Here is a 56881-nt window from a genome sequence, read left to right on the forward strand (position 1 = left end):
AGGTTGCCGACGACGAGCGGGTAGTCGGTGACGAGGCGGTCGCGTTGGCGGGGGGTCAGGCCGGCGAAGAAGTCCGCGACCTCCCCGGGCGGGGTGTTCTCGGGGTCGGGCAACGGCCGGCCGGCGAGGCTGGCGCGCTCCCAGGCCCGCAGCTGCACCTCGTAGGGGTAGGGCGCGGCGCCGTCCCCCCTGGCGATCCAGCCGGCCGTGGCGAGGACGGCGAAGACCACGGCGAGCGCGAGCGGGACGCGTCGGAGCAGCCCAGGGGAGGCGTGGATATTCGGACGAACGTTCAAGAGATCCCCCGCGTCAGGTGGTGCCCTCGCATGATAGGGGGAGGCCGGGTGTCGGCCGTGCGAGCGAGGTCACCCGGCGGCGGAGCGGGGGCGCGGCGGCATGCCGTCCGGCGGTGGGCGTCGGGTGCCCCCACCCTCGGCGGGCTCCTCCCCGTCGGACGCGCCACCCGCGGCACGGGCGTCACCCGTGTCGCCGGCGTCGTCCGCGCCCCGCGCCCGCGGGCCCCGTGCCCCGGCCAGCCGCGCCACCTCGGCGCGGAGCGTCCGCACCTCCGCGGCGAGCTCCTCGATGGCCGCGGTCTGGCGCTCGTTCTCGGCGTTGTCGCGCTCGAAGCGGGAGACGAACCAGGCGGCGATGTTGGCGGTGACGACGCCGAGCAGCGCGATGCCCGAGAGCATCAGCCCGACCGCGAGCAGCCGCCCCAGGCCGGTGGTGGGAGCGAGGTCGCCGTAGCCGACGGTGGTCATCGTCGTGAACGCCCACCACATGGCGTCGCCCATGGTGTGGATGGTCGACCCCGGCGCGTCGCGCTCCACCTCCAGCACGGCGAGCGAGCCGAACATCAGCAGCGCGACGCAGGCGCCGACGACGTAGGTCGTCAGCCGCACCTGGGAGGCCAGGCGCGCCCGGTGCCCGACCAGGAGCAGGGCGGAGAGCACCCGCAGCAGCCGGAGCGGCTGGAGGAGGGGCAGCGCGACGGCGACGAGGGCCACCGGATTGCCGCGCAGGAAGGCCCAGCGGCGGCGGGAGAGCCGCAGCCGGATCGCGTAGTCGGCCGCGAAGGCGGCCCACACCAGCCACTCGACGGCCAGGCAGGCGCGGCGCAGGCCGTCGCCCGCGTCGGCGTGCACGATCGGGGTGGCGTAGGCGACGGCGAACGCCACGGCCAGCCAGAGCAGCGTGGTCTGGGTGCGTCGCTCCCACGCCTCCCGCGCGGCCTCACCGACCGCCCCCTCGACCTTCCTCAGCTCCTGCCCGTCCTGCCCGTCCTGCCCGTCCTGTCCGCTCCGCGACATGCGCAGCATCCTAAGGCTGCCCCGCGCTCCCCGGTGGTCTCGCGACGCCCCGCGGCATCTGTCCCGGTCGCCAGCCTGCACGGCTGACTCCCTTCCCGCCTTGCGGAAAGGTGAGCGACGCGCAACGAGGGCGTGCTCCTGCGGGCGCACGGCTCACGCCGGCCGGGGGTGCGGGACGGATGCCCCGCACCCCCGGCACGGCGTCGCTCGTCGGCCCCGTGCGAGCCGGCCCCGTCCGGGGCTACGCGTCGCCGCCGGCCGGGCCCGGGTCCGCCGCGGCCACGTCCAGCAGCTGGTACCGGTCCAGCGCCTGCTTCAGCACCGAGCGGTCGATCCTGCCGTCCTTGGCGAGCTCCGTGAGCACGCCCAGCACGATCGACGGCGCGTCGATGTGGAAGAACCGCCGCGCGGCGCCCCGCGTGTCGGCGAAGCCGAAGCCGTCGCCGCCCAGCGACTGGTACCTGGCCGGCACCCAGCGCGCGATCTGGTCGGGAACGGACCGCATCCAGTCCGACACCGCCAGGACGGGCCCCTCGACGCCCTCCAGCGCCCGCGTGACGTACGGCACGCGCTGCTCCTCCTCCGGGTGCAGGAGGTTGTGCTCCTCGACCGAGACGGCCTCCCTGCGCAGCTCGTTCCAGGAGGTGGCCGACCAGACGTCGGCGCGCACGTCCCACTCCTCGGCGAGCATCCGCTGGGCCTGAAGCGCCCACGGCACGGCCACGCCGGAGGCGAGGATCTGCGCCGGGACGGAGCCGGCCTCCCCCTGGCTGAGCCGGTACAGGCCCTTCAGGAGGCCCTCGACGTCGAGGTTCTCCGGCTCGGCGGGCTGCTGGATCGGCTCGTTGTAGACCGTGAGGTAGTAGAAGACGTCCTCGGAGTCCTCGCCGTACATCCGACGCAGGCCGTCCCTGACGATGTGCGCGATCTCGTACCCGTACGCCGGGTCGTAGGCCACGCAGGCCGGGTTCGTCGAGGCCAGCAGCTGCGAGTGGCCGTCGGCGTGCTGGGTGCCCTCACCGGTCAACGTCGTGCGTCCGGCGGTCGCGCCCAGCACGAACCCGCGCGCCAGCTGGTCGCCCATCTGCCAGAACTGGTCGCCGGTGCGCTGGAAACCGAACATCGAGTAGAAGACGTAGACCGGGATCAGCGGCTCGCCATGCGTGGCGTACGCCGAGCCCGCCGCGATCAGCGAGGCCGTGCAGCCGGCCTCCGTGATGCCGTCGTGGAGCATCTGGCCCGTGGGCGACTCCTTGTACGACAGCAGCAGCTCGCGGTCGACCGACTCGTAGGTCTGGCCCAGCGGGTTGTAGATCTTCGCCGAGGGGAAGAGCGAGTCCATGCCGAAGGTCCGGTACTCGTCGGGCGCGATCGGCACGAAGCGCTTGCCGATCTCCTTGTCCCGCATGAGGTCCTTCAGCAGGCGCACGAACGCCATGGTCGTGGCGACCTGCTGGGTGCCCGACCCCTTCCTCACGGCCGCGTACGCCCTGTCGTCCGGCAGCGTCAGCGGTTTGGCGCGCACCACGCGCCGGGGTACGTACCCGCCGAGCCCGCGCCGCTGGTCGTGCATGTACTGGATCTCCGGCGAGTCCTTGCCGGGGTGGTAGTACGGCGGCAGGCCGGACTCCAGCTCGCTGTCCGGGATCGGCAGGTGCAGCCGGTCCCTGAAGCCCTTCAGGTCCTCGACCGTGAGCTTCTTCATCTGGTGCGTGGCGTTGCGGCCCTCGAAGTTCGGGCCGAGCGTCCAGCCCTTGATCGTCTGGGCGAGGATGACGGTCGGCTGGCCGGTGTGCTCCAGCGCCGCCTTGTACGCCGCGTAGATCTTGCGGTGGTCGTGGCCGCCGCGGCCCAGGTGCAGGATCTGGTCGTCGGACATGTCCGCGACCATGGCGCGCAGCCGCTGGTCGCCGCCGAAGAAGTGCTCGCGGATGTACGCGCCGGTCTCGGTGGCGTAGGTCTGGAACTGACCGTCGGGGGTGGTGTTGAGCTTGTTGACCAGCACTCCGTCCCGGTCCTGGGCGAGCAGCGGGTCCCAGGAGCGGTCCCACACCAGCTTGATCACGTTCCAGCCGGCGCCGCGGAAGACCGACTCCAGCTCCTGGATGACCTTCCCGTTGCCCCGCACGGGGCCGTCGAGCCGCTGGAGGTTGCAGTTGACGACGAAGGTGAGGTTGTCAAGTCCCTCGCGGGCGGCCAGGCTCAGCTGGCCCAGCGACTCCGGCTCGTCCATCTCGCCGTCGCCGAGGAACGCCCACACGTGCGAGCGCGAGGTGTCGGCGATGCCCCGGGCGTGCATGTACCGGTTCATCCGGGCCTGGAAGATCGCGCTGATCGGCCCGAGGCCCATCGAGACGGTGGGGAACTCCCAGAAGTCCGGCATCATCCGCGGGTGCGGATAGCTGGACAGGCCGTGGGGGGCCTTCGACTTCTCCTGCCGGAAGGCGTCGAGGTGCTCCTCGGAGAGCCGGTCCAGCAGGAAGGCGCGGGCGTAGATGCCAGGGGAGGCGTGCCCCTGGAAGAAGACCTGGTCGCCGCCGTCGCCGCCGTCCTTGCCCCGGAAGAAGTGGTTGAAGCCCACGTCGTAGAGGGAGGCGGAGGAGGCGAAGGTGGCGATGTGGCCGCCGACGCCGATCCCGGGGCGCTGGGCCCGCGAGACCATGACGGCGGCGTTCCACCGGGTCGCGTTGAGGACCTTCCGCTCGATCTCCTCGTCACCGGGGAAGAACGGCTCGTCCCTGGTCGCGATGGTGTTGACGTAGTCGGTGCTGCGCATCTCGGGCACGGCGACACGCTTCTCGCGGGCGCGCTCGATCAGTCGGAGCATGAGATAGCGGGCGCGTTCCCGGCCGCGCTGGTCCACGGCCGCGTCGAGCGAGTCGAGCCACTCCTGGGTCTCCTCTGGATCGAAATCCGGGACCTGACTAGGAAGGCCGCCAATGATGATCGGGTTGCGATCGGATCCGGAAGCCACGCTGTTCCTTCACTGTGAGTGTTGTCTGCTCTGCTGGTGTCGCGCCGTCTCCATCGTGTACCCGGGAGCGGTGAAACGTCATCTCTACTGAACGGTAATGCGAGCATCGCGCGACCTGTTAGTCACTCAGTGCCATCAACAGGTGACACGGGATGACGACATTCCGGGCTGTGGACCAGTAGCGTGGATCACGACGTCAACGTTCGGGCGGGCTCGCCGGCGGGTACTTGCGCGATCCGTTCCGCCCGTGTGGACTACGCCCAAGCCGCGCGCACGCGCGGCCCACCGTCAAGCATCCGAGACAGGACAGGAGCGATCCGTGAGCGCGACCGCGGACCACGCGGAGGAGCGGACCAACCCCGCCGCCAGGCTGGGTTTCCAGCCCGGACAGGTGGTCCAGGAGTTCGGCTACGGCGACGACGCCGAACAGGAACTCCGCGAGGGAATCGAGGCCATCACGGGCCAGGAGCTCGTCGACGAGACGTACGACGACGTGCCCGACGCCGTGGTGCTGTGGTTCCGCGAGGATGACGGCGACCTCACCGACGCGCTGGTGGATGCCACCACGATGATCGATCCCGGGGCGCCGGTGTGGCTGCTGACCCCGAAGACCGGCCGGGACGGGTACGTCGAGCCCAGCGAGATCGGCGAGGCGGCCCAGACGGCCGGGTTGGCCCAGACCAGCAGCGTCAGCGCGGGCAGGGACTGGTCCGGCAGCCGCCTGGTGACGCCGAAGACGGCGGGGAAGAAGTAGTCGGCGGCGGTCGCGGCGCGCGGGCGGCGCAGCCCGCCCCGCCGCCCCACCGCCGTCCCTCTCCGCTGCCGCCCCGCTCCGGGGCGGGCGCCGGGCACCGGGGGCGGACAGCGTAGTCTTGGTGGGACGTTTGCCAACTCTTTAAGAAACGGACCCGCCCATGGCGATCGAGCCCGGCACCAAGGCGCCCGACTTCGCGCTCAGGGACGAGCACGGCCAGACCGTCTCGCTGGCCGACTTCCGCGGCCGCAAGAACGTCGTGCTGCTCTTCTACCCCTTCGCCTTCACGGGCGTGTGCACGGGCGAGCTGTGCGCGTTGCGTGACCGCCTGCCCACCTTCGTCAACGAGGGCACCCAGCTGCTGGCCGTGTCCAACGACACACCCTTCGCGCTGCGCGTCTTCGCCGAGCAGGAGAAGTTCGGCTACCCCCTCCTCTCCGACTTCTGGCCGCACGGAACTGTCTCGCGCGCCTACGGCGTCTTCGACGAGGAGAAGGGCTGCGCGGTGCGGGGCACGTTCGTCATCGACCGCGAGGGCGTCGTCCGCTGGACCGTCGTCAACGCGCTGCCCGACGCCCGCGATCTGAACGATTACGTCACGGCGCTCCAGGCGCTGTAGTCCGTGGCCGTTCGTGAGGGAAGCTACGTGTGAGACCGCGGGGGAAGCGGGGGAGAACGGGACGTCCCGTGTTCGTTCCACCTGGAGACCCCATCGGCCGTGATCGCATCGGTTTCTGACCGGGGCGCGTGAGCCCCGCAGAGAGGAGTGGAGGCCCCAGTGGCAGGAGGAGTCAGCCTCACCAAGGGTGGCAACGTCTCGCTGACGAAGGAAGCCCCGAACCTGACCGCGGTGACCGTGGGACTGGGCTGGCAGGCCCGCAGTACCACGGGTGCTGACTTCGACCTGGACGCCAGCGCCCTCATGGTCGGCGCGAACGGCAAGGTCCTCAGCGACCAGCACTTCGTCTTCTTCAACAACCTCAAGAGCCCCGACGGCACCGTCGAGCACCTGGGCGACGAGCTGGTCGGCGGCACCGCGGGTGCCGAGGGCGACGAGGAGGAGCTCAGGGTCGACCTCGCGGCAATGGCGCCGGAGGTTCAGAAGGTCGTCTTCCCCGTCTCGATCTACGACGCCGACGTCCGCCACCAGAACTTCGGCCAGGTCACCGACGCGTACATCCGCATCGTCAACCAGGCCGACGGCCGGGAGCTCGCCCGGTACGACCTGACCGAGGACGCCTCCACGGAGACCGCGATGGTCTTCGGCGAGCTCTACCGGTACGGCGGCGAGTGGAAGTTCCGCGCCATCGGCCAGGGGTACGCCTCGGGCCTGCGCGGCATCGCCCTCGACTACGGGGTCAACGTCTGACCGAAAAGTTGAATCAACCGATATGTCCGACCGCATAACCACCGCGGCCACCCGCCCGCGCCGGCGGTGTCGCGGGAGCTAGGGAAAGCTGGAAACTCTCGTGGTACTGAGAACATTTGGCTGGTCGTTCGCCGTCACCTTGGCCGGCCTCGTCACCGCCTTCATCCTGTGGGGCTGGGAGGGCTTCGCCGTGGTGGCGATCCTCTCCATCCTGGAGATCTCCCTCTCCTTCGACAACGCGGTGGTCAACGCCGGCGTGCTGAAGAAGATGAACGCCTTCTGGCAGAAGATCTTCCTCACCATCGGCATCCTGATCGCGGTCTTCGGCATGCGGCTGGTCTTCCCCGTGGTCATCGTCGCCATCAGCGCCAGAGTCGGGCCCATCGAGGCGGTCGAGCTCGCCCTCGACGACCCCGACCAGTACGAGCAGCTCGTGACCGACGCCCACCCGTCGATCGCCGCCTTCGGTGGCATGTTCCTGCTGATGATCTTCCTGAACTTCTTCTTCGAGGAGCGGGAGACCACCTGGCTGGGGCCGCTGGAGCGCCCGGCCGCGAAGGTGGGCAAGATCGACGCCGCCGCCGTGGGCCTGGCCCTGGCCGCCCTGCTGCTGACCGCCAGCTTCATCGCCACCGAGGCGTACCAGCACGGCGGCCACCACGTCGACAAGGCCGACACCGTGTTGCTCTCCGGCGTGGCCGGTGTCCTGACCTACCTCATCGTCGGCGGACTCTCGGGATTCTTCGAGAACAAGCTGGAGGAGGGCGAGGAGGCCGAGGCGGAGGCCGAGGAGGCGGCCCGCCGTGCGGGCAAGCAGCCCTCGGCGGTCGGCGTCGCGGGCAAGGCGGCGTTCTTCCTCTTCCTCTACCTGGAGGTCCTCGACGCGTCGTTCTCCTTCGACGGCGTCATCGGCGCCTTCGCCGTCACCAACCACATCTTCTGGATGGCGCTGGGCCTCGGCATCGGCGCGATGTACGTCCGGTCGCTCACGGTCTACCTGGTGCGGCAGGGCACCCTCGACGAGTACCGGTACCTGGAGCACGGCGCGCACTACGCCATCGGCATCCTCGCGATCATCCTGCTGATCAGCATCCGCTGGCACGTCAACGAGGTCATCACGGGCCTCAGCGGCGTCGCGCTGATCGGTCTGTCGTTCTGGGCCTCGGTGCGGGCCAACCGCGCCGACCGGGCGGCGGAGGAGTCGCCGGACAAACCGGCGGTGCCCTCCGGGGTGTGAGCCGGGCGACGATCCGGGAATGTTCTCGTCATGGGGCGGCCAGCTGCTGGCCGCCCCATGACGATGTGGCGTGGTTCCTGTCGGGGCACGAGGAGGGAGAGAACGATGGTGTCCCTGTGGAGTTACTGGCGGGGCACGGGCGCCTCCGGCCAGCGGTTCGACACGGTCGGCGGGCCCATGAGCTACGCCACCGAGCTCACCCGTCGCAACCCCACCGCCCCCCTCACCAGCGAGGGTGCCGAGACCGGCACGCTCAGGATCGACCTCGCCTGGCGGATGCACAGCTCCGACCTGTACACCGCCCGCCGCCCCAGCCTGTGGCGTCGGCCCATGGACCTCTTCCGGCCCGCCGAGGTCCAGACCCACACCCAGGGCCTGGCCACCGTCGACTTCGACCTCGCCTGCCTGTACGAGCTGAAGGACGGCACCCGAGGCGTCGTCCAGCCGCTCGGCGACCTGCTCGGCGACTTCAACGACCCGCCCTACATCAAGCTCAGCGGCGACGACCGCTTCGGCACCGCCTCGGGCGAGAGCATCTACGTCAACCTCGACCACAAGGACGACATCGCGCGGCTGCTGGTCTTCGTCTACATCTACGACGGGGTCCCGGCCTTCGACCGCGCCGACGTGGTCGTGACGATCGTCGCGAGCGACGGCAAGAACGTCGAGATCGGACTCACCGACCCGGCGCCGCAGGCCCGTTCCTGCGCCGTCGCCCTCGTCGAGCACCACAAGGGCCAGCTCGTCGCGCGTCGCGAGGTGCGGTACGTCTACGGCTTCCAGTCCGAGATCGACCGGCTCTACGGCTGGGGCATGTCCTGGGGGCGCGGCCAGAAGACCGGCCGTAGCTGAGGGCTGTCCCGCATCCCTGGCGGGCTCGCGACGCCCGCCCCGGCACACGCGCCGTCCCGGCGCGCCGCCCGCGCCGGGAGGCCGGGCCGACCCGGCGGACCGGGCTCAGCCGCGGCGGCCCGCGCGGGGCAGGAACTGCGGCCCCTGCGGCGGCAGGACGAAACCGGGGTCGGGCTGCGGATAGCCGTAGGCGCCGTGGCGCCGCGGATCCGGGCCCGTCGGGATCAGGGGGAGCGAGGGGTGCGACGGCGCGGGCACGGGCGCGGGCGCCGCCGTGGGCGGCGTCTCCGCCGGCCCCGGCGAGTCCGCCACGCCGAACTCCGCCGCCAGCTCCGCCAGCCCGCCGCCGAAGCCGCGTCCCGCCACCCGGAACTCCCAGCCGTCGCCCTCCACCCGCACCAGCTCGCCGCAGAGCAACGCCGTCACCTCCGCCGCCGGTGTGAGCTCCACCACGGTCAGCTCCGCCCCGTCCGCCGCGTTCCGCAGTTCGAGCCGCGGCCGGCTCGTCTCCGCGTGGAAGCCGCCCTCCGCCGAGGCCGCCAGCACCAGCCGCGCCACCCCCAGCTCCAGCAGGGACAGCTCCGCCTCGACCGTGTCCATCACCCCGGCCGCGTCCCGCCGCTTCGGGAGCCGGCGCACCAGCCCAGAGGGGTGACGGGGCTGGTTGTAGAAGACGAGGTCGCTCTCCGAGCGGATCCGGTCCGAGGAGCCGAGCAGCAGCGCCGACAGGTCGATGTCCGGCACCGCGCCCGCCCCGCGGGGCGTCCAGCGCAGCACCGCGCGCACCACCGTCACCGACGACGACAGCCGCACCGCCTCCCCTTCCTCCAGCGCACGCGTCATGTAACGAATCCTGCCTTCCGCCACACAGCCGAAACAACGCGGCCCTTACGATTGCCGCGGAAACCGTTGAAGCGGGGCCAAGCGGGGAGATCGGGGAGAACCATGCGGCACTACGGGCATCTGCCCGCCACACGGCGACGCGCGCTCTTCCACCGGGAACCGGCCGCCTTCGACCTGTCCTCGCCGGTCTCCACCCTCGGGACCGCGCTCGGCGCGACCCTCTACGCGCCGGCCACCCGGCCCGAACTCGTCGCCGACATCCGCAAGCTGGTCGCCCGCGGCGTGGTCTCCATGGTGCTGTGCCTGGAGGACGCCATCAGCGACGCCGAGGTGCCCGGCGCGGAGGAGAACCTCCTGCGCCAGCTGCGCGCCCTCCACGAGGAGCACGCCACCGGCACCGGGCCACCGCTCGGGCCGCCGCTGCTGTTCATACGGGTGCGCGAGGCCGCGCAGATCACCACCCTGACCGAGCGGCTCGGGCCCGCCATCGCGCTGCTCGCCGGCTACGTGCTGCCGAAGTTCACCCCCTCCACCGGCCCGGCCTTCCTCGAGGCCCTCACGGCCGCCGAGGTCGTGTGCGGGCGCCGCCTGCTGGCGATGCCCGTGCTGGAGTCGCCTGAGCTGCTGCACCTGGAGAGCCGCACCGAGGCGCTCACCGCCACCGCCCGCCTCCTCGACAAGCACCGCGACCGCGTCCCGGCGATCCGGCTCGGCGTGACCGACTTCTGCTCCGCCTACGGCCTGCGCCGCAGCCCCGAGATGACCGCCTACGACGTGCAGCTCGTCGCCTCCGTCATCGCCGACGTCGTCAACGTCTTCGGCCGCGCCGACCGCACCGGCTACACCATCGCCGGCCCGGTGTGGGAGTACTTCCCGACCCCCGAGCGGATGTTCAAGCCGCAGCTGCGCAGCAGCCCGTTCAGCGGGCGCGGCGCCGAGGCGTTGCGCAACCGCCTGATCCAGCACGACATGGACGGGCTGCTCCAGGAGATCGAGCTCGACCGCGCCAACGGACTGCTCGGCAAGACCTGCATCCACCCCTCGCACGTCGCGCCGGTGCACGCCCTCTCCGTCGTCAGCCACGAGGAGTACTCCGACGCCGCCGACATCCTCAGCACGGGGCCCGGGGGCGGCGGGGTGTTGCGGTCGGCGTACACCAACAAGATGAACGAGGTGAAGCCCCACCGTGCGTGGGCCGAGCGGACCATGCTGCGCGCCGAGGTCTTCGGCGTGGCCAGGGAGGGTGTGGACTTCGTGGACCTGCTGACCGCCGGCCTCGAGGGGCAGGCCGCGTGAGCGCCGCGGTCTGGCCGGGGGAGTGGGTCACCCGCCACCTCGGCGTCGAACTCCACAACGACGACGGGCCCGCCGGCCAGGACGGCCAGGACGGCCACGGCGACGCCCCGGCCGACCCCGCCGCCGCCCCGGGCCCCGTGGACGTCCGCCGGCTGTTGGGCCTGGCCATCCGGCGCAACCCGCGCCGCGCCCACCTGCTGGTCTCCACCGTGCTCGGCAAGCACGTCCCCCAGAGCCCGTCCCGCGTCCACGGCACCGGCGTGGCCCTCGGCCGCCGGGTGCGCGCGGCGCTCGGCGCGGACGCCGCCGCCCGTGCCGTCGTCCTCGGCTACGCCGAGACCGCGACCGGCCTCGGCCACAGCGTCGCCGACGGCGTCGGCTCCGTCCCGTACCTGCACTCCACCCGGCGCCCCGTCCCCGGGGTGACGCCGCTCGGCGGGTTCGAGGAGGAGCACAGCCACCACACCTCCCACCTCCTGCTGCCCGCCGACCCCGCGCTGCTGGCCGGCCCCGGGCCGTTGGTGCTCGTGGACGACGAGCTCTCCACGGGCCGCACCGTCCGCAACACCATCGCCGCGCTCCACCGGCGCTGGCCGCGCGACCGGTACGTGGTCGCCGCGCTCGTCGACACGCGGGGCGACGCGGACCGCAGGGCGCTCGCGAAGTTCGCGGCGGAGCTGGGCGCCGGGGTGGAGGTCATCTCCCTCGCCCGGGGGCGTCTGCGGCTGCCGCCCGACGTGCTGACCCGTGCCGCCGACCTCGTCGCCCGGGTGACCGCGGCCGAGGGAGAGGGCGAGGGCACGGGGGAGGGCGAACGTGGGCCGTTGCAGAAACGGTTCGGCAGCGGTCCCGTCCCCCGGGCCACCCGGGTCGAGCTCGACTGGCCCGAGGGAGTGCCCGACGGCGCCCGCCACGGCTTCACCCCCGCCGACCGCGACCGCCTCGACCAGGCGCTCCCCGCCCTGACCGCCCGGCTGGCCGCCGCCCTCCCCGCCGACGCCCGGCACGTGCTCGTCCTCGGCACCGAGGAGCTGATGTACGCGCCGCTCCGGCTCGCCGCCGGTCTGGAGGCCCGCCACGGCCGCGAGCACCGCGCCGAGGTCCTCTTCTCCACCACCACCCGTTCCCCCGTGCTCGCCGTGGACGAGCCCGGCTACGCCATCCGCACCCGCCTCACCTTCCCCGCCCACGACGCCCCGGCCGACGGGGCGGGCGCCCGCCACGCGTACAACGTGGCGGGCCGGCCCTGGGACGCCGTGCTCGTCGTCACCGACTCCACCGGCGACACCCCCGAGCTCCACGCCCCCGACGGCCTGCTCGCCACCCTGACCGCCCACACCCCCCACCTCCTCCTGGCCGTGATCCCCTCCCACATGCCCTCCTCCGCGCCCTCCCCCGCGCCCTCCTCCCGTCCCGCGCCGGCCGGGCGGCTGCCCGAGCCGCTGCGCGGCCCCGCCTTCTCCTCCTACGCCCCCGACGAGGTCGGCTGGCTGCTGAAGGACCTCTCCGACGTCACCCTCGAACGCCCCACCGAGGAACGCGAGGAGGCCATCCAGCACGGCGGCGCCCACTACGCCGAGATGCTGCCCGTCGAGTACCAGCCGAGCGCCGAGTACCAGCGGCTCTTCCACAGCGCGCTCGACGCCTCGGCCCGTCGCATCGCCCGCGCCGTCGGCACCGTCACCGAGGCGCTGCTCGCCGAGCGGTCCCGCCCCGGCCACACCCCGGTCCTGGTCTCCCTCGCCCGCGCCGGCACCCCCATCGGCATCCTGCTGCGCCGCTGGGCCGCCCGCGCCCACGGCCTCGACCTGCCGCACTACGCCGTCTCGATCGTGCGCGGACGCGGCATCGACGCCACCGCGCTGCGCTGGCTCGCCGCCCACCACGACCCGGCCGACGTCGTCTTCCTCGACGGCTGGACCGGCAAGGGCGCCATCGCCCGAGAGCTCGCCCAGGCCGTGGCCGCCCACGACGGCCCCGGGCGCTTCGACCCGGCGCTCGCCGTCCTGGCCGACCCCGGCCGCTGCGTGACGACCTACGGCACCCGCGAGGACTTCCTCATCCCCTCCGCCTGCCTCAACTCCACCGTCTCCGGACTGGTCTCCCGCACGGTGCTGCGCGCCGACCTCATCGGCCCGAACGACTTCCACGGCGCCAAGCACTACCGCGAGCTCGCCGACGTCGACCTCTCCGCCCACTTCCTCGACGCCGTCAGCGCCCACTTCACCGCCCCGGGCCTGGCCGCCGAGGTCGCCTCCGACACCGAGGCCCTGCTCACGGCCGACGACCGCGAGGCCAGCTGGTCCGGCTGGCGGGCCGTGGAGCGCATCAGCGAGGAGTACGGCATCGGCGACGTGAACCTCGTCAAGCCCGGCGTCGGCGAGACCACCCGCGTGCTGCTGCGCCGCGTCCCCTGGCGCGTCCTGACCCGCCCCGGCGCCGGCGCGGAGCTGGACCACATCCGGCTCCTGGCCGAGCAGCGCGGGGTCCCCGTCGAGGAGGCCGACCTCTCCGGCGACGGGGACGGCCTCCCGTACAGTTGCGTCGGACTGATCCACCCCCGTTACACCAAGGGCGCCACCGGCGCCGACGGAAAGGCGGCGACGGAAGTGACGGCTCAGTGACGACCCCCACGCCCACCCCCACGCCCCGGCGGGGAAGGAGGGTGCTGGTCGCCACCGACCTCGACCGCACCCTCATCTACTCGCCCGCCGCCCTCGCCCTCGAGGTGCCCGACGACCAGGCCCCCCGCCTGCTGTGCGTCGAGGTCTACCAGGCCAGGCCCCAGTCCTTCGTCACCGAGACCGCCGCGGGCCTGCTCGCCGAGCTGGCCGCCTCGCCCGCCGCCCACCTCGTGCCCACCACCACCCGCACCCGGGCCCAGTACCACCGCGTCCGCCTCCCGGGCCCGCCTCCCCGGTACGCCGTGTGCGCCAACGGCGGACACCTGCTCGTGGACGGCGAGAGCGACGCGGACTGGCACGCCGCCGTCCGCCGCCGCCTCGCCGCCGACTGCGCGCCCCTGAAGGACGTCCAACGCCACCTGCGCGGCGCCGCCGACCCCGCCTGGCTGCTGAAGGAACGCGAGGCCGAGGGCCTGTTCGCCTACCTCGTCGTCGACCGCGAGCGGATGCCCGAGACCTTCCCGAAGGAGCTCGCGGACTGGGCCGAGCCGCGCGGCTGGACCGTCTCCCTCCAGGGCCGCAAGCTCTACGCGGTGCCGCGCCCGCTCACCAAGTCCGCCGCCGTCGCGGAGGTCGCCCGGCGCGCCGGCGCCGACGGCGTGCTCGCCGCCGGCGACGCGCTGCTCGACACCGACCTCCTGCTCGCCGCCGACCACGGCTGGCGGCCGGGCCACGGCGAGCTGGCCGACACCGGCTGGAGCGCGCCGCACGTCACGGCGCTCACCGCCCGCGGCGTCGCCTGCGGCGAAGAGATCCTGCGAGCCCTCCTGAGCCGGGTGCGGACGATGACGGCGGGGTCGGCGTCGGCGGCGGTGCGGACGGGGGCGCGGTCGGGGGCTGGGACGGCGGAAGAGACGACTCCGGGGATGACGGTCGCGGGGACGTCGACGCCGGGGACGTCGGAGCCGTCAGCCGGCGAGGCCGGTGCTCCCGCTCCTCCCGGGCCGTCCGCTCGTTGAGCTCCTGCCGCCGCGTCTCGACCGCCTCCTGCTGCGCCTCACCGTCCACGGTGCCGGGGTGGCGCGCCTGCCAGTACGGGTTGGTGTGCGGCAGGCGCCCGCTGACCCGGCCGTACATGCCGAAGACCAACAGCAGCAGCCCGACGGCGAAGCTGAAGATCACGTTCTGCAGGCGGAAGTTCAGGATGTTCGCGTCCCGTTCCAGCAGCGCGAGGTTCACGAAGCCGCTGAGGACGAACGCCAGCCCCAGCACCATGTTCAGCGACGAGGCGACGTTCCCCCCGACCACCATGCCGGCCAGCAGCAGCAGGCCGACGACGATCGACAGCCAGCCGAGCGCGCCGTCGGTGTTCAGCCCCAGCACGGTGTTCTGCCGCGTGGAGAAGAGCCCGATGTTGTCCGTCACGCTGAGGACGCCGAAGACGCAGAGGAACAGGCCCGCGAGGCCCGCGCCGACGCGGTAGACGAGGCTCAGCCTGCGGTCGAGGGGCAGGTGCTCGTTGAGCCGGGCCCGCGCCAGCAGCGCCCGCGGCCCGCTGCGCGGCACCCGCGGTTCGCTCTCCCCGTACCCGTGCCACGGCATGCGTTGGGAGAGGGACATCTCCTACCTCCCTGGGACGACGAACGGAAGACGTACCCCCCGGTACCCGGAGAAGAGGTCTTCACGCCTCCAGCGTCCCGCCGCGGCCCGCGGGCATCAACCGCAGCAGCCGCCCCCGCAGCAGCCACCGCCGCCACCGCCGGCGGGCGCGGGCGCCGGCCCCGAGGCGGCTCCCGCCCGGCCCCCCACGGCCACCGTCGACAGCAGCTTCACGGTGTCGTCGTGGCCGGCCGGGCAGCGCGCCGGCGCGTCGGACTCGGCCATCGGCCGGCTCATCTCGAACTGGCTCCCGCACGCGCGGCAGCGAAACTCATAACGCGGCATGCCCCAAGATTAGAGTGCGCCGGCCCTTGCCGACAGCGCTCAGCGCGGCCCGCCCCGCATCTCCTCCACCACGGCGGCCACCATCCCCCGCACCGCCTCCGTCTCGGTGAGGAAGAGCCAGTAGTCGGGGTGGCGTCCACCGTGTTCGAGGTCGCTCACCGCCCGCTCCAGCCGCGCCACCGCCGCGTCCAACGGCCGCGCGTGCCGCGGGTCGGGAACGTTGCGCCCCGCCATCGCCAGCCGCTGCGCGTCCCGTATGACGAACCGCGTCCGCTCGATCTCCCGGCTCGGGTCGAAGGACACCTCGTTCAGCCGCCGCAGCCGCTCGTCGGCCGCCGACACGGCCTCGTCGGTGCGGCCGAGCACCTCCCGCACCCGCGACAGCTCGGCCTCCGCGTCCGCGAAGCGCTGCTCCGCCAGGGCCGTGCGGGCCTCCCGCAGCCGCGCCTCGGCGTCCCGGACCGCCACCGCGGCCTGCTCGGGCACGCCCTGGAGGTCCTGCCAGCAGGCCGCGCTGAAACGCCGCCGCAGCTCGCTGAGGACCGGATCGACCTTCCCCGCCCGCGTCGTGATCGCCTCGGCCCGCGTCCGCAGACTCGCCAGCCGCCGGGAGATCTCCTCCGCCCGCTTCGGCAGCCGCTCGGCCTCCGCCGTGATCGCCTCCGCGCGCCGCCGCACGTCCTCGGCGCGCCGGATCGTCGGCTTGATGCCGTGCTGCCCCGCGCCCTCGTTCAGCAGCCGCAGCTCGGGGCCGAGCGCCGCCAGCGCCGCCGCGAGATCCTCCGCCCGCAGCCCCGCCGACCGCGCCGCGTCGAGCGCCGCCGTCGCCGAGCGCAGCGCCTGCCGCGCCCGCTCCACGGCCGGCGTCACCTGCGCCAGCTGCGACTCGGCGCGCTCCAGCAGCGGCCCGAGCCCCTGGCCGAACCGCTCCAGCTCCGCCCGCGTCCGCTCCAGCGTCTCCCGCACCCGCGCCAGCTCCTGCCGCGCCCGGCCCGCGACGCCCGCGTTCAGGTCGACGGCGTCCAGGTCGTGGGCGTCGACCGCGGTGATGTACTCGTGGCTCGCCTGGTCCACCCGCTCGCTCAGCGCCTGGAAGGCGACGGCCGCGCCCCTGGCCTGCGCCGAGTCGTCGGCGGCGGTGATCGTCTCGATCGTGATCCGCAGCTCCCGCTGCGCCGTGTCCAGCTCGTAGAAGGCCGCGGCCGCCGCGTCCTTCGCCTCCTGCGCCGCGGCCCGCAGGTCCTCCCCCCGGCCCCGCCCCCACCGCCGTGTGCCCCCCGGCGTGAACGCCCCCGGCGCCAGCGCCACGACGACGGCCAGCAGGGACAACGGCAGCACCACGAGCCCGGCACGGTCCTTCACGGTGCTCACCCCTGTCACCAGTCCCCTCTCGCCCGTCGCGCCCCGTTGCCCCCGGGGCGGTCCGTCACCGTGTTCGCCATTGTCCCATCAGCCCTCTGCGCAGGGCACGAGCCCTGTAGGCTGTGGGCTCGATCCCGGCTCGATCCCAGGGTGCATAGCTCAGCGGTAGAGCGCCGCCCTTACAAGGCGAAGGTCGGTGGTTCGATCCCACCTGTACCCACCGTCCGGGCAGGGGAGATGTGAAGCGGCCCCCCGTCCCGACGGACCGGGGGGCCGCTGTCGTGCACGCCGGAAGCGTCCGGGGAACGGGCACGGAGCCGTCGTGTCGGCGTTGAGCCCCGACGGTGGGGCCGACCGGGCAGGGCCTAGCGGGCGGGCGGCGGGGCGGTCGACTGGCGGACGACCAGGCGGGTCGCGAGCTGGACGTGGTGGGAGTCGGGGGTCTCGCCACGCGCGAGTTGCAGGACGGTACGGGTGGCGACCCGGCCCATGTCCAGCAGCGGTTGGTTGACGGTGGTCAGGGGCGGGTCGGTCCACGGCGCACCGTAGGTGTCGTCGAAGCCGATCACGCTGAGGTCGGTGGGCACGGCCAACCCCTGGGCGCGGGCGCCCTGGAAGACGCCCATGGCGATGAGGTCGCTCCCCGCGAAGACGGCGGTCGGCGGGTCGTCGCGGTCGAGCAGGATCTCGACCATGCGCCGCCCGGCGTCGGCGGTGAAGTCGTCGTGCAGCGTCAGCGCCGGATCGACCGCGACGCCCGCGGTCTCCAACGCCTCGCGGTAGCCGTGCCGTCGCTCGCGGGCCGGGACGGAGCGGTCGGGCCCGCCGGCGTAGGCGATGCGGCGGTGGCCGAGCGCCAGCAGGTGCTCGGTGGCCTGGACACCGCCGGCCCAGTTCGTCGCGCCGACGCTGACGACGTTCTCGTCGAGCGGGTTGCGCGGATCGACGACGACGAGGCCGAGCCCCAGGCGGTCGCAGGCGGCGATCTCCTCCGGGGCGAGTTCGGAGGTCACGACGATCAGCCCGGCCCGCCCGCGGGCGCTGAGCTCCTCGATCCACGCGACGCCGGGCGGGGCCGGGGCCGCGTCCTGGGCCCCGGCGCCCTGCCGCAGCACGCTGGTGACCACCTCGACGCCGAGGTCCCGGGCGCCCGCCAGGACGCCGTCCAGGATGTGGATCGAGTAGGGGTTGAAGAGCTTGTTGAAGACGGCCTGCACCGCCCCGACCCGCGGCGCGGCGTCGCGCGGCCCGGTGGTCGGGGTGTAGCCGACGCCGCGCAGCACCCGCCGCACGTGGGCGCGCGTCTCGGCCGAGACGCCGGGCCGCCCGTTGAGGACCTTGGACACGGTGGCCTTCGACACGCCGGCCGCGCGCGCGACCGCCTCCAGGGTCGCGCGCCCGCTGATCGTTCCCGCCATGGCAGGTCACTGTACAGGCGTGGTCCAGCGAAACTGTTTCGCGCTCTCGGGCTTGATTCCCTTATTGACAGGGGCATCGAGCGCCCCTAGGTTCCCAGCCGTTTAGTAACGACAGAGAAACTTTTTCGTTGGAGCGCTGTCGGCCTCTCCCGTCGGGCGAGAAGGGACTCATGCGATGAAGCTGAGGAAGACCGGAAGAACGCTCGTGGCGCTGGCCGCCGCCCTCTCGGCGGCGGTGCTGAGCGCCTGCGGCTCCGAGCCCGGAGGGGAGCGCGAGGGCGGCGCCACCGCCTGGGCGTTGACCGGCGGCTCGGAGGCGCCGTTCCGCGCCTCGTTCGAGGCCTGGAACGAGGCCCACCCCGACCGGCCGTTCACCGTCGAGTGGTACGCCAACGACGCCTACAAGGAGAAGATCCGCACCGCCGTCGGCTCCGGCAACGCGCCCACCCTCGTCTTCTCCTGGGCCGGCGGCACGCTCACCGACTACGTGGACGGCGGCCACGTCGCCGACATCACCGCCGAGACCCGCGACGTCATGGACCGCGTGCTGCCGTCCGTCGCCGCGAGCGGCGTGATCGACGGCCGGACGTACGCCGTCCCGAACAACCAGAGCCAGCCCGTCATCCTCTACTACAACCAGCAGCTGCTGGACGACGCCGGGGTGGAGCCGCCCACCACCTGGCAGGAGCTGCTCGACGCCGTCGAGGCGCTCAGGGAGACCGGCGTCACCCCCATCGGGCTGGCCGGGCAGAGCGTGTGGCCGGAGCTGATGTACATCCAGTACCTGACCGACCGCATCGGCGGGCCCGAGGTGTTCCAGCGCGTACTGGACGGCGAGCCCGGCGCCTGGTCGGACCCCGCGATCCTGGAGGCCACCACGCGCATCAGGGAACTGGTCGACGCCGGGGCGTTCGGCGACGGCTTCGCGTCCGTCGTCGCCGACGGCGGCGCCGACGTCGCCCTCGTCCACACCGGCAGGGCGGCGATGCTCCTCCAGGGCAGCTGGGTCTACCCGACCTTCGCCCAGGACGCGCCCGACTTCGTCGCGAGCGGCGACCTCGGCTACACCACCTTCCCGCTGGTCGAGGGCGGGGAGGGCGACCCGTCGAACATCGTCGGCAACCCCTCCAACTACTGGTCGGTCTCCGCCAGCGCGCCCGCGGAGTCCCAGGAGACCGCCACCCAGTACCTGGACGGGCAGCTCTTCAACGACGAGCACATCGACGCGCTGCTCGAGAACGGCACCGTGCCGCCCGTCGCGGGCCTGGAGGACCGCATCGCCCAGCAGGACGACGCCGACTACCTGGACTTCGTCTACGGCATGGTGCGCGACGCGGACCACTTCCAGCTCTCCTGGGACCAGGCCCTGCCGCCCGCGCAGGCGCAGGAGCTGCTGACCAACCTCAGCAAGCTGTTCCTCGGCGAGATCACCCCCGAGGACTTCTCCTCGGCCATGGACGCGACGCTGTGACGGAAGGGCTCACCAGGAGCGCGAGCAGCGCGAGCAGCGCGAGCAGCGCGAGGCGAGCGAAGGGCGCGAGGCGCGCGAAGGGCGCCGCCGGTCCCACGCCGTGGATGGCGGCGCCCGCCCTGCTCCTCTTCGGCCTCTTCGCCGTGCTGCCGCTGCTGGGCGTCGTCGTGCTGTCGTTCATGAACTGGGACGGCCTGGGCGACCCCACCTGGACCGGTCTGGACAACTGGCGCGAGGCCATCGACGACCCCGTCACCCGCGAGGCGGTCTGGCTCACCGTCCAGCTCACCGCGCTCTCCTTCGTCTTCCAGGCCCCGCTCGCCCTCCTGCTCGGCGTCTTCACCGCCGGCCGGCAGCGCTACCGGGCGCTGCTGTCCGTGCTGTACTTCCTGCCGCTGCTGTTCAGCTCCGCCGGCGTGGCCATCGCCTTCCAGGCCCTGGCCGACCCGAACTTCGGCGTCGGCACGGCGCTGGGCATCGACGCCCTGGCGAGGAACTGGCTGGGCGACCCCGACCTCGCCCTCTACGTCGTGGCCTTCGTGATCGGCTGGTCGTTCATCCCGTTCCACGCGCTGATCTACCAGGCGGGCGTCCGCCAGATCCCGGCCGAGCTGTACGAGGCGGCCCGGATCGACGGCGCGGGCACGTGGACACAGTTCTGGCGGATCACGCTGCCGCAGCTGAAGTACACGATGGTGACCTCCTCCACGATCATGATCGTCGGTTCGCTGACCTACTTCGACCTGATCTTCGTGTTGACGGGCGGCGGGCCGGGCGACGCCACCCGCGTGCTGCCGCTGGACATGTACCTGACGGGCTTCCGTTCGTACGAGATGGGGCGGGCCAGCGTGATCGCCCTCGTCCTGGCCGTCGTCGGCCTCGCCGTGGCCCTCGGCCTCAACCGCATCACCGGCGCCAGCCGCATGGACAGCCAACGGGAGGGCCTGTGAACGCGACCAGCCACGCCAGCCGGCCGGCCAAGGTCGGTCAGCCGAGCCGGGGCGACCGGCCGAGCAGGGGCGGCCGGCCACGCGGGACGGGCCGGCGCCCCAACGTCCTCGGCGCGCTCGGCGGCTGGCTGTGGCTGGCGGTCATCGTCATCCCCGTCTACTACATCGTCGTCACCAGCCTCCGCCCCCGCGAGGACTACTTCAGCGAGAACCCGCTCTCCCTCCCCTCCAACCCCACCCTCGACGCCTACGAGCGGGTCCTGGAGGCCGACTTCGCCCACTACTTCGTCAACAGCGTCCTGGTCACCGCCGGCGCGGTCGTCGTCACCCTCACCGTCTCGCTGATGGCGGCGTACGTCATCGTCCGCAGCCGCACCCGGTTCGCCGTCAACCTCTTCCGCGCGGTCCTGCTCGGCATCGCCATCCCTCTCCAGGCGGCGATCATCCCCGTCTACTACCTCATCGTCGAGCTCCAGCTCTACGACACCCTGATGGCGATCGCCCTGCCGTCGATCGCCTTCGCCATCCCCCTGACCGTGCTCATCCTGGTGAACTTCCTGCGTGACGTGCCGCGCGAGCTGTTCGAGTCGATGCGGATGGACGGCGCCGGGGAGTGGCGGACGCTGTGGAGCCTGGCGCTGCCGCTGAGCCGCCCCGCCCTGATGACGGTCGGCGTGTACGACGCGCTCCAGGTGTGGAACGGCTTCCTCTTCCCCCTCGTCCTGACCCAGTCGCAGGAGAACCGCGTGCTGCCGCTGTCCCTGTGGGCCTTCGAGGGGGAGTTCTCCGCCGACGTGCCCGCCCTGCTGGCCGCGGTCGTGCTGTCGGTGTTGCCGATGCTCGCCGCGTACGCCGTCGCCCGCCGCCAGCTCGTCTCCGGCCTCACCGCCGGCTTCAGCAAGTAACACGCCGCGGGTCATCCAGCCCGTAGCACCCAGCCCGTAGCGCCCCGCCCGTACCGCCCGGCACCCGCCACCCCCGCACGCACGAAGGAGCACCCCGCCCATGCCCGAGTCCGCTCCGTGGCGCGACCTCTCCCTCCCCACCCACGAACGGGTCGAGGCCCTCCTCGCCGCCATGACCCGGGAGGAGAAGCTCGCCCAGCTCGGCAGCCACTGGCGGTCCTCCTCCGAGTCCACCACCGGGCCCCAGCGGGGCGAGGTCGCGCCGATGGAGCACGCCTTCGCCGCCGGCCGCCGCACCTTCGAGGAGGCCGCCGCCCAGGGCCTCGGCCACCTCACGCGCGTCTTCGGCAGCGAGCCGGTCACCCCGGCCGCCGGCGCCGCCCGGCTGCGCGCCCGCCAGCGGCACCTCACCACGGCCACCCGCCTCGGCATCCCGGCCATCGTCCACGAGGAGTGCCTGACCGGCTTCACCGCCCTCGGCGCGACGGTCTACCCGGCCGCCATCGCCTGGGCAGCCACCTTCTCACCCGACCTCGTCCACGCCATGGCGCGGGCCATCGGCCGCGACATGCGCGCCGTCGGCGTCCACCAGGGCCTGTCGCCCGTGCTGGACGTGGTCCGCGACTACCGCTGGGGCCGGGTGGAGGAGACCCTGGGCGAGGACCCGTACCTCGTCGGCACGCTCGGCACCGCGTACGTGCGCGGCCTGCAGTCCAGCGGGGTCATCGCCACCCTCAAGCACTTCGCCGGCTACTCCGCCGCCCGCGCCGGCCGCAACCACGCGCCGGTGCCGATCGGGCCGCGCGAGTTCGCCGACGCCATCCTGCCGCCGTTCGAGATGGCGGTCCGCGAGGGCGGCGCGGGCTCCGTGATGAACTCCTACTCCGACATCGACGGCCGCCCCGCCGCCGCCCACACCCAGCTGCTGACGACCGTCCTGCGCGAGGAGTGGGGCTTCACCGGCACGGTCGTCTCGGACTACTGGGCCATCGCCTTCCTCGACCTGACGCACCGCGTCAGCCCCGACCGCGCGAGCTCGGGTGCCCTCGCCCTCCGGGCGGGCGTCGACGTCGAACTCCCCGCCACCGACGCCTACGCCCGCCTGCGGGAGGCCGCCGACGTCCCCGACGCGTTGATCGACCGCGCCGCCCGCCGCGTCCTCACCCAGAAGGTCGAACTGGGTCTCCTCGACCCCGGCTGGCGGCCGGTGCCCGGACCCGCCCCCGGCCCCGACGGCCCCGACCGCCCGGAGCCCGACCAGGGCCCCGACCTCGACCCCGACCTGGACCTCGACTCCCCGGCCAACCGCGCGCTCGCCCGCCAGATCGCCGAGAAGTCCGTGATCCTCCTCGCCAACCCCCACGGCACGCTCCCTCTCACCACCGCCCCGTCCCACATCGCCCTGCTCGGCCCCTGCGCCGACGACCCCCGCACGTTCCTCGGCTGCTACTCCTTCCCCAACCACGTGCTGTCCCGCTACGAGGACCGCGGCACCGGCGTCCGCGTGGACTCCCTGCGCACCGCGCTCCTGGCCGAACTCCCCGGCTCCCGGATCGAGTACGCCCAGGGCGTCCCCGTCCGCGATCCCGACGCCTCCGGCATCCCGGCCGCGGTGGAGGCCGCCCGCCGCGCCGAGCTGTGCGTCCTCGCCGTCGGCGACCTGGCGAGCCTCTTCGGCCGCGGCACCTCGGGCGAGGGCTGCGACGCGCCGGACCTGACGCTCCCCGGCGCCCAGCCGCGGCTCGTCGAGGCCGTCCTCGCGACCGGCACCCCGACCGTCCTCGTCGCCGTCTCCGGCCGCCCCTACGCCCTCGGGCCCTACGCCGACCGCTGCGCCGCCGTCGTGCAGGCGTTCCTCCCCGGCGAGGAGGGCGGCCCGGCCATCGCCGGCGTGCTCTCGGGCCGCGTCAACCCCAGCGGCCACCTGCCGGTCGGCATCCCCCGCGACCCCGGCGGCCAGCCCGGCACCTACCTCGCCCCGCCCCTGGGCCGGTTCAGCGAGGGCATCTCCAACCTCGACCCCACACCCCTCTACCCCTTCGGCCACGGCGGCTCGTACACCACCTTCGCCTACGAGGACCTGGCCCTGTCCGCCACCGCCATCCCCACCGACGGGACCCTCGCCGCCACCCTCCTCGTCCGCAACACCGGTCCACGCGAGGGCGAGGACGTCGTCCAGCTCTACCTCTCCGACGAGGTCGCCGAGGTCACCCGGCCCCTCCGCGAACTCGTCGGCTACGCCCGCGTCCACCTCGACCCCGGCGAGAGCTGCCAGGTCACCTTCCACCTCCACGCCGACCGCACCTCGTTCACCGGCGTCGACCACCGCCGCCTCGTCGAGCCCGGCGCCTTCACCCTCGCCGTCGGCCACTCCTCCGAGGACCTGCCCCTCACCGCCCGCTTCCGCATCACCGGCACCGGCCCACGCGTCATCCAGGGCGCCCGCGTGATGACCACCCCCGTGGAGGTCCGCCACACGTAGGCACGGCCACGGCCACGGTCCGCCCGCCTCTCCCTCACCCGCGGTGGTGGCCGGGGTGACGGAGAGGCGGGCGGACCGAGCAGCTCCGTGACGGACCTCCGTTACCCTTTCCCCTGCGGGTGCATAGCTCAGTGGTAGAGCGCCGCCCTTACAAGGCGGATGTCGGCGGTTCGAACCCGTCTGCACCCACCTCCGACCAGGGTGGATGGCGAACGGCCCACCCATCCGACGGCTCGGTGGGCCGTGCGCGCGTGGAGCGGCGACGTGCTGGGACCCTCAGACCGGGTGCCCGCCACGGATGGCGGTGCTGAGGTAGAGCTCGTCCCGTCCCGCGCGCCCTGTGCGGGGCGGTTCACCGTACAGGGCGCGCTTCGCGAGGCGACCGACCCGAGGCGCGCCTGGTCGCGCCCGAGGACCCACCCCGCGTCCCGGCAGTGCGGAACCTCCCGTGCCCGGCCCGGTGATGCCGGGAGCCTCCCTCCAACTCCGCGGCGTGAGCGAGACTTCGGTGAGCAGTGCGGTGCGGGCAGCAGTGCGCCCGAGGCGACCGTTCGTCCGGGCGCCGGTGGTTTCCGAAGACGCCTCAGCGGCCCCCTGTCACAGCTGCGTCGGCACCAGAGCGTTGCTCGGATCGGACATCTGACTGGTCCCCGCGCACTCCGGCAGGAACGGGTCACAGTCCCAGGAGTACCCGACGCTGACGGCGAACTCCTCGTCGCCTCTGAGTTCCTCGATCTGGTACGGGTAGGAGCACCCCGAGAGCCCGAGATCCTCCGTCGCGCAGATCCGGAACGTGTACACCCAGGGGTCGCCGGTGCTGTTCGACATGGAGTGGTGGACGCCCACGCCGTCGGCCGTCACCCGGATGTGGACGAACGCCGGAGGAATGTCGTCCGGCCGGACCGGGCGTTCGAACGTGATGGTGACCTCGCCGCGCTCATCCGTCGCGCAGGGCGCCTGGCACCCTTCCACGGTCGCGCTGAGCAGGTTGACCGGCGGCGGTTTCGGGCGGGTGTCGGTGGCGTCGGCCGCCGGCGCGCCGGCCACCAGGAGCCCCGCCGCCGCCAGTCCCGCGCCGCAGACCCTCGCCGGGCGTACGTTCCCGTGCATCGAAGTTCCTCCCTCGTCGTCGAGCGAGGAGCATGGGTCTCATGCCCCTGACCATCCCCACGTTCTCCCCGCACGCGAGGTTCACCTGTTCATGACAGTCGGGGCGACCGGTGGCGACGGGGGAGCGTGAGGGGGTCCCCGGGAGCGCGGCCGCTTCTCATCCCCGACGGGCCACCCGACCCGCGTGCACCGCGGCGAGTGACCTGGGTCGGACCGGGGCGGGCGGTTCCGTGACGGACCTCGGTTACCCTTTCCCCAGCGGGCACACCGCTCAGCGGTGGAGTGCCGCCCTCACACGGAGGGTGTCGGCGGTTCGAAACGCCTGCACCCACACCCGACCTCTCCACCGCCTCGTTTCGCCACCAGGGAGCAACACACATGGCACGCCCCGCCGTCGTCCTGCTGAGCGGCGGCCTGGACTCGACGACGGTGCTGGCCATCGCCCGGGAGCAGGGCTTCGTCCCCCACGCCCTCAGCTTCCGCTACGGCCAGCGCCACAGCGTGGAACTCGACGCCGCCCGGCGCGTCGCCGAGGCCCACGGCGTCGCCCGGCACGTCGTCGCCGACATCGACCTGCGGGTCTTCGGCGGCTCCGCGCTCACCTCCGAGCTGGCCGTGCCCAAGCACGACTCCCTCGACGAGACCGACCCGGACGAGGTGCCCGTCACCTACGTCCCGGCCCGCAACACGATCTTCCTCTCCTTCGCCCTGGCGTTCGCCGAGACGATCGAGGCCAGCGACATCTTCATCGGCGTCACCGCCGTCGACTACAGCGGGTACCCCGACTGTCGCCCGGAGTACATCGACGCGTTCACGCGGATGGCCCGACTGGCGACCAGAGCCGGCGTCGAGAGCGCCGAGGGCGAGCCGCGGCTCACCATCCACACGCCGCTGATCGCCCTCAGCAAGGCCGACATCATCCGCGAGGGCCTGCGCCTGGGCGTCGACTACGGCCTCACCTCCAGCTGCTACGACCCGGACGCCGACGGCCGGGCCTGCGGCCGCTGCGACACCTGCCTGCTGCGCCTGAAGGGCTTCGCCGAGGCGGGCGTGGCCGACCCCGTCGCGTACCGGTCCGGGCGCGACGCCTGACCGGTCCGGCGCGGCAACGCGGCACGATTCACGAGAGACACCACAGAGACACCATGGAGATCTTCCGCGAGTTCACGTTCGAGGCGGCGCACCGCCTGCCCCACGTTCCCGAGGGGCACAAGTGCGCACGGCTCCACGGGCACTCCTACCGGGTCGCCGTCCACGTGGGCGGCGACGTCGACCCCGAGGCGGGGTGGGTCATGGACTTCGCCCAGCTCAAGGCGGCCTTCGCGCCCGTCGAGGCCCGCCTCGACCACTACTACCTCAACGACGTCCCCGGCCTCTCGAACCCCACCAGCGAGAACCTCGCCCGCTGGATCTGGGACCGGCTGCTGCCCGCGCTGCCCGGCCTCGCCGCCGTGACGGTGCGCGAGACCTGCACCTCGGGCTGCACCTACCGCGGCGAGCCGGCGGGTGGGTGAGGCCGCGTGGCGTACCTGATCAAGGAGATCTTCTACACCCTCCAGGGCGAGGGCTCCCACGCCGGCCGCCCCGCGGTCTTCTGCCGCTTCTCCCGCTGCAACCTGTGGACGGGGCGCGAGCGGGACCGCCACCGCGCCGTCTGCCAGTTCTGCGACACCGACTTCGTCGGCACCGACGGCGAGGGTGGCGGCCGTTTCGCGACCGCCGAGGAGCTCGCCGACGCCGTCGAGCGCGCCTGGCCCGCCGAGGCGGCGACGGCCACCGGGGCCGCGCGGCGCTTCGTCGTGTGCACCGGCGGCGAGCCGCTGCTCCAGCTCGACGACGCGGCCGTCGAGGCGTTCCACCGGCGGGGCTTCGAGGTCGCCGTCGAGACGAACGGCACCCGGCTGCCGCCCGCCGGCGTCGACTGGCTGTGCGTCAGCCCGAAGATCGGCGCCGAGCTCGTCGCGACCCGCGGCGACGAGCTGAAGCTCGTCTACCCGCAGGCCGGCGGCGACCCCGCGGCGTTCGAGCACCTCGACTTCCGCCACTTCCGGCTCCAGCCGATGGACGGCCCGGACCGCGAGGCCAACACCCTCGCCGCGGTGAGGTACTGCCTGAGCCATCCGCGGTGGTCGCTCTCGTTGCAGACCCACAAGTACCTGGGCATCCCGTGACCCCGGCGGCGCCGGGCGGGTTCGGGGGAGCGGGTTACGATGGCCGCATGTCAGACGCGTCAGGAGCGCAGGTCCCGGAGCTCACCGTTCTCGGGTCGGAGATCCGTTCCCCGATCGAGCACGTCGAGTCGTTTCCGGCGCCGCCGGAGTGCACCAGGGTCCGCTTCTCGACCGACGAGGTGAGCTCCCTGTGCCCGGTGACGGGTCAGCCCGACATCTCCAGCGTCGTCATCGACTACGAGCCGCACGAGCACTGCGTGGAGTCGAAGTCCCTCAAGCTCTACCTCTGGTCCTTCCGGGACCGCGCCATCTTCGCCGAGGCCCTCGCCGGCGAGATCGCCACGGAGATACGGCGTTCCGCGCGCCCGCGTTCGGTCCGCGTCGTCGTGACGCAGCACGCGCGGGGCGGCATCGTGACCGAGGCCACCGCCGAGCTGCCGGGCCCCGCGTGACCACTCCCTCCCCGTCCGTGGCCTCCGGCTCCGTGGCGTCCGCGACGGCGACGGCGACGTCCCCGCCCGCGACACCCGAGCCCGCGACACCCGCCAGCGGGCCGGCCGTGGCCGCGCCCGCCGCCCCACGGACCGCCGCGGCCCCGGGCACGGTGTGGACGCGCCGTGGCTCCCTCCCCGCCCCCGTCTTCGTGCCCGACGCCACGCGCGGCGTGGTGCGCGGCGTCCCCACCCCCCTCTTCGCCCGGCAGGGGGTGCAGGCGGCCCTCGTCAGCACGGCCCACCTCGCGGCGCAGCCCGGCGCCTCCGTCGTCTCCCGCCTGGGCGGCGTCCACGCCTTCATGGGCTGGCAGGGGCCGGTGATCTCCGACTCCGGTGGCTTCCAGGTCTTCTCCCTCCTCGGGAGCAACCGCTCGCTGGCCAAGGTCACCGACGCCGGCCTGTCGTACCGCTTCTCCCCCAAGCAGAAGTACCGGATGCTCTCCCCCCGCAGCTGCGTCGAGACGCAGCTGCGGCTCGGCGCCGACATCATCTACTGCCTGGACTACTGCACCCACCCCTCCGCCCCGGACGCCGAGCAGGACCGCGGCGTGGAGCTGACGCTGCGGTGGGCGGCGGAGTGCCGCGCCACCTTCGACCGCCTCGTCGCCGAGCTGCCGCCGGAGCGGCGCCCGCTGCTCTTCGCCGTGGTGCAGGGCGGGACGTCCGAGGCGCGGCGGCGGCACTGCGCCGAGGCGCTGGCCGAGATGGGCTTCGACGGGTACGGCTTCGGCGGGTACCCGATCGTCGACGGCCGGCTGGTGGACGAGGTCGCCCTCGTCGCCGAGCTGGTGCCGGAGGGCAGCGTGCTGCACGGCCTCGGCATCGGCACGCCGGAGAACGTCGCCAGCGCCTGGCGCGCCGGGTACGACATCTTCGACTGCACCCTCCCCACCCGCAACGCGCGCCGGGGCGTCCTGTACACCCACCTCGACACCGAGGCCCTCGCCGCCGCGCGGGACGACGGCGCCCGCTTCTACCGCCACGCGCGGCTGGACTCCGAGCGCTGGGTGCGCAGCACCGACCCGGTCGACCCGGACTGCGACTGCGAGATGTGCACCACGCTGCCGGCCGGGTACGTCGCGCACCTGCTGCGCATCGAGGACCCCCTCGCCGGCGTCCTCGGCTCGCTGCACAACCTCCGCTTCTACGTCCGCCTCACGGAGGCGCTGCGCGCCGGACCGCCGCGCTGAGCGGAGCGCGCGGGCACGCGGTGGCACGCGCGGGGACGACGACGGGACGACGCGGGTGACGGAAGGGAGCGAGCGGCGATGCCACGGGCGAGCGCGACGGGTGACGACCGTCCGGCGGCCGTCGAGGAACTGGCACGCCGGATCCTCGCGGCGGGGAAGTACCGCCACCTCGACGAGGGCTTCGTGCACCGCCTGGCGGGCGAGGCCCTGGACCGCTGCCGTGACCGCACCCAGGCCCTGAAGTACGCCAAGCGCAAGCTGCACCAGGCCTTCGGTGCCTTCCTCACGGGCCAGCCGGCCGAGGCCGTCGCCGCGGTCGGCGCGGCCGTGACCGAGGACCGGCTGTCGCTGCGGGACGCGTGCCGGACCGCGATGCGCGCCCACGCCTCCTCGGCGGAGCGGCTGGCGGACCTCGAAGCCTTCTACGAGCAGGTCGCCGCGTGGTGCGGCACCCCCCGCTCGGTGGTGGACCTGGCCTGCGGCCTCAACCCGCTCGCGATGCCGTGGATGCGCCTGGCGCCCGACTGCTCGTACTGGTTCTGCGACGTCGACGCCTCGCTCGTCGCCGCGCTGCGGGGGCTGGAGACGGTGCTGCCCGCCGCACGCCTGACCGGCGAGCCCCGCGACCTCGTCGCCGCGCCGCCGCGGGTGAGCGCCGACGTCGCCCTCGTGCTGAAGACGCTCACCACGGTGGAGCAGCAGAGCGGCGGCGCCGCGGGGCGGATCCTGGCGGCCCTCGACTGCGAGCACGTCGTCGTCTCGCTGCCGCGCCGCAGCCTCTCCGGTCGCCGCGAGTACACCGACGACGCCCGCGCCATGCTCCAGCGGGCGGCCGAGGGCTCGCCCTACCACCTCGCCGACGAGGCCCACGTCGGCGACGAACTCCTCTGCCACCTCACCCGCGAGCCCGCCGGCGCACACGACGCCGGACCCGTGCGTGCGGACGCCGGAGACGACGCGCCCGCCGAGCCCCCGGGCGGCGACGGCGCGGGCGCGGACCCGCCCGGCGACGAGGCCCGCGCGGGCGGGGTCCTGACCCTCGTGGGCACCCCGCTCGGGAACCTCTCCGACCTCGGTGGCGCCTCGCTGCGCGCCCTGCGCGAGGCCGACGTCGTCTGCGCCGAGGACACCCGCCGCACCCGCAAGCTGCTGTCCGCCTTCGACATCCACCCCGCGCGGCTGGTGTCCGTCCGCGCGCACAACGAGCGCGCCCAGTCCGCCCGCGTGCTGCGGTGGCTCGACGAGGGCCTGCGCGTCGCGTTCGCCACGGACGCCGGCATGCCGACGGTCTCCGACCCCGGGTACGAGCTGGCCCGGCACGTCCTCGACGCGGGCCGCGAGATCTCCGTCGCCGCCGGCCCCGACGCCGCCACCACGGCCCTGGCGCTCGCCGGCATGCCCGCCGACCGCTGGTGCTTCGAGGGCTTCCTGCCGGTCAGGGGCGGCGCCCGCACCCGCCGCCTGGCCGACCTGGCGGCGGAACCCCGCACGATGGTCCTCTACGAGGCCCCCCACCGCCTCCTGGGCACCCTCGCCGACCTCGCCGCCGCGCTGGGACCCGACCGCGAGGCCGCCGTCCTCAACGACATGACCAAACGCTACGAACGCGTCTGGCGCGGCCCTCTCGCCACCCTCACCGACCACCTGGCCACCCCGCCACCCCGCGGCGAGTTCGCCCTCGTCGTCGCGGGCCGCCCGACGCCGCGTCAGGGTTCGGGCGACGCCAGTTCCTGAAGCGCCGTCTCACGCTGTTCGACCAGCCACTGCGGCCCTTCGGTCGCCAGCGCCGCCAGGACGCGGAAGCCGGACAGCACCCCGGTGTTCTCAAGGGTCATCGCGCGCAGCCGTTCGGGGTCGTCCACGCCGGGGAGCCGGAGCTGGTCGAAGTTCTCGATCAACATGTCGACGTGTTCCCCGGTGTTCAGCACCAGCCGCAGCGCCTCGTGGATGACGGGCTCGTCGTAGTCCGCGACGTCCGGGGGCGTGCCGTCGCCGACCGCGGTCGGAACGATCTCCCTCCGGTTCCTGCCGAAACGCACGCCGATCGTCTCCAGGACCACCGAGTTGACCGAGTCGAAGCGGAACACCATGTCCCTGCGCCCACTGTGCTGACCGGTCGCGAAGGTCATCTCCCAGGTGCTGATCCACACCCCGCCCGTGGTGAGGACGAACAGTTTCAGCGCGAAGCGCGAGTACCGCGTCGGGCCGTTCACCTCCTTCGCGCGAACGCAGTTGCGCGCACCCTCCAGGACGAAGAAGCTGAACAGGACCTCGCGACGCTGCGCCCGGTGTTCGCGCAGCATCTCCCGCAGCAGGACGCGCTGGTCGAGGTCGAGCCAGCGCGCCATCTCGACGTCGCTGGGCCGCTCCCGCAGGCGCTGTCGCTCGCGGACGAGCGCGAGCCGGTCCTCCGCGTGCCGGGCCAGGTCCTCCTTGTACAGCCGCTCGCGTGCGAGCCCGACGGCCCCCCATCGGACGAGTCGCGCCGTGACGAGCCACAGCACGCCGATCAGGAGAGCGCCCTGGTACGCGTCGGCGGGGATCTCGAACACCGAGGTCCCCGCGTCCAGACCGATCGGTGAGAGCTGTGCGGCGATCCTGCGCTGTTCGGCGATCTCGTCGACGAGGTACGCGACGACGCTGGCGAGGGCGCCCCAGCTCATCAACCTCGCGCCCCAGAGCTGTGACCGGTTCGGCTGGCGCCCGGCCGACGCCTGGTGCCTCGGCGGAGCGCCTCGCCGCCACTGGTCGGCGGCCGACCGGGCCCGATGCCTGACCAGCCAGTCGACCTCCCCGGGCGGGGTGTCGTGCCCGTAGGCGTGGGTCAGCTCCGAGACCAGGAGGAGCTGCGCCTCCTCGGTGGCCTCACGCCATCGCCCGACCGCCTGCCGGTCACCTGGGACCTGAGCCCGAAAGTGTCTGTCCACGAGGGCGCTGACGGTACGCAGGAAGAACCTCCGCTGCCTGGCACCCTCCCCGTCTGGCAGACGACTCGAGGCGGGACGCGGGGACGACCGGTCACCCGGGCGGTCCGCGACGCGGGTGACGCGCCGGGCGAGGAACCCGGAGGAGACGACCTCGTCAGCCCCGCGGCTGTCGACGTCGCCCGCGTCGGCGAGCCACTGTCGCGCTCGTGCCGCGCGTTCCTGCTCGATGCGGGCACGCAGCGGCGCGAGCAGGACGAACGCGCCCAGGAGCACGATCATGCCGCACAGGAGGGCGTAGCCGCCCTTCCTGGCGACCACGACGAGGCCGACGCCGGACAGGACGCCAGCCGCGGTGAGGCACGTGGCGGACAGACCCTGGAAGAGCGATGCGGGAGGCTCCGGCACCCGGGGCTCGGCCGGGTCGGGGGTGAAGTAGAGAGGGACCCGTTCGGCCCTCCGGTTCGCCGTGCGGTGAGGGGTCTCGGGATCCTCGTCGGCGTCCACCGCGTCGCGTCGCACCGCCGCGAGGAGGCGCAGCAGGTGGCCGCGCAACTCCGCGGCCCGCTCCGCGGGCAGTGTCCCCAACTCCGTGAGCAGCGCGGCCGCCACCGTCGTGTCGGGGTCGGTCGCCAGGGCCACGGGCAGGATGCGGGCTATCAGGCGGCCGGCGGCGTGGTACTCCACCTCGTTCCGCGTGGGCGTCGCGGAGGTGAGCCACGCGAGGGCGTGGCTCACCTGCGCACGCTCCCGGCTGGTGAGTTCCTCGGCGGACCGTCCACTGAGCACGGCCAGCGCCAGGTGGTAGTAGGCCGTCGCGGTCCGGAGGCCTCCGTCGATCGCCTCACCGATCAGCCGTAGCGCCTGTTCCCTGTCGTGACGCCGCAGAGAGCTGATGCCCTGCTGGAGCTTCTCCGCCCCACCGACCGGGGCTGACGTCTGGTAGACGTCGCCGTGGACCACGCCGATGCCGCCGTGGAGGTCGCCCATCGCTCCGATGCCGGAGACCGCGGTGGGCGGCAGGGACGGGAACTCCGGCGTGGTCTGCTGGTTCGGGGGAGAGGGGTGAGGGGTCCGTGTGGCGGTCATGACGCCACCTGGAGAGCGAGCAGGATGCGCGAGATGGCGTCTCCGACACCGGCGACATGGTCCAGCAGCCCTCTGAGCCTGCGCAGCGCACGGGAGAGGCGTCCGCGCTCCTCCTCGTCCTCGGACTCGGCGTGCTGGATGGCCTCGTCGAGCTCGCGCAGCGCGTCCCTGCCGTCCTCGTCGTCGATCTCCCTCCGCCGCAGAGCGTCCGTGATCAGCTGGCGCAACGCGTGGAGCTCCCGGCGCAGATCGACGGAGGCCACCGTGACGGGCGCGGCGGGCGGCGCCGTCTGCCGGACGTCGCCGTGGACGACCCCGATGCCGCCGCGGAGGTCTCGCATGACCCCGATGCCGGAGGTGACGACGTGCGGCCTGGCGGCCTCCTGGGGGGTGGCCGTGGGCCGGGAGTCCTCGCCGGGCTCGCGGCCACCGTCCGGCGCGCCGGAGCCCGGCGGTTCGACGTACCCCGGGACGCGGATCCAGGCGTACTGGTCGACCGCCTCCTTCGCCGTGTAGCGGATCCTGCGGTAGGCCTCGGGCTCGCTCTCGGGGTAGTCGTGTCGGACGACGCCCTGGTACAGCACGTCGGAGACGGCGAGCGCCAGGACGGCGCGCGGCGCACAGGCCAGAGCCGTGCGGAGCCGTGGGAGATCGGCGAGGCGGAACGCGGTGTTGAGGTCGGCCCCACCCCAGCCGTACGGGTCGCGTGCGACCTCGCCGGCGTGGAGGGAGAGCCGTAGCCGCATGGGGTCGGTCCCCGAGCGCCCGCGCAGCTGGTCGACGAGGGCGGAGACGAACGGGCCGACGAGGCGGTGCTTGGGCGTGGAGGCGGGGAACAGCTGGAAGCAGCCGTCGCCACGGTCCTCGCCCGCCACCGGCTCGACGCCGGCGTGCCGCAGCGCGCGTCGGTTGATGTCGTAGAGGCGCTCGCGGTTGCGGATCTGCTCCGGGGTCGTGCGCTCCGCCGACCTCTCGACGTCGATCACGACCATCGCGTAGTGGAGGGTGGGGGCCGGTGTGGCCATGGTCATGCCCTTCTCTGTGGGGGACTGCCCGTTGTGCCCAGGACCTGCCGAGGATCGTCCGGCGGCGTTCGGCACTCGCTACCGATGTCATGGGTAGTCCACAGAGCGGGCTGACTCCGCCGCATTTGCGGAACTTGCGGAATCAGGTGCTTGACCGCAGCCACGACTCCAGCCGTCGGGGATCGACGACGACGACCTGGCCATACTGGGGCGCGATCAGTTGGGCGTCGCTCAGAACGCGAAAAGCACGCCCAACGGAATCCGTCGACACGTTCGCAGCCTTGGCCAATACTTCCTGGCTGACGCGGACTCCGATGCCCGTGGGAAAACCCGCGGGCGCGCGCGTTCCGATACCGCGGCACAGTTCCAGCAGTACGCAGGCGATCCACGCGGCGCCCCGATGGGCGCCCTGACCGGCCCGCAGCCGGTCGGACTGCCGCCAGCGGTCGATCACGATCCGTTGGACCGTGGCCTCGAACGAGGAACTCTCCGCCAGCAGTGCACGGAACGCCGCTTCGGCCACCAGAACTCCGCGCACGGGAGTCAGCGCGGACACGGTGGCGGCGCGTCGCCCGCCGTCGAGCAGCGACACCTCGCCCAGCAACTCGCCCGCCCCACGCAGCGCCAGCAGGCTCTCGTGGCCGTCAACGGAGACCACGCCCACCTTGACGAGCCCGGACTCGACGAGCACCACACCGCCGCACGCCTGCCCCTCGCGCATCAGCACCTCGCCGCGGGTCCAGCGCCGCGCGCCTCCGCGTCGCCGAACCAGGGTGATCTCCTCCCAGGACAGTCGCGCCCGGTCCAGAGGATCCACGCTGACACCTCCCGCGCCGCTGAAAGGTGAGGTCATCCTATGCCGGGACGCCGTCGCGCGGCCCTTGTTCCGAACGTCCTCGGTCCGTCATTTCCCGAACTCCCGGCTCCGCGATTTCCGCGTCCCTCCCATTCCCCGGTCGGTGAGCGAATCTCCGTCCTCCGCGCCCCGCTCGCAGAAGTGAGGTGAGGGACATGGTGTGTGGCGAACGCGTAACAGTGGGGGGCCGGACGCAGCCCGGAAGGCACGGTGCTCGTCCTTCCTCGTGAAGGGCCGTTCATGGGGATCAAAGGGGGATGCCATGGATGCGGTGCTGTTGATGCTGGGACTCCTCGGGATGGGGGCCGTCGTCGCGGTCATCGTGGCGGCGGTGATGTACGCCCTGGACGCGGGGGGCAGTCGGGCCCTGAGCTTGTCCGACAGGCACGGTCGCGACGGCTGGAGCGGCGGTTCCTTCTGGGGTGGCGGCGACGGTGGTGGCTGGGGCGGAGGGGACTCCGGCGGCTGTGGTGGCGGTGGTGGCGACGGGGGAGGGGGTGGAGGCGGCTGCTGACCGTCGCCAACACGGGGAAATGGCTTGGGTTCTGATCGACCGTGGGGTGGTACGGGACTAGCATGTCCCGGAATTGATCATGATCTGTGAGCCGAAGGAGCGACGGGTGTCCGAAGCGACGAGCGACCGGGCCGGCGGCGAGGTGGACCTGCGGACGGACCGCCCGCACTCAGCCCGGATGTACGACTACCTGTTGGGCGGCAAGGACCACTACGTCGTCGACGCCGAGGCCGCCGAGAAGGCGCTCGGCGCCTTTCCGATGCTGCGCGTCGCGGCCCGGGAGAACCGGAAGTTCCTCGGCCGCGCCGTGCGGTACCTCGCCCAGGAGGCGGGGATAAGGCAGTTCCTCGACCTGGGCTCCGGGCTCCCCACGGCGGAGAACGTCCACCAGGTCGCCCAGCGGGTCGACCCCGGCGCCCGCGTGGTCTACGTGGACAACGACCCGATCGTGCTCGTCTACGGCAGCGCGCTGCTGGGGAAGAACGACCAGACCGTGGTCATACAGGGCGACATGCGGGATCCGGAGGCGATCCTCGACCACCCCAGGACGCGGAGCCTGATCGACTTCGACGAGCCCGTCGCGCTGCTGGCCGTCGCCATCCTGCACTTCGTCGGTGACGACGAGGACCCGCTGGGCATCCTGCGCCGGCTGCGGCAGGCGCTGCCGGCCGGCAGCCACGTGATCCTCTCGCACGCCACCGCGGACATCGCGCCCGAGGCCGCGATGGGGGTGCAGGACGCCTACCGCGCGCAGGGCGTGCCGTTGACCCTGCGCGGCCGCGAGGAGTTCACGCGCTTCTTCGAGGGCACCGAGCTCGTCGAGCCCGGCGTCCAGGTGGTCTCCGACTGGCGGTCCACCGTGCCGGTGGAGGCGCGGCCGGACCACGCCGACGTGTCCTGGTACGGCGGAGTGGGCCGCATCCCGAGCTGACCCGGCACGGGCCTCGACGCGGGCCTCGACGCGGGCCGGGGCGAACGGTGAACACGGCCAGAAGACGAAGAGGGTGACGACGGTGACGGGGGCCGCGGGCGCCACGTCGGCACGGCCGACGGGCCACGCGGCCCACCCGTGCCGGGCGTGAGGGGCCGGGCGTGGGGGAGAGCGGCTACGCCACCGGCGCGTTCGCGGGCTCCGTCGTCGGCGCCGTCGGCTCGCCGCCCGAGCCGGGCTCCGCGTCCGCACCGGGGCGCAGCAGACGGGCGGCGACGCCGCCGGCGGCGATCAGCGCCAGCAGCGACAGGGCCGTGGCGAACCAGCTGGCGCCCAGCAGCTGGCCGCCGAGGTACCCGAGGCCCACGCTGTACCCGGTCCACACCACGGCGGCCACCGCCGACCAGGGCAGGAACTCGCGGGCGCGGCGCCGCGTCGCGCCCGCGCCCAGGCTGACCAGCGCCCGGCCGGCCGGCGCGAAGCGCGCGAGCACCACCAGCGACCCGCCCCCACGGGCGAGGGCCGCGCCGATCCGCTCCTGCGCGACGGTCATCCGGCGGGAGCGCGCGATCGCGCCCGCGAAGCGGCGTCCGCCGCGCCGGGCGAGGTGGTAGGCCAGGAGGTCGCCGAGGAAGGAGGCGCTGGCCGCGCAGAGTATGAGGAGAAACAGCTCGGGCAGGTGCGCCTCGGCGGAGGACGGTGAGGGCAGGCCCCCCGCGACGTCGGCGGCGGTGCCGGCGGCGACCGTGGCCGCGGTGACGACGAGGGCTCCGCTCGGCAGCAGCGGCACGAAGACGTCCAGGAGGATCGAGAGAGCGACGATCACATAGATCCACGGGGCGTACAGCAGTACCCCCAAGGTCTCCTGCACGATGCTCCCCGTTCCCCTGATGACATGCCACCCGTTCCGGTAACGCCCCGAACGGGCGCGCCGTTCCGCCGTACAGCGTACGCCGACAAAGGTCGGCGGGTGTATCCGGGTTGCGTGTGGCGGGTGTCTCAGCGTGGCCGTGTCGTGGCCGGGGCGCGACACGTTGTCATGTCGCGACGGTCTCGGTGACGGACGACGGGAGAGGTGCGATGCGCGAGCAGACGCGGCGGTGGGCCACGGCGGGCGTGAGCGGAGTGGTGACGGTGGCGGCGTTGTGCGTGGGCGGCGTCGGCGCGACGGCGACGGCGACCGCGGCGGAGGCCGCGGCGACGACCCCGGGCGAGGCGCCCGGGGAGGGGCAGGCGGCGGCCGGGACGGTGCAGGACCCCTGGGAGTACACGCTGCGCGCCCACGGCACGTACACCGTCGACGGCGAGGAGGCGGTGACGTACGACACGGAGCTCGTCCCCGAGGGGACGACGGTCACCGTCGAGCAGTTCGTCGACACCGACACGGACACGATGCGGATCGACCTGACGGTGAGCGGACTGCGCCCCGGGCACACCCTCGGCGCCCACGTGCACACCGAGCCGTGCGGCCCCGACCCCGCCGCGGCCGGCGGCCACTACCAGCACCACCCGGGGGAGGAGCCCTGGCGGGCCAACCCGTACAACGAGGTCTGGCTCGACGTCACGCCCGACCCGGCGGGCGTGGGCGTCGCCGTCGCGTGGCAGCGGTGGCTCTTCCGGGAGGGCGGCGCGGGCTCGCTGGTGCTGCACGAGCACGCCACCGACGAGACGGGCGACGCGGGCGGCCGCGTGGCGTGTCTGACGGTCCCGTTCGTCGGGCTCGCCGGCTCCGGGGAGGCGTGAGGGGCCGGCTGGTACCGTGGGGCGAGATCGAAGGGGAGTAGCTCTTCGCCGGACCATCGACATACTGGCCCGCCGCATGGCGTGACGGGCCCGGTGCCCGGAGCGGGTGGCCTCGCGCGCGAGCGCGCGCGGCGTGCCGCCCGCCAGCGAGACCTTCGGCCGCAGTGTCAGCTTTCGTCACGACGCTGCCGTGCCGAAGTTCGCGCTGCCGCGGGTCCTCGGCGCGGTGGCCCGAGGAGTCATCGAGGAAGCCATGTTCTCCCTAACCACGGCCGCCGTCGTCTTCGGCGTCATCTTCCTGGCCGAGCTGCCCGACAAGACGGCCCTGGCCGGTCTCCTGCTCGGCACCCGTTACCGCGCCTCCTACGTCTTCGCCGGGGTGGCGGCGGCCTTCGTCGTCCACGTGGCGGTGGCCGTCGCGGCCGGCAGCGTGCTGGCGCTGCTGCCGCAACGTCCGGTGCAGGCGGTGGTGGGCGTGCTGTTCCTGGGCGGGGCGGTGCTGGTGCTGCGCGAGGCCCGCAAGGGCGGTGAGGAGGAGGAGTCGGGCGGCGGCTCCTCGCCGCGCGACGCGTCGTTCTGGCGGGTCGCGGGGGCCGGCTTCATGCTGATCCTGGCCGCGGAGCTCGGGGACATCACGCAGATCATGACCGCCAACCTCGCCGCCCGCTACGAGGACCCGCTCTCCGTGGCGGTGGGCGCGACCCTCGCGCTGTGGGCGGTGGCGGCCCTCGGCATCCTCGGCGGCCGCGCGCTGCTGCGATGGGTGCCGCTGCGCCTGATCGGCACGGTCGCGGCGGTGGCGATGGTGGCGCTCGGCTGCTTCAGCCTCTACGAGGCGATCGCCGGCTGACCCGGAGCGGGCCGGGACGTGGGGACGGCGGCGGCCCGCCCGGGCCACGCCGCCGTCCTCCCGTTCGTCCCTCCGGCCCGTCCCTCCGGGCCGTCCCTCCATCCGGTCCGTCCCCCGGGTCAGTCGGCGTGGACGCGGACGCGGAGCGCGCCGCCGGCCTCGCCCTGGGGCTCGACGTGGACGCGTTCCAGGGTGGGCGCCCAGACCGTCGGGCCGTGGGCCGCGGCGCGGGGGCCGACGCCGACCACGCGCATGCCGGCGGCGTGGCCCGCGGCGATGCCGGCGCCGGAGTCCTCGAACACCAGGCAGTCCTCCGGGTCGACGCCGAGCTCGGCGGCGGCCTTCAGGAAGCCCTCCGGGTCGGGCTTGCTGGCGCTGACGGACTCGGCGGTGATCCGCACCTCGGGCAGCGGAAGCCCGGCGGCCCCCATGCGGGCGGCGGCCAGGGCGGTGTCGGCAGAGGTGACCAGGGCGTGGGGGAGGGCGGCGACGGCGGCCAGCAGGGCGGGCGCCCCGGGGATGGGGACGACGCCCGCGACGTCGGCGGTCTCCTCGGCGTTCAGGCGGGCGGCGTCGGCCCGGTGGGTGGCCAGGGGGCGCTCGGGCAGCAGCTGTGCCATCGAGGCGTGGGCCTGCCGGCCGTGGATCACGGGGAGGACGAGCGCCGGGTCGAGGCCGTTGCGCAGCGCCCAGCGGCTCCAGACCCGTTCCACCACGGCGTCGGAGTTGACCAGGGTGCCGTCCATGTCGAACAGGAGGGCCCGGACGGTGAGGTCGGCTGCGGCTGCGGTCGCGGTCATGCGGGGCTCCCGGGACGGCGGTGGAGGGCAGGGGCCGGCTCGCCGGGGGCGAGGGACCGGGGGGCGATATGCCAGTGGCTCCGCCCGGGTTCTGTGGTCGGGGAAAACGGGCGGAACCACTTTGTTTGCTTACGATACAAAACCTACTCGTCTCCCGCCACCCCCACCCCCCACCCCCTCTCCCTGAGGCGGTCCGGCTCTCCCGGCCCGGCCGCCCTCAGCCCCGGCGGGGGCACTCCTGGTCGGAGCCGGCCAGCTCGCCACTGAGCTCCCGTACCAGCTCGATCAGGTCCCGCGGCCGGTCGGGACCCCACCAGTCACCCAACAGCGCCGCCAACGCCTCCTCCCTCGCCCGCCCCAGGCGCTCCGCCACGGACCGGCCCGCGGCCGTCGGCGTGAGCATCGTCCCGTCGCGCACCGCGAGCCTGCGCTCCTCCAGCACCCGCGCCGCCGGCAGCACCACCGGCAGCGGCAGCGAGACCCGCGCGGCCAGCATCGCGGGGTCGGCGGCCCCGTGCAGGTGGACGCGGAGCAGCAGCCAGGACGCGGCCGGCGGCAGGTCCACGCCGGCCGCCGCCCCGATCCGCACGTACACCTCCCGCCGGCCCTCCCGCGTCGCCAGCAGCGACAGCGCCCGTTCGCACTCCTCCCGCGAGGAGCGGGCCACGGGGTTGGGCGCCACCGTCTCGCTCGCCTCGGGCGCCCGCACGCTGCCGCGCAGCCGCTCCTCCCGCAGCGCCCAGGTCAGCAGGTGCGCGACGACCACCACCGGCACCGCGTAGAGGAAGACGTCGGTGATGGCGTCGGAGTACGCCACCAGCACCGACCGGTGGACGCCGCCCGTGAGCCCGGCCACGCCCCGCGGGTCGTGCAGCAGGGTGTCGGCGCTCACCCCGGGCGGCAGGTCGGCGCCCCGCAGCGCCACGGCGAGGTTGTCCTCCAGCCGTGCGGTGAAGACGGTGCCGAAGACCGCCACCCCGAAGGCGGCGCCGATGGAGCGGAAGAACGTGACGCCGGAGGTGGCCACCCCGAGGTCCTCGTAGCGGACGGCGTTCTGCACGGCGAGGATCAGCACCTGGAGGACCAGCCCGAGACCCAGGCCGAAGACGAGGAAGGACAGGGACATGGTCGTGTCGCTGCTGCGCTCGTCGAGGAGGTGGAGCAGCAGCAGGCCCACGGCCGTCACGGCGGTGCCGAGGACGGGATAGACCTTCCAGCGGCCGGTGTGGCTGATCAGCTGGCCCGAGAGGGTGGAGGCGGCCAGCGTGCCGAGCACCATCGGCAGCATGTGCACGCCGGACATGGTCGGCGAGATGCCGTGCACCACCTGGAGGAACGTCGGCAGGAACGTGAGCGCCCCGAACATCGCGAAGCCGATGACGAAGCCGATGGCGCAGCACAGGGAGAAGGTGCGCACGGCGAACAGGCCGAGCGGCAGCACCGGCTCGGCCGCCCGCCGCTCCACGGCGGTGAACGCGACGGCGCCTCCGACGGCGAGCGCCGCCACCCCGATCAGCCACGGCGAGTCCCAGTCCCAGGTGGTGCCGCCGAGCGAGGCGACGAGCACCAGGCAGGACGCGACGCCCGCGATCAGCGCCGTGCCCGCGTAGTCGATCACGTGCCGCCGCTCGCGGGGCGTGATGTGCAGCGCGGCGGCGACGACGGCGAGGGCCGCGACGCCGACCGGCAGGTTCACGTAGAAGACCCAGCGCCAGCTCAGGTGGTCCACGAAGAGGCCGCCGAGCAGCGGGCCGAGCACGCTGGTGGCGCCGAAGACGCCGCCGAACAGGCCCTGGTAGCGGCCTCGCTCCCGGGGCGGCACGAGGTCGCCGACGATCGCCATCGACAGCACCATCAGCCCGCCGCCGCCCAGGCCCTGGAGGGCGCGGAAGCCGATGAGCTGCGCCATGCCCTGGGCCGTGCCGCAGAGCGCGGAGCCGACGAGGAAGAGGACGATCGCCCCCTGGAAGAGCCGCTTGCGCCCGTACTGGTCGCCGAGCTTGCCCCACAGGGGGGTGCCGGCGGTGGCGGCGAGGAGGTAGGCCGTCACGACCCAGGAGAGATGGTCCATGCCGCCGAGGTCGCTGACGATGGTGGGCAGGGCGGTGGCGACGATCGTCTGGTCGAGCGCGGCCAGGAACATGCCCAGCAGCAGCGCGCCCATGGACAGCCAGAGCGAGCCGCGGCCGTGCGTCGGCGGCGAGGGGCTGCTCGGCTCGGCCGTCATGCCAACATTCTGGCTGAAACAGGGCGAATCGGCCCGTCGGTCGACTCCCGACGGGCTCGCCCACGCCTGCCGCGTGGCGCGTGAGGCGCGACCACCGCTTCACGGCCCGAGGACGACCCTCCGCCATGAGGTGTCCCCGGTCCCCGGAGGGGGCTCGGGGGAGCACGGCGCCAGGCGACGCGGCCGGGCCGGGCCGCGTCAGGCCCGGCCCGGCACGATCCGCCGGACAGGGCCTAGCCGACGACGTCGCCCGGCGCGGCGGCGGGTCCGGGCGCGAGCAGGTGCACCACGCCGTCGGCGGCGTACGAGCCGAGCAGCAGGAACTCGCTGGTGAAGCCCGCGACGCGCTTGGTGCCGAGGTTGATCGCGCCCACGACCCCCCGGCCCACCAGCTCCTCGGGCGCGTAGTTCGTGACCTGCGCGCTGGTGCGCAGTACGCCGACCTCCGGCCCGAAGTCCACCGTGATCCGGTACGCGGGCTTGCGGGCCTCGGGGAAGGGCACCACGTCGAGGATCCTGCCGACCCGCAGGTCGGTGGAGAAGAAGGCGGCGGGGTCGATGTCGGGCCTGCGCGGCCGGCCGGCGTCGTTCACGACCGGCGACCCTACCCGAGTCGGTCAGGCGGGCGTGAAACGGGCGGGCGCGTCGAACGCCGCCCGGCGCGTGGCGCGGCGCAGCGCCCGCAGCACGCTGCCGCCGAAGACGAGGACGAGCACCGCCGTCAGGGCGCCGCGCGGCACGTCCCAGCCGAGCGAGGTGGCCAGCGCGTACGCCACGTAACGCCGGAGGTTGTCGGCCAGGGGGTCGCCGGGGACGAACGACAGCTCCGAGCTGACGCCCGCCAGGTACGGCCAGCCCTGGAGGTTCATCACCAGCCCGTAGCCGAGGCCCGCCACGGCCCCGTAGCCGGCCAGCAGCGCCAGCTCGGCCCGGCCGCGCAGCCGCGTGGCCCCCGGCAGCAGCCCGGCGCCCATCGTGACCCAGCCCATCGCGAGCATCTGGAACGGCAGCCACGGGCCGACCCCGCCGGTCAGCAGCGCCGAGACGAAGAGCGACACGTTGCCCAGCACGAAGCCGAATCCGGGGCCCAACACCCGCCCGGCCAGCACCATCAGGAAGAAGATGGGCTCCAGGCCGGCCGTGCCGGCCCCCACGGGGCGCAGCGCGGCGCCCGCCGCCGCCAGCACGCCGAGCAGCGCGACGGCCTTGGCGTCCAGGCCGGTGTCCGCGATCGTGGCGGCCACCACGGCCAGCAGCAGCGGCATCAGCAGCGCGAAGATCCACGGCGCGTCGGCGGAGTGGCCCACCAGCTCGGAGGAGGGCGAGGCCAGCAGCGGCCAGCCGAAGGCGAGGACGCCGACGGCCGAGACGAGTGCGAGCGCCGTCGCCGACCGCCAGCCGAGCCGCACCGCCGCGACGCGCCGGCCCGCTGGGGTCCGGCCCGTCGTGCTCCGGCCCGCCAGGGCCGGGCCCGTCGTGGTGGGCCACCGTGTGGCGGCCCGCCGGGCGTCCTTCTCCGTCCTCTCCGTCACGGTCCGGCCTCCGCCCGGACGCCGTCCCCGGGAACGTCCTCGCCCGGTGTGTCGGCCGCCGTCGGGCCGCCGCCGAGGGCGGAGCGGACCTGGCCCGGGGTCAGCCAGGGGGCGCCCAGCACCTTCGTCACCTGCGGGGCGAACGACGGTGAGGCCACCACCACCTCCGCCGTCGGCCCGTCGGCCACGACCTCGCCCTCCGCCAGCACCACGACGCGGTCGGCGATCTCCGCGGCCAGCTCCACGTCGTGGGTGGCCAGCACGACGCCGTGCCCGTCGTCCGCCAGGTCCCGCAGGACGCGGGCCAGCCGCGCCTTGGCGGCGTAGTCCAGGCCACGGGTGGGCTCGTCGAGCAGCAGCAGCGGCGGGGCGGCCGTGAGGACCACGGCCAGCGCCAGCGTGAGGCGCTGCCCCTCGGACAGGTCACGCGGGTGGGCCCCGCCCGGCACGCCGGCGAGCAGCCGCGACACCAGCGCCCGGCAGGTCCCGGGCTGCGCGTCGGCGTCGGCGTCGGCCGCCGCGCACTCGGCGGCCACGGTCTCGGCGAACAGCAGGTCACGCGGGTCCTGCGGGACGAGCCCCACGTGGCGCAGCAGCCGTGCCGGGCGGGTGCGGTGCGGCGGCCCGTCGAGGCCCGTGAGCGTCACCGACCCGGCCGCCGGGGTGTGCATGCCGAGCACGGCGCGCAGCAGCGTCGACTTGCCCGCCCCGTTGCGGCCCATCAGCGCCACGGCCTCGCCCCGCCGCAGCCGCAGGTCGACGCCGTGCAGCACCTCGGCGCGGCCTCGCCGCACCGACAGCTTCCGCACCGTGGCCAGCTCCGGCACCGCCGCCTCGGGCGCGCCGCGCTGCCCGGCCGGCTCCCGGAGTGCCGGCGCCGCGCCCGCGAGCCGCCGCGTCAGCGGCGCGGCCCGGCGGCGGGCCTCCCGCACGGTCAACGGCGGCGGCTCCCAGCCCGCGAGGCGCCCGAGGGCGACGACCGGCGGGTGGACGGGGGAGCGCCCCATCACCTCGGCCGGCTCGCCGAGCACCGGCGGCTCGCCGGGGGCGGGCAGCAGCAGCACCTGGTCGGCGAACTGCACCACGCGTTCCAGCCGGTGCTCGGCCAGCAGCACCGTGGTGCCCAGGTCGTGCACGAGGCGCTGGAGCACCGCGAGCACCTCCTCGGCGGCGGCGGGGTCGAGCGCCGAGGTCGGCTCGTCGAGCACCAGGACCCTCGGGTGGGTCGTCAGCACCGAGCCGATGGCCACCCGCTGCTGCTGACCCCCGGAGAGCGCGTCGATCGAGCGGGCCCGCAGCTCGGCCAGGCCCAGCAGGTCGAGGGTCTCCTCGACGCGGCGCCGCATGGTGGCCGGCGGCAGGCCGAGGGACTCCATGCCGTAGGCGAGTTCGTCCTCGACGGTGCCCGTGACGAAGTGGGCCAGCGGGTCCTGGCCGACGGTTCCCACGACGTCGGCGAGTTCGCGGGGCCGGTGGGTGCGGGTGTCCCGCCCCGCCACGGTGACGCGGCCCCGCAGCGTGCCGCCGGTGAAGTGCGGCACCAGTCCGGAGACCGTGCCCAGCAGTGTCGACTTGCCGACACCCGAGGGGCCGACCAGCAGGCACAGCTCCCCCTCGGGAACGGTCAGGTCCACGCCGGCCAGCGTGGGCGCGGGCGCGCCGTCGTAGGTGACGGAGACCTCGGAGAAGGTGATCACGGTGCCGCTCCAGCGTCGCGTCGTGCGTCGGGTCGCACCGGGCGAGCCGCGTCGGGTCCGGCGCCACGTCCGGCGCTGGGGTCGGTGCCGGGCTCGGCGTCTGGTCCGACGTCTGGCCCGGTGGCCGTTCCGGCGTCCGGTCCGGCGTCCGGTCCGACGGCTGGCCCGGTGGCCGGTCCGGCGTCGGTTCCGGTGTCCTCGGCCGCGTGAGGGGCCGGGCGCGCGGCGCCCGGCGGCCGGGGCGCGACGAACGCGGGCAGCAGGCCCAGCAGCATCGCGGCGGCGGGCCACACGGGGAACTCCGGCGCCGTGAGGGGCACGACGGCCGGCTCCAGGGCCCCGGGGACGGCGGCGGAGGCCACGGCGAGCGCGGAGGCGACCGCCGCGCCCGAGCCGGCCACCAGCCAGGCCCGCGCCCCGAAACGGTCCGGACGGTACCGGGTGCGCGGGCTGCGCCGGCCCCCCAGCCACAGCCCGCCCACCGCCGCCAGCAGGCCGATCCCCAGCAGCGGTGCCCCGAAGCCGCCGCCCGAGGCCGCCATCAGCCCGTACGCGCCGACGCAGACGCCGACCAGGCCACCGAGGACCAGCGTGTTCGTGGCGTGACGCACGGCCGGCGCCACGTCGGCGGTGCGCCCGTAGCCCCGCGCGTCCATCGAGGCGGCCAGCGCCACCGACCGCTCCAACGCCCCCTCCAGCACCGGGCGGGCGACCCGCAGGGCCGGGAGGACCCCCCGGTCCTCCCGGCCCCGCAGCCGGCGGGCCGACCGCATCCGCAGCAGGTCGGCCACGAGGCGCGGCGCGAACGTCATGGCGACGACGACCGCCACGCCCATCTCGTACAGCGCGCCCGGCAGCGACTTCAGCAGCCGGGCGGGATCGGCCAGGGAGTTGGCCGCCCCCAGACAGATCAGCAGGGTCGCCAGCCGCATCCCGTCGTAGGCGGCGAACACCACGCCCTCGGCCATCACCCGGCCGCCGAGCCGTACCCCCGCCAGCCAGTCGGGCAACGGCACCTCGGGCAGTGCGAACAGCAGCCGCGTGCCGCCGACGGGCGAGCCGAGCACGACGGCGAACAGCACGCGCAGCAGCACGACGAACGCGCCCAGCACCAGGAAGACGCCGAAGGCCCGCGCCCACGGCGCGTCGGTGCGGCGGGCGGCGACGACGTAGCCCGCGACGACGACGAGCAGCGCGAGGAGCAGGGGGTTGGTGGTGCGGCTGGCGGCGGCGGCGAGACCGAGCGCCCACAGCCACCACGCCCCCGCGTGCAGCGCGTTGGACCGGCTGGCCTCGGGCGCGCGCAGCGCCAGCAACAGCCGTGCGGGCCGCGAGCGGAGGGCGGCGCCCGGCGTCCCCGCCACGCCCGGCGTCCCCGACACCCCCGGCGCTCCCGACACCCCCGGCGCTCCCGACATCGTCGTGCTTCCCGTCCGCGCCGCGCTCAGCCGCGCCGCTGGCGGGAGCGGCGCACGGCCGCCACCGCCAGGAACGCCACGACGCCGACGCCCACGGCGGCGGCCACGGCGCTGCCGCCGGAGCCACCGTCCCCGCCGCTCTCGCCGCTCTCGTCGTTCTCACCGGCCGCCGCGCCCTGCTCGGCCCCGTCACCCTCCCCGTCCCCGCCCTCGGCGAGGGAGACCGTCTCGCCACAGCCCCGCTCCGGGTAGCCCTCGATCGCGCACAGCAGGCCGCCGGAGCCGTAGCGCAGCGGCTGCGCGACCGCGGCCAGCACCTCGGCGGCCGTCGCGCCGTCGGCGACGCCGGTGGCGCACACCGCCCTGGCCGGCGGCGGTCGTTCGCCGTCCGGCGCGTGTGAGGCCAGCCCGTGGTCGAGGACCAACGCGACGCGGGCGCCGCCCTCGCCGGTTCCCTCCGCCACCCCGCCGCAGACGGCGGCGAAGTCGGCCGCGTCGCGCGGCTGGTGCGCGTCGGAGGAGTCCACGCTGACGGCGAAGCGGAAGCCGACGACGTCGCCGTCCCCGACCCGCGCCGTCGCCGGCCCCTGGGTGGCGTAGGTCCAGGTGCCGGCCGTCTCGTCACCCTCCCAGAACGACCAGTACCGGTAGCCGGTGTCGTCCGCGCGGGCCGGCGTCGTCGACAGGACGCCACCGGCCACGGCGGCGAGCAGGGCGAGCGGCGCCACGGCGAGGCCGCGCCGCGCCCGGGCCCCCGCGCGGCGCGGTCTCACGCCGCCTCCCCGCCCCGGCCGTCCGCGCCGTCCCGGTCACCGCCGTCGACGCGGTCACCGCCGTCGTCGCCCGCCGTCCGCCGCCGCACCAGCACCACCGCGGCGACCACGGCCGCGGCGACCACCACGCCGCCGACGATCCACGGGAGCGCGCCGGCGCCGCCGTCGGAGGCGTCCGCGCCCTCGCCGTCCCCGGGCACCGCGTCGTCCGCGGTGGGGCCGAGTGCCCCGAGCGCGGTCACCAGGTCGGCGCCGCCGAAGTCCTCAGGCGCGGCCCCGGCCGCCCGCACCGCCAGGATCAGCGTGCCGAGAGCCGCCGGGCTCTCGCCGTAGCCCTGCCACGAGCCGAGGTTCTCCTGAAGCCACGCCAACGGGCCCGCCGCCGCGTCGCTCCGCCCGCCGGCCGCCAGCGCGATGACGGCCCGCGCGGTCGCGCCGTGGTCGGGCACCTCCGCGCCCTCGCCGGTCAGCGTCACCAGGTGCTCCTCGTTGTCGCCGAGCACGGCGCCCAGGTACGCGGCGCCCGCCGCCGCGACGGCGGCCGGGTCCACGGCGTCGCCGCCGGAGGCGTCCCCGTCCTCCCCGCTCCCGGCGCTCCCGCCGCTCTCGCCGCCCTCGGCCGGCTCGTCCCCGTCGCAGGGCGGCGGCGTCGCCGCCGAGGAGCCCGCCTCCGCGGCTCGCTCGGCATCCACCAGCAGCCCGCTGCCGTACGCGGCGAGCAGGGCGTCGACGGTGGCGGCGTCGTTGGCGAACAGCTCGCCGGTCTCCGGGTCCGGCTGCCAGGCGAAGGCGCCCCGCAGCTCCTCGCCCGCCTCGCAGCCCAACTGGAGCCCGCTGAGGGCGTCGTAGGGCGTCGCCCCGTCCCGCACCACCTCGGCCGGGTTCTGCCCGGCCGCGACGAGGGCGCCCACGACGATCGCGGTGGAGTTGGCGTCGCTCGCGCCGCCGGGGTTGTAGGCCCAGCCGCCGTCCTCGTTCTGCACGCCCCGCAGCCAGGTGAGCGCCGCGTCGACGGCCTGCTCGTGCCCGCCGAGCGCGACCAGCGCCTGCACGGCCAGCCCCGTCGCGTTGGTGTCGGCGGCGGTGACGTCCCCGCACGGCTTGGTCACGTCGGCGCGGTAGGCGAGGAACGAGCCGTCGTCACACTGCTGGCCCAACAGCCACTCGACGGCGCGGTCCGCCGGCGCGTAGCCCACCGCGTCCTGGGCCAGCAGCGCCACCGACTGCCGCCACACCCCGTCGTAGGTGGGGTCGCTGTCGCCGAACAGACCCCGGTCGGCGTCCGACGGTGCGGGCGGCGTGCTCTGCGCCACCGCGGCCGGCGGCGCCGACAGGCCCGCCAGCGCGAGAGCGGCGGTGCTGACGCCCGCGACGGCGACGCGGCGCAGCAGCCCGCGGGTGAACGGGAGGGCGGTCATGGACACGTGAAAGCCTTTCGCTGTGCGGTCGGCCGCCGGGCACGGCAGGCCGCACGGCGTGGCACACCCACGCTGCGGGGCACCGGGCTCAGCTCCGTACTCCTCGACGGGCCGGCCACCCCCGGCGGGCGGGGACGGCCGATGGCCAGCGCGGCCCACGCTCGGGTGTTCCGGCTCACGAGCCACGCCGCCACGCGCGAGCGACGAGGCGTCGGGACGCGGCCCGCGGCGGATGGCTCGCTCACGGTTGCGGGTCAGCGCCGGAGTTCCACCGGACTTCCCCCGAACGCGGGCGAACTGTTCGGCTCACTCTAACGGCCCCGGTCGGGTCCTTCCCTCCGCCCCGCGTGGCCGGAATCACCTCGCCGCGCCCACCCGCCCGCCTGACCGGCCGCACGCCGGCGGGATATCGTGCACTCGCGCATTCTTTACTTGCGAGTAGCAGTGAACGGCAGTGGAGGGGGGCGAGCGTGAGCGCCAGCGCGGCACACGACGCCGAGCGCCCGTTGCGCATCGCGCTCCTCAGCTACAAGGGCAACCCGTTCTGCGGCGGCCAGGGCGTCTACGTCCGCCACCTCTCCCGCGAGCTGGCGGCCCTCGGGCACCGCGTCGAGGTCATCGGCGGCCAGCCCTACCCCGTGCTCGACGAGGTCCCGGGCGTCACCCTCACCGAGCTGCCGAGCCTGGACCTCTACCGCCAGCCCGACCCCTTCCGCACCCCCGCGCCGCGCGAGTTCCGGGACGCCGTCGACGTGCTGGAGGTCGCCACCATGTGGACCGGCGGCTTCCCCGAGCCGCTGACGTTCTCGCTGCGCGCCCGCCGCCACCTCGCCGCCCGCCGCGGCGCGTTCGACGTGATCCACGACAACCAGACCCTCGGCTACGGCCTGCTCGCCGCCCGCCGCCTCGGCGCGCCCCTGGTCACCACCATCCACCACCCCATCACCGTCGACCGCCGCCTCGAACTGGCCGCCGCCACCAGCCGCCGGCGCCGCGCCTCGCTGCGCCGCTGGTACGCCTTCACCCGCATGCAGCGCCGCGTCGCCCGCCGCCTGCCGTCCGTCCTGACGGTCTCGGAGTCCTCCCGCCGCGAGATCATCGAGGACTTCGCCGTCGCCCCCGAGCGGCTCCACGTCGTGCCCATCGGCGCCGACACCCGCGTCTTCCACCCCGACCCGGCGACGCCGCGCGTCCCCGGCCGGATCGTGACCACGGCCAGCGCCGACGCGCCCCTGAAGGGCCTGCCGCAGCTGCTGGAGGCGCTCGCGAAGGTCCGCACCGAGCACCCCGGCGCCCACCTCGTCGTCGTCGGCACCCGCCCCACGAACGGGCCGGTCGCCGCCGCCCTCGACGCGTTCGGGCTGGGTGGGGCCAGCGGCGCGGTGGAGTTCGTGAAGGGCATCGACGACGCGGAGCTCGCCGAGCTGGTCCGCGGCGCCGAGGTCGCCTGCGTGCCCTCCCTCTACGAGGGGTTCTGCCTGCCCGCCGCCGAGGCCATGGCCGCCGGCACCCCGCTCGTGGCCACCACCGGCGGCGCCATCCCCGAAGTGGCGGGGCCCGACGGCGAGACGTGCCTGGCGGTGCCGCCCGGCGACGCCGGCGCCCTGGCCACCGCGCTGAGCCGGCTGCTCGGCGACGGCACCCTGCGCGACCGCCTGTCGGCCGCCGGCCGGGAACGGGTGCTGCGCCGCTTCACCTGGGAGCAGGCGGCCCGCGGCACCGCCGAGCACTACCGGGCGGCGATCGCCGCCCGGCGTGCCCCCCGAGGAGTCCAAGGAGCCAAGAGCGCGTGCTGACCGTCGACTTCGCCCGTTTCCCCCTCGCGCACGGCGACCGGGTCCTCGACCTCGGCTGCGGCGCCGGCCGGCACGCCTTCGAGTGCTACCGGCGCGGCGCCGACGTCGTCGCCCTCGACCGCGACCGCGACGAGCTGCGCCAGGTCGCCGGCTGGTTCGCCGCCCTGCGCGAGGCCGGCGAGGCCCCGCCGGACGCCCACGCCACCACCGTCGAGGGCGACGCCCTGGCGCTGCCGTTCCCCGACGACAGCTTCGACGCCGTCATCGCCGCCGAGATCCTCGAACACATCCCCGACGACGCCCGCGCGCTCGCCGAGGCGGTGCGGGTGCTGCGCCCCGGCGGCCGCATCGCCGTCACCGTCCCCCGCCACGGCCCCGAACGCGTCTGCTGGGCCCTGTCCGACGCCTACCACGAGGTCGAGGGCGGCCACGTCCGCATCTACCGGGGCGACGAGCTCGTGCGACGGCTGCGCGCCGCCGGCCTCGTCCCGTACGGCACGCACCACGCCCACGCGCTGCACTCCCCGTACTGGTGGCTCAAGTGCGCCGTCGGCGTCGACAACGACACCTCGCTGCCCGTGCGCGCCTACCACCGGATGCTCGTGTGGGACATCACCCGGCGCCCCCTGGCCACCCGCCTCGCCGAGGACCTGCTCAACCCGCTGCTGGGCAAGAGCCTCGTCGTCTACGCCACCAAGCCGCGTCACGCCGCCGGCCGGCCGGAGGAGCCCGAACGGCCCGACGCGTCCGGTGAACCGGGGCGGGACGCGGCGTGACGTCCACCGGGCGCACGGGCCGGCCCGAGCCGACCCCGGCCAGCCCCCACGTCCTCCCGGGCGTCCTGACGCACCGTCAGGTCGCCGACACCGCCGACACGATCGCCGCCACCCAGCGCCCCGACGGCGCCATCCCGTGGTTCGAGGGCCACCACCTCGACCCGTGGGACCACGTCGAGGCCGCCATGGCCCTCGACACCGCCGGCCGCCACGAGCAGGCGGGGGCCGCCTACGACTGGCTCGCGCGACACCAGAACCCCGACGGCTCCTGGTACGCCGCCTACGTCGACGGCGACCCCGAACGCCCCACCGACCGGGCCAGCGAGAGCAACTTCAGCGCCTACCCTGCCGTCGGCGTGCTCCACCACTACCTCGCCACCGGCGACGAGACCTTCCGTCGCCGCATGTGGCCCCACGTCCGCGCCGCCGTCGAGTTCGTGCTGCGACTCCAGCGGCCCGGCGGAGAGATCGCCTGGCGCCGCGACCCCGACGGCAGCCCCGCCCAAGGCGCCCTCCTCACCGGGTGCTCCTCGATCCACCAGGCGCTGCGCTGCGCCCTCGCCCTCGCCGAGGCCCAGGGCGAGCCGCAGCCCGGCTGGGAGCTGGCCGCCGGTCGCCTCGCCCACGCGCTCCGCCGGCACCCGGACCGCTTCCTCGACAAGTCCCACTACTCGATGGACTGGTACTACCCCGTCCTCGCCGGTGTGGTGCGCGGCCCCGCCGCCCTGGCCAGGCTCGCCGACCGCTGGGACGACTTCGTCGTGCCGGGCTTCGGCGTCCGCTGCGTGCTGCCCAACACCTGGGTCACGGGCGGCGAGAGCGCCGAGCTGGCCCTGGCGCTGTGGGTCGCGGGACAGCCGGAACGCGCCGCCGAGGTGCTGCGGTCGATCGGGCACCTGCGCACCCCGGAGGGCCGGTACTGGACCGGCTTCGACTACGCGGCCGGGCGGGTGTGGCCCAGGGAGCTCACCACCTGGACGGCGGGCGCCGTCCTGCTGGCGCGCGCCGTCCTCGCCGGCCACACGCCCACCCGCGTCGTCTTCGACGGCGCCACCCTGCCGCGTGGCCTGGACACCGACTGCTGCGCCTGACGCCGACCCGTCCTCCCGCGCCGGCCGCCGGCCCTCCCGCGCCGGACACGCGAAACGGCGGTGGTCCCGTGGACCACCGCCGTCCCGTGTGCGGCGAAGGGCGTCAGCGCCGTCTGCTCAGCCCGTACGATCAGCCGCGCTGAATGCCCGAGGTGTCCTGCAGGACGCCCCGACGGCCGTCCTGCGTCTGGGCGACCAGCGACTGACCGCGCTGCTCGACCGCCAGGTACCAGGTGCCGGGCGCCAGCTCCGCCACCGGGGTGGACGAGCCGTCCTCGCTGTACAGCGGCCGGGCGGCGGGCACCGCGAACCAGAACGGCTGGAAGTTCGGGTCGGCGCCGGCCTGCTGCTGCGGCTGCCCAGCGGCACCACCGACGGCGGGAGCCATCGCGGTGGGCTGGTACGCGGCGGCCTGCTGCTGCGGCGTGGGCTGCCCACCGCCGTACGACGGCTGCGGCTGGCCCGGCTGCGGCTGGCCACCCGGACCCGGGTACCCGTAGCCCGGCTGACCGCCGTAGGGCTGACCCACACCCGGCTGACCGGGGGTGCCCGAGGACAGCGGCTGCTGGAGCGCGGGAACCATCGGCGTGGCGATCGCGGTGCCGGCCAGCGCCAGGGTGGCGAGGAGGCCGATGATGAGGCCGATGCCGAGGTCCGCCTCGCCCTTGTCACTGATCATCGTCCACAGGGCGGCCCAGGCGGAGGTCACCGACAGGGCGATGCCCCACTGGTCCAGCCTCAGCCCGAGGAACAACCGCTCCGGCTGCGGCAGGAAACGCGAGCCGATGATGGCTCCGCCGCCGAGGATGCCGGCCAGGAACAGCGAGGGCAGGACCGGGAAGAGCGAGCTGTCCCAGCCGTTGACGCTGTCGGAGAAGCCCTCGAAGTCATAGGAGTACGTGTCGAGGAACGAGGCGATGAAGAGCAGAAGCGCTGCTCCGCCCACTACTAGATCGCCTCGACGGAGCGAGCGGTTGTTCACGTCAAATCCTTCGTCGGTCTTGTCGTCATGGTCTGGTCAGACGGGACGGGCCGCGCCCCATCGTACGGATGAAGCACGTGCCCGGCCCGACGGGTCGGCTTATCTGTTTCTCAGGCGACACGCTTGTGATGTCGCCGTGACCTCGCGGGGCACCCCACGCCGCCGCTGGTCAGATCCCCTGGCCGATGCGCCTGAGCACCCGCAGTGAATCGCACGCCGCGTCCTCGGTAAAGGCACCGGAGGCCAGGGCGCGTCGCCAGACGCGGTAGGGCGCCTGACCCCCCGCCGCGGGGTCGGGGAAGACGTCGTGGATCGCGAGCAGCCCGCCCTCGGCGAGCTGCGGAGCCCAGCTCTCGTAGTCGGCGGTGGCGTGCGTGTCGGTGTGCCCGCCGTCGACGAAGACCAGGCCGAACCGGCCGCCGCCGCCCCCGCCGAGCGCCGCCGCGACCCGCGGCGAGGCGCCGACCACGGCGACGACGTGCTCCTCCAGCCCGGCCGCGGCCACCGTGCGGCGGAGGACGGGGAGGGTGTCCATCCGGCGCGGGTCCGTCGCGTCGAGCAGCCGGGGGTCGTGGTACTCCTGACCGGGCTGCTGCTCCTCGCTGCCCCGGTGGTGGTCCACGGTGACGACCACGGTGCCGGCCCGCCGGGCCGCCGCCGCGAGCAGCAGCGTGGAACGGCCGCAGTAGCTGCCGATCTCCAGCAGGGGCAGACCGAGCCGCGCGGCCCTGGCCGCCGCCGCGTACAGCGCGCGGCCCTCGTGGGCGGGCATGAAGCCCCAGGCGGCCTCGAAGGCGGCGAGGATCGCCGCGTCCGGTGCCTCGGGGGCGTCACCCGCCCCGAGCGCCGCGTCTGCGTCGCCACACTTCCCCCTGCGGTCCCCGTTGTTGGCCACCATGCTGCCTCATCCGTCGGACACCCGACGCGGCGGGTGTGTTCCCTCACGTGTCACGCGCCGGCTCGTCGCCGGCTGGCCGCCGCCTAGCCGCCGGTCCTGCCGAGCGGCGCCTGCTGGAGCGGCACCGGCTTGGTCACGGCGGTGGACGCGGGGTCGGGCACGGCGGGCGCCGGGGCGGCGGCCGGGGCGGCCTGGTCCGGTGTCGAAGGCGGCACCGCGTCGAGGGGGAACGCGTCGTGGGGGACCGTCTCGGGGGCGGCAGCCAGGTCCGGCAGCCCGGCGAGGAGCCCGTCCTCACGCGGCGGCTGCTGGCCGTGCGGCTCCCGCGGGAACGGCTCCTGCTCGCCGGCCGGCGGCGGCGCCTGTCCCGTGTCCGGTGCCTCGCCGGGATCCCGCGCCGGCGGGACGTCCCGCGCCGCGGACACGCCCTGGGGCTGCCCGAGGTCGTGTGGTTGCCCCAGGTCCTGTGGCAGCCCGAGGTCCGGCGCCTGCCCGACGTCCTGTGCCTGACCGGCGTCCGGCGTCAGCGCGTCGCCCCGCCCGTCCGGTGCTGTCGTCGGTGTCGTCGCCGGTGCCGCGCTCTGGCCCTGCGCCTGTTCGGGGAGCTGCCCCGGCTCGGGGTCCGGCACCGGCACCGGCACGCGCAGCAGCCCGCACGGCACGTGCGGGGAGGCGTAGGGCAGCAGCAACTCGCCCTCCACCGTCCAGCGGCCCGTCCCCGTCAGCCACCCCTCCGGCGCCGCGAGGTGCTGCAACTCCCGCTGCTGTGGCCGCCACACGGCCACCCACTCCGCGTCCGCGGTGGTCATCCGCAGCGCCACCGCGCACGCCTCGGGCAGCAGCACCTGCTCGGGCTGCACCGCGAACGGCTCGATCGCCACCCCGGTGACGTGCAACGCCTCGGGGAACCGCACCGGCCGGTGGCTGCCCATCACGCCCCAGCCGATCCGCTCCTCGCCCGGCGCGTCCGAGCGGACCAGCAGCAGGCCGCTGTCCGGATCGGCCAGCAGCAGCCGGTCGTTGCTCTCCTCGGCGATCCGCAGCAGCTCCGTCGGCGGGCCACCGAGCGGCGCGTCCACGGTCACGGTGACGGCGCGGGTGTGGCCGTCGGCGTCCGTGCGGTTCAGCGCCAGCAGCCGTCCCTCCCGGTCCAACCAGGCGCCGCCCTCGCAGCGGCCCGCCAGCAGCGTCACCCGCTCGGGACCGAACGCGCCGCCGCACACCAGCCACAGCGCCGTCGCGTTCTCGCCCTCGGGGACCAGCGCGTAGACCCGGTCGCCCGTCGGAGCGGGCGGCAGCAGCGCGATCCGCTCGCACTCCACCGGGCCGAGCAGCACCTCGCCGGTGTCGGGCCCCGAGGGGTACAGCAGGGAGAAGTGGTAACTGCCGCCGGCCCTGCGGCCGATCAGCACCCGCCCGTCGGTCAGCGGCACGACCGGGCTGTCCGGCTCCTCCGGCTGGCCGCCGGGCAGCCGCACCGCGTAGGGCTCGGGCCCGTCGAGGGTCCAGCGCTCGGGACACCACCCGCCGTCGCCGCTGTTCGTGGTGGCCACGTTCCTGAGCCGGGCCGCGTAGGAGCCGTCGGCGGCGATCACCAGGGGCACCGCCGGCACGGCGGGCACCTCCTGAGCCGAATGGGACGCCGGAACGGATGGCGTCGCGGACGGGGCTGTCATCTGGGCCTCACCTCCAGCGAGGACGCTAGGTTCGTACTCCCAGCCGGACAACTCGGCATCGGCCGCTTCACGCGTACGGGTGACGGGATCCGTATTCGGCTGAACAGTACCGGTCGTTCGTGCATCCTCCCGCACCTCGCCGGGCCCCCGGGCGGGCGGGCCGATCGGGGCGGCCTCGGGCGTGCCGGGGCCAGGTAGCCTGGGCCCGTGCCCGTACTCTCCGAAGTGATCATCGCGCTCGACACCCTATGGCCTCCCGAGCGGGCCGAGGGATGGGACGCCGTCGGCACGGTCTGCGGAGACCCGGACGCCGAGGTCAACGGCGTGCTGTTCGCCGTCGATCCGGTCCGCGAGGTGGCGCTGGAGGCGCGGGAGCTCGGCGCGCAGCTGCTGATCACCCATCACCCGCTGTATCTTCGCGGCACCACCACCGTCGCGGCCGACACCTTCAAGGGCCGCGTCGTGCACACCCTCGTCAGGAACGACATCGCGTTGTACGTGGCACACACCAACGCCGACCGGGCCGACCCGGGCGTCTCCGACGCGCTCGCCGCCGCGTTGGGCCTGAAGGTCACCGGACCGCTCGTGCCCGACCCCACCGACCCGGCGGGCCGCCGCGGCCTCGGCAGGATCTGCGAGCTCGTCCAGCCGCTGAGCCTGGCCGAGTTCGCGGCCCTGGCCGCCGCCCGGCTCCCCGCCACCGCGCAGGGCGTCCGCGCCGCGGGCCCGCCCGACCGGCCCATCCGCACCGTCGCCGTCTGCGGCGGCGCGGGCGACAGCCTCTTCGCCGAGGTCCGCGCCGCGGCCGTCGACGCGTACCTCACCGCCGACCTGCGCCACCACCCCGCCTCCGAGGCGCGCGCCCACACCGACACCGGCCCCGCGCCCGGCCCCGGGCCCGGTGTGGCGCTCGTCGACGCCGCGCACTGGGCCACCGAGTGGCCCTGGCTCACGCAGGCGGCCGCCCAGCTCGCGGCCGTCTCCGACCAGCACGGCTGGGAGCTGCGCATCGACGTCTCCCGCCTGGTCACCGACCCCTGGACGTTCAGCACGCCATCCGAAGGAGCCCCCAACTGAAAGCCGCGCCCGCCGACCAGATCCGTCTG

50 protein-coding genes and 2 tRNA genes (2 of these 52 running past the window's edge) are annotated in these 56881 nt (G+C 74.4%); 29 read left to right on the plus strand and 23 right to left on the minus strand.

Translation table 11 applies throughout. The features are described from left to right. The 3 genes from ACTWP5_RS06275 to aceE form a co-directional block, all read right to left on the minus strand. Positions 1 to 296 carry the 5' end (the start) of an alpha/beta hydrolase gene (locus ACTWP5_RS06275; protein WP_443219733.1) on the minus strand. 928 nt of this gene lie to the left of the window's left edge, so the window shows 296 of its 1224 coding nt (coding positions 1-296); its start codon is at positions 294 to 296; its stop codon lies off the left edge, out of view. 69 nt (positions 297 to 365) lie between these two features. Beyond that, complete coding sequence (locus ACTWP5_RS06280; protein WP_443219734.1) at positions 366 to 1313, minus strand: potassium channel family protein; 948 nt, start codon at positions 1311 to 1313, stop codon at positions 366 to 368. Between the two features lie 241 nt (positions 1314 to 1554). Further along, entirely contained in the window at positions 1555 to 4287 is a 2733-nt protein-coding gene (gene aceE / locus ACTWP5_RS06285) for a pyruvate dehydrogenase (acetyl-transferring), homodimeric type (RefSeq protein ID WP_443219735.1), read from the minus strand. A gap of 319 nt (positions 4288 to 4606) precedes the next feature. Here aceE and ACTWP5_RS06290 point away from each other — a divergent pair, with 319 nt between their 5' ends. The 5 genes from ACTWP5_RS06290 (at position 4607) to ACTWP5_RS06310 (ending at position 8499) form a co-directional block, all read left to right on the plus strand. Beyond that, the gene (locus ACTWP5_RS06290; RefSeq protein WP_443219736.1) at positions 4607 to 5041 is read left to right on the plus strand and encodes a DUF3052 domain-containing protein; all 435 of its coding nucleotides are present in this window, start codon (positions 4607 to 4609) and stop codon (positions 5039 to 5041) included. Between the two features lie 160 nt (positions 5042 to 5201). After that, positions 5202 to 5660 (plus strand): peroxiredoxin, encoded by a 459-nt coding sequence (locus ACTWP5_RS06295; RefSeq protein ID WP_443219737.1) that lies wholly within the window; start codon positions 5202 to 5204, stop codon positions 5658 to 5660. 159 nt (positions 5661 to 5819) lie between these two features. Next, positions 5820 to 6410, plus strand: a complete 591-nt coding sequence (locus tag ACTWP5_RS06300; RefSeq protein WP_443219738.1) for a TerD family protein — start codon at positions 5820 to 5822, stop codon at positions 6408 to 6410. 100 nt (positions 6411 to 6510) lie between these two features. Continuing rightward, entirely contained in the window at positions 6511 to 7647 is a 1137-nt protein-coding gene (locus tag ACTWP5_RS06305) for a DUF475 domain-containing protein (RefSeq protein WP_443219739.1), read from the plus strand. Positions 7648 to 7752: 105 nt separating this feature from the next. Further along, positions 7753 to 8499, plus strand: coding sequence for a Tellurium resistance (locus ACTWP5_RS06310; RefSeq protein WP_443219740.1), 747 nt, complete (start codon positions 7753 to 7755; stop codon positions 8497 to 8499). A 105-nt stretch (positions 8500 to 8604) separates the two neighbouring features. Here ACTWP5_RS06310 and ACTWP5_RS06315 read toward each other — a convergent pair whose 3' ends face one another. Then, positions 8605 to 9342 carry a TerD family protein gene (locus ACTWP5_RS06315; protein ID WP_443219741.1) on the minus strand — a complete coding sequence of 246 codons (738 nt, stop codon included), beginning with the start codon at positions 9340 to 9342 and terminating at the stop codon, positions 8605 to 8607. 102 nt (positions 9343 to 9444) lie between these two features. Between ACTWP5_RS06315 and ACTWP5_RS06320 the strand changes: the two genes are divergently transcribed. From ACTWP5_RS06320 to ACTWP5_RS06330, 3 genes are read left to right on the plus strand one after another with little or no spacing between them, the layout of a single operon-like run. Continuing rightward, positions 9445 to 10638, plus strand: coding sequence for an HpcH/HpaI aldolase/citrate lyase family protein (locus ACTWP5_RS06320; protein WP_443219742.1), 1194 nt, complete (start codon positions 9445 to 9447; stop codon positions 10636 to 10638). Beyond that, positions 10635 to 13262, plus strand: a complete 2628-nt coding sequence (locus tag ACTWP5_RS06325) for a phosphoribosyltransferase (protein ID WP_443219743.1) — start codon at positions 10635 to 10637, stop codon at positions 13260 to 13262. The genes ACTWP5_RS06320 and ACTWP5_RS06325 overlap by 4 nt, the downstream gene beginning before the upstream one ends. After that, positions 13259 to 14281 carry an HAD family hydrolase gene (locus ACTWP5_RS06330; RefSeq protein ID WP_443219744.1) on the plus strand — a complete coding sequence of 341 codons (1023 nt, stop codon included), beginning with the start codon at positions 13259 to 13261 and terminating at the stop codon, positions 14279 to 14281. Before ACTWP5_RS06325 ends, ACTWP5_RS06330 begins: the two co-directional genes overlap by 4 nt. Before the next feature lie 697 nt (positions 14282 to 14978). Here the strand turns inward: ACTWP5_RS06330 and ACTWP5_RS06335 are convergent. Continuing rightward, positions 14979 to 15206 (minus strand): FmdB family zinc ribbon protein, encoded by a 228-nt coding sequence (locus ACTWP5_RS06335; protein WP_443219745.1) that lies wholly within the window; start codon positions 15204 to 15206, stop codon positions 14979 to 14981. A gap of 39 nt (positions 15207 to 15245) precedes the next feature. Then, positions 15246 to 16586, minus strand: a complete 1341-nt coding sequence (locus ACTWP5_RS06340; RefSeq protein ID WP_443219746.1) for a hypothetical protein — start codon at positions 16584 to 16586, stop codon at positions 15246 to 15248. A gap of 130 nt (positions 16587 to 16716) precedes the next feature. Here ACTWP5_RS06340 and ACTWP5_RS06345 point away from each other — a divergent pair. Further along, positions 16717 to 16788 (plus strand) — tRNA-Val (locus ACTWP5_RS06345). 145 nt (positions 16789 to 16933) lie between these two features. Here the strand turns inward: ACTWP5_RS06345 and ACTWP5_RS06350 are convergent. Then, positions 16934 to 17986 carry a LacI family DNA-binding transcriptional regulator gene (locus tag ACTWP5_RS06350; RefSeq protein ID WP_443219747.1) on the minus strand — a complete coding sequence of 351 codons (1053 nt, stop codon included), beginning with the start codon at positions 17984 to 17986 and terminating at the stop codon, positions 16934 to 16936. Between the two features lie 175 nt (positions 17987 to 18161). Between ACTWP5_RS06350 and ACTWP5_RS06355 the strand changes: the two genes are divergently transcribed. The 5 genes from ACTWP5_RS06355 to ACTWP5_RS06375 all read left to right on the plus strand — a co-directional run bounded on the left by ACTWP5_RS06355 (position 18162) and on the right by ACTWP5_RS06375 (position 23983). Then, the gene (locus ACTWP5_RS06355; protein WP_443219748.1) at positions 18162 to 19457 is read left to right on the plus strand and encodes an extracellular solute-binding protein; all 1296 of its coding nucleotides are present in this window, start codon (positions 18162 to 18164) and stop codon (positions 19455 to 19457) included. 104 nt (positions 19458 to 19561) lie between these two features. Further along, on the plus strand, positions 19562 to 20407 hold the full coding sequence (locus ACTWP5_RS06360) for a carbohydrate ABC transporter permease (protein WP_443219749.1): 846 nt from the start codon (positions 19562 to 19564) through the stop codon (positions 20405 to 20407). Further along, a complete protein-coding gene (locus ACTWP5_RS06365; RefSeq protein WP_443219750.1) occupies positions 20404 to 21312 on the plus strand; it encodes a carbohydrate ABC transporter permease in 909 nt (302 codons plus the stop codon). Before ACTWP5_RS06360 ends, ACTWP5_RS06365 begins: the two co-directional genes overlap by 4 nt. A 100-nt stretch (positions 21313 to 21412) precedes the next feature. Next, positions 21413 to 23794 (plus strand): glycoside hydrolase family 3 N-terminal domain-containing protein, encoded by a 2382-nt coding sequence (locus ACTWP5_RS06370; protein WP_443219751.1) that lies wholly within the window; start codon positions 21413 to 21415, stop codon positions 23792 to 23794. A gap of 117 nt (positions 23795 to 23911) precedes the next feature. After that, positions 23912 to 23983 (plus strand) — tRNA-Val (locus ACTWP5_RS06375). Between the two features lie 408 nt (positions 23984 to 24391). Here the strand turns inward: ACTWP5_RS06375 and ACTWP5_RS06380 are convergent. Then, entirely contained in the window at positions 24392 to 24904 is a 513-nt protein-coding gene (locus tag ACTWP5_RS06380; RefSeq protein ID WP_443219752.1) for a hypothetical protein, read from the minus strand. 378 nt (positions 24905 to 25282) lie between these two features. On the opposite strand from ACTWP5_RS06380, the gene queC reads away from it, so the two are divergent. From queC to rsmI, 6 genes are all read left to right on the plus strand, one after another. After that, positions 25283 to 25996 carry a 7-cyano-7-deazaguanine synthase QueC gene (gene queC / locus ACTWP5_RS06385; protein WP_443219753.1) on the plus strand — a complete coding sequence of 238 codons (714 nt, stop codon included), beginning with the start codon at positions 25283 to 25285 and terminating at the stop codon, positions 25994 to 25996. 53 nt (positions 25997 to 26049) lie between these two features. Beyond that, entirely contained in the window at positions 26050 to 26418 is a 369-nt protein-coding gene (queD, locus tag ACTWP5_RS06390; RefSeq protein WP_443219754.1) for a 6-carboxytetrahydropterin synthase QueD, read from the plus strand. 6 nt (positions 26419 to 26424) lie between these two features. Beyond that, complete coding sequence (gene queE, locus ACTWP5_RS06395) at positions 26425 to 27075, plus strand: 7-carboxy-7-deazaguanine synthase (protein ID WP_443219755.1); 651 nt, start codon at positions 26425 to 26427, stop codon at positions 27073 to 27075. A gap of 47 nt (positions 27076 to 27122) precedes the next feature. Beyond that, positions 27123 to 27527, plus strand: a complete 405-nt coding sequence (queF, locus tag ACTWP5_RS06400; protein ID WP_443219756.1) for a preQ(1) synthase — start codon at positions 27123 to 27125, stop codon at positions 27525 to 27527. Further along, on the plus strand, positions 27524 to 28759 hold the full coding sequence (locus ACTWP5_RS06405) for a tRNA-guanine transglycosylase (RefSeq protein WP_443219757.1): 1236 nt from the start codon (positions 27524 to 27526) through the stop codon (positions 28757 to 28759). Before queF ends, ACTWP5_RS06405 begins: the two co-directional genes overlap by 4 nt. 78 nt (positions 28760 to 28837) lie before the next feature. After that, complete coding sequence (gene rsmI, locus ACTWP5_RS06410) at positions 28838 to 30493, plus strand: 16S rRNA (cytidine(1402)-2'-O)-methyltransferase (protein ID WP_443219758.1); 1656 nt, start codon at positions 28838 to 28840, stop codon at positions 30491 to 30493. Here the strand turns inward: rsmI and ACTWP5_RS06415 are convergent. The 3 genes from ACTWP5_RS06415 to ACTWP5_RS06425 form a co-directional block, all read right to left on the minus strand. After that, positions 30466 to 32772: a hypothetical protein gene (locus ACTWP5_RS06415; protein WP_443219759.1), complete on the minus strand. Its 2307-nt coding sequence runs from the start codon at positions 32770 to 32772 to the stop codon at positions 30466 to 30468. The two genes, rsmI and ACTWP5_RS06415, sit on opposite strands and share 28 nt — an antisense overlap. Then, positions 32769 to 33803, minus strand: coding sequence for a hypothetical protein (locus tag ACTWP5_RS06420; RefSeq protein ID WP_443219760.1), 1035 nt, complete (start codon positions 33801 to 33803; stop codon positions 32769 to 32771). Before ACTWP5_RS06420 ends, ACTWP5_RS06415 begins: the two co-directional genes overlap by 4 nt. A 136-nt stretch (positions 33804 to 33939) precedes the next feature. Further along, the gene (locus tag ACTWP5_RS06425; RefSeq protein WP_443219761.1) at positions 33940 to 34614 is read right to left on the minus strand and encodes a Crp/Fnr family transcriptional regulator; all 675 of its coding nucleotides are present in this window, start codon (positions 34612 to 34614) and stop codon (positions 33940 to 33942) included. A 301-nt stretch (positions 34615 to 34915) separates the two neighbouring features. Between ACTWP5_RS06425 and ACTWP5_RS06430 the strand changes: the two genes are divergently transcribed. Both ACTWP5_RS06430 and ACTWP5_RS06435 read left to right on the plus strand, forming a co-directional pair. Further along, complete coding sequence (locus ACTWP5_RS06430; protein WP_443219762.1) at positions 34916 to 35167, plus strand: hypothetical protein; 252 nt, start codon at positions 34916 to 34918, stop codon at positions 35165 to 35167. Positions 35168 to 35273: 106 nt separating this feature from the next. Further along, a complete protein-coding gene (locus ACTWP5_RS06435; protein WP_443219763.1) occupies positions 35274 to 36098 on the plus strand; it encodes an SAM-dependent methyltransferase in 825 nt (274 codons plus the stop codon). A 175-nt stretch (positions 36099 to 36273) separates the two neighbouring features. On the opposite strand, the gene ACTWP5_RS06440 is transcribed toward ACTWP5_RS06435, so the two are convergent. Further along, positions 36274 to 36969 carry a DedA family protein gene (locus tag ACTWP5_RS06440; protein ID WP_443219764.1) on the minus strand — a complete coding sequence of 232 codons (696 nt, stop codon included), beginning with the start codon at positions 36967 to 36969 and terminating at the stop codon, positions 36274 to 36276. A gap of 209 nt (positions 36970 to 37178) precedes the next feature. Here ACTWP5_RS06440 and ACTWP5_RS06445 point away from each other — a divergent pair, with 209 nt between their 5' ends. Continuing rightward, positions 37179 to 37841, plus strand: coding sequence for a superoxide dismutase family protein (locus ACTWP5_RS06445; RefSeq protein WP_443219765.1), 663 nt, complete (start codon positions 37179 to 37181; stop codon positions 37839 to 37841). A 253-nt stretch (positions 37842 to 38094) separates the two neighbouring features. Then, complete coding sequence (locus tag ACTWP5_RS06450; RefSeq protein WP_443219947.1) at positions 38095 to 38691, plus strand: TMEM165/GDT1 family protein; 597 nt, start codon at positions 38095 to 38097, stop codon at positions 38689 to 38691. Positions 38692 to 38810: 119 nt separating this feature from the next. Here ACTWP5_RS06450 and ACTWP5_RS06455 read toward each other — a convergent pair whose 3' ends face one another. From ACTWP5_RS06455 to ACTWP5_RS06490, 8 genes are all read right to left on the minus strand, one after another. Further along, entirely contained in the window at positions 38811 to 39491 is a 681-nt protein-coding gene (locus ACTWP5_RS06455; RefSeq protein WP_443219766.1) for an HAD-IA family hydrolase, read from the minus strand. Positions 39492 to 39708: 217 nt separating this feature from the next. Continuing rightward, positions 39709 to 41718, minus strand: coding sequence for a DHA2 family efflux MFS transporter permease subunit (locus tag ACTWP5_RS06460; protein ID WP_443219767.1), 2010 nt, complete (start codon positions 41716 to 41718; stop codon positions 39709 to 39711). 233 nt (positions 41719 to 41951) lie between these two features. Then, positions 41952 to 42311, minus strand: a complete 360-nt coding sequence (locus ACTWP5_RS06465) for a tRNA-binding protein (RefSeq protein ID WP_443219768.1) — start codon at positions 42309 to 42311, stop codon at positions 41952 to 41954. 24 nt (positions 42312 to 42335) lie between these two features. Beyond that, on the minus strand, positions 42336 to 43181 hold the full coding sequence (locus tag ACTWP5_RS06470; RefSeq protein WP_443219948.1) for an ECF transporter S component: 846 nt from the start codon (positions 43179 to 43181) through the stop codon (positions 42336 to 42338). A 65-nt stretch (positions 43182 to 43246) separates the two neighbouring features. Further along, positions 43247 to 44947, minus strand: coding sequence for an ABC transporter ATP-binding protein (locus tag ACTWP5_RS06475; protein ID WP_443219769.1), 1701 nt, complete (start codon positions 44945 to 44947; stop codon positions 43247 to 43249). Then, positions 44944 to 46254, minus strand: coding sequence for an energy-coupling factor transporter transmembrane protein EcfT (locus ACTWP5_RS06480; protein ID WP_443219949.1), 1311 nt, complete (start codon positions 46252 to 46254; stop codon positions 44944 to 44946). The genes ACTWP5_RS06475 and ACTWP5_RS06480 overlap by 4 nt, the downstream gene beginning before the upstream one ends. A 137-nt stretch (positions 46255 to 46391) precedes the next feature. Beyond that, positions 46392 to 47138, minus strand: a complete 747-nt coding sequence (locus ACTWP5_RS06485) for an SCO2322 family protein (RefSeq protein ID WP_443219770.1) — start codon at positions 47136 to 47138, stop codon at positions 46392 to 46394. Next, entirely contained in the window at positions 47135 to 48556 is a 1422-nt protein-coding gene (locus tag ACTWP5_RS06490; RefSeq protein WP_443219771.1) for a prenyltransferase/squalene oxidase repeat-containing protein, read from the minus strand. The genes ACTWP5_RS06485 and ACTWP5_RS06490 overlap by 4 nt, the downstream gene beginning before the upstream one ends. Before the next feature lie 470 nt (positions 48557 to 49026). Between ACTWP5_RS06490 and ACTWP5_RS06495 the strand changes: the two genes are divergently transcribed. From ACTWP5_RS06495 to ACTWP5_RS06505, 3 genes are read left to right on the plus strand one after another with little or no spacing between them, the layout of a single operon-like run. Next, entirely contained in the window at positions 49027 to 50352 is a 1326-nt protein-coding gene (locus tag ACTWP5_RS06495; protein ID WP_443219772.1) for a glycosyltransferase family 4 protein, read from the plus strand. After that, a complete protein-coding gene (locus tag ACTWP5_RS06500) occupies positions 50346 to 51128 on the plus strand; it encodes a class I SAM-dependent methyltransferase (protein WP_443219773.1) in 783 nt (260 codons plus the stop codon). Before ACTWP5_RS06495 ends, ACTWP5_RS06500 begins: the two co-directional genes overlap by 7 nt. Next, complete coding sequence (locus ACTWP5_RS06505) at positions 51125 to 52219, plus strand: prenyltransferase (RefSeq protein ID WP_443219774.1); 1095 nt, start codon at positions 51125 to 51127, stop codon at positions 52217 to 52219. Before ACTWP5_RS06500 ends, ACTWP5_RS06505 begins: the two co-directional genes overlap by 4 nt. Positions 52220 to 52349: 130 nt before the next feature. Here ACTWP5_RS06505 and ACTWP5_RS06510 read toward each other — a convergent pair whose 3' ends face one another. The 3 genes from ACTWP5_RS06510 to ACTWP5_RS06520 all read right to left on the minus strand — a co-directional run bounded on the left by ACTWP5_RS06510 (position 52350) and on the right by ACTWP5_RS06520 (position 55712). After that, a complete protein-coding gene (locus tag ACTWP5_RS06510) occupies positions 52350 to 53201 on the minus strand; it encodes a DUF5336 domain-containing protein (RefSeq protein ID WP_443219775.1) in 852 nt (283 codons plus the stop codon). Positions 53202 to 53370: 169 nt separating this feature from the next. Beyond that, on the minus strand, positions 53371 to 53973 hold the full coding sequence (locus ACTWP5_RS06515; protein WP_443219950.1) for a class I SAM-dependent methyltransferase: 603 nt from the start codon (positions 53971 to 53973) through the stop codon (positions 53371 to 53373). Between the two features lie 209 nt (positions 53974 to 54182). Beyond that, positions 54183 to 55712, minus strand: coding sequence for a hypothetical protein (locus ACTWP5_RS06520; protein WP_443219776.1), 1530 nt, complete (start codon positions 55710 to 55712; stop codon positions 54183 to 54185). Positions 55713 to 55982: 270 nt separating this feature from the next. On the opposite strand from ACTWP5_RS06520, the gene ACTWP5_RS06525 reads away from it, so the two are divergent. Beyond that, positions 55983 to 56852 carry a Nif3-like dinuclear metal center hexameric protein gene (locus ACTWP5_RS06525; protein ID WP_443219777.1) on the plus strand — a complete coding sequence of 290 codons (870 nt, stop codon included), beginning with the start codon at positions 55983 to 55985 and terminating at the stop codon, positions 56850 to 56852. Then, positions 56849 to 56881: the beginning of a zinc ribbon domain-containing protein gene (locus tag ACTWP5_RS06530; protein WP_443219951.1), read on the plus strand. 711 nt of this gene lie beyond the right edge of the window; only the first 33 of its 744 coding nucleotides appear in the window; it begins with the start codon at positions 56849 to 56851; its stop codon lies beyond the right edge, outside the window. The genes ACTWP5_RS06525 and ACTWP5_RS06530 overlap by 4 nt, the downstream gene beginning before the upstream one ends.

Source organism: Streptomyces sp. 4N509B, from assembly GCF_052245655.1.
In the GTDB taxonomy this organism is placed as follows: domain Bacteria; phylum Actinomycetota; class Actinomycetes; order Streptomycetales; family Streptomycetaceae; genus Streptomyces.

What these genes read in the sequence shown, in the direction of transcription:
- ACTWP5_RS06280 (WP_443219734.1), bottom strand. Translation starts at nt 1,313, where the DNA reads ATGTCGCGGAGCGGACAGGACGGGCAGGACGGGCAGGACGGGCAGGAG.
- ACTWP5_RS06295 (WP_443219737.1), top strand. Translation starts at nt 5,202, where the DNA reads ATGGCGATCGAGCCCGGCACCAAGGCGCCCGACTTCGCGCTCAGGGAC.
- ACTWP5_RS06310 (WP_443219740.1), top strand. Translation starts at nt 7,753, where the DNA reads ATGGTGTCCCTGTGGAGTTACTGGCGGGGCACGGGCGCCTCCGGCCAG.
- ACTWP5_RS06315 (WP_443219741.1), bottom strand. Translation starts at nt 9,342, where the DNA reads ATGACGCGTGCGCTGGAGGAAGGGGAGGCGGTGCGGCTGTCGTCGTCG.
- ACTWP5_RS06320 (WP_443219742.1), top strand. Translation starts at nt 9,445, where the DNA reads ATGCGGCACTACGGGCATCTGCCCGCCACACGGCGACGCGCGCTCTTC.
- ACTWP5_RS06335 (WP_443219745.1), bottom strand. Translation starts at nt 15,206, where the DNA reads ATGCCGCGTTATGAGTTTCGCTGCCGCGCGTGCGGGAGCCAGTTCGAG.
- ACTWP5_RS06350 (WP_443219747.1), bottom strand. Translation starts at nt 17,986, where the DNA reads ATGGCGGGAACGATCAGCGGGCGCGCGACCCTGGAGGCGGTCGCGCGC.
- ACTWP5_RS06355 (WP_443219748.1), top strand. Translation starts at nt 18,162, where the DNA reads ATGAAGCTGAGGAAGACCGGAAGAACGCTCGTGGCGCTGGCCGCCGCC.
- ACTWP5_RS06360 (WP_443219749.1), top strand. Translation starts at nt 19,562, where the DNA reads ATGGCGGCGCCCGCCCTGCTCCTCTTCGGCCTCTTCGCCGTGCTGCCG.
- ACTWP5_RS06370 (WP_443219751.1), top strand. Translation starts at nt 21,413, where the DNA reads ATGCCCGAGTCCGCTCCGTGGCGCGACCTCTCCCTCCCCACCCACGAA.
- ACTWP5_RS06380 (WP_443219752.1), bottom strand. Translation starts at nt 24,904, where the DNA reads ATGCACGGGAACGTACGCCCGGCGAGGGTCTGCGGCGCGGGACTGGCG.
- queC (WP_443219753.1), top strand. Translation starts at nt 25,283, where the DNA reads ATGGCACGCCCCGCCGTCGTCCTGCTGAGCGGCGGCCTGGACTCGACG.
- queD (WP_443219754.1), top strand. Translation starts at nt 26,050, where the DNA reads ATGGAGATCTTCCGCGAGTTCACGTTCGAGGCGGCGCACCGCCTGCCC.
- queF (WP_443219756.1), top strand. Translation starts at nt 27,123, where the DNA reads ATGTCAGACGCGTCAGGAGCGCAGGTCCCGGAGCTCACCGTTCTCGGG.
- rsmI (WP_443219758.1), top strand. Translation starts at nt 28,838, where the DNA reads ATGCCACGGGCGAGCGCGACGGGTGACGACCGTCCGGCGGCCGTCGAG.
- ACTWP5_RS06415 (WP_443219759.1), bottom strand. Translation starts at nt 32,772, where the DNA reads ATGACCGCCACACGGACCCCTCACCCCTCTCCCCCGAACCAGCAGACC.
- ACTWP5_RS06420 (WP_443219760.1), bottom strand. Translation starts at nt 33,803, where the DNA reads ATGACCATGGCCACACCGGCCCCCACCCTCCACTACGCGATGGTCGTG.
- ACTWP5_RS06430 (WP_443219762.1), top strand. Translation starts at nt 34,916, where the DNA reads ATGGATGCGGTGCTGTTGATGCTGGGACTCCTCGGGATGGGGGCCGTC.
- ACTWP5_RS06445 (WP_443219765.1), top strand. Translation starts at nt 37,179, where the DNA reads ATGCGCGAGCAGACGCGGCGGTGGGCCACGGCGGGCGTGAGCGGAGTG.
- ACTWP5_RS06450 (WP_443219947.1), top strand. Translation starts at nt 38,095, where the DNA reads ATGTTCTCCCTAACCACGGCCGCCGTCGTCTTCGGCGTCATCTTCCTG.
- ACTWP5_RS06455 (WP_443219766.1), bottom strand. Translation starts at nt 39,491, where the DNA reads ATGACCGCGACCGCAGCCGCAGCCGACCTCACCGTCCGGGCCCTCCTG.
- ACTWP5_RS06460 (WP_443219767.1), bottom strand. Translation starts at nt 41,718, where the DNA reads ATGACGGCCGAGCCGAGCAGCCCCTCGCCGCCGACGCACGGCCGCGGC.
- ACTWP5_RS06490 (WP_443219771.1), bottom strand. Translation starts at nt 48,556, where the DNA reads ATGACCGCCCTCCCGTTCACCCGCGGGCTGCTGCGCCGCGTCGCCGTC.
- ACTWP5_RS06515 (WP_443219950.1), bottom strand. Translation starts at nt 53,973, where the DNA reads ATGCCCGCCCACGAGGGCCGCGCGCTGTACGCGGCGGCGGCCAGGGCC.